This is a genomic window from Methylobacterium sp. 37f, from assembly GCF_023093475.1.
Lineage (GTDB): Bacteria > Pseudomonadota > Alphaproteobacteria > Rhizobiales > Beijerinckiaceae > Methylobacterium.
Map to the genome: position 1 here is coordinate 168767 of NZ_JAGHKN010000003.1, position 55097 is coordinate 223863.

At 69.1% G+C, this 55097-nt stretch carries 59 protein-coding genes and 1 pseudogene (2 of these 60 running past the window's edge); 21 read left to right on the forward strand and 39 right to left on the reverse strand.

The window, feature by feature from the left end; translation table 11 throughout:
• The 3 genes from pstA to pstS all read right to left on the reverse strand — a co-directional run.
• On the reverse strand, window positions 1-183 hold the 5' end (the start) of the coding sequence (gene pstA / locus J7U37_RS03445; protein WP_056181326.1) for a phosphate ABC transporter permease PstA. 705 nt of this gene lie to the left of the window's left edge; 183 of the gene's 888 nt are visible here — the first part of the coding sequence; its start codon is at window positions 181-183; its stop codon lies off the left edge, out of view.
• 56 nt (window positions 184-239) lie between these two features.
• Complete coding sequence (pstC, locus tag J7U37_RS03450; RefSeq protein ID WP_056181330.1) at window positions 240-1214, reverse strand: phosphate ABC transporter permease subunit PstC; 975 nt, start codon at window positions 1212-1214, stop codon at window positions 240-242.
• A gap of 228 nt (window positions 1215-1442) precedes the next feature.
• Window positions 1443-2480 carry a phosphate ABC transporter substrate-binding protein PstS gene (gene pstS / locus J7U37_RS03455; protein WP_247634822.1) on the reverse strand — a complete coding sequence of 346 codons (1038 nt, stop codon included), beginning with the start codon at window positions 2478-2480 and terminating at the stop codon, window positions 1443-1445.
• A 354-nt stretch (window positions 2481-2834) separates the two neighbouring features.
• Here pstS and J7U37_RS03460 point away from each other — a divergent pair, with 354 nt between their 5' ends.
• Window positions 2835-3722, forward strand: coding sequence for a CoA ester lyase (locus J7U37_RS03460; RefSeq protein ID WP_247634823.1), 888 nt, complete (start codon window positions 2835-2837; stop codon window positions 3720-3722).
• Complete coding sequence (gene dut, locus J7U37_RS03465; RefSeq protein ID WP_247634824.1) at window positions 3719-4294, forward strand: dUTP diphosphatase; 576 nt, start codon at window positions 3719-3721, stop codon at window positions 4292-4294. Before J7U37_RS03460 ends, dut begins: the two co-directional genes overlap by 4 nt.
• 17 nt (window positions 4295-4311) lie before the next feature.
• Here the strand turns inward: dut and J7U37_RS03470 are convergent, their stop codons facing one another.
• Window positions 4312-4518, reverse strand: coding sequence for a DUF3606 domain-containing protein (locus J7U37_RS03470; RefSeq protein WP_056181341.1), 207 nt, complete (start codon window positions 4516-4518; stop codon window positions 4312-4314).
• A gap of 165 nt (window positions 4519-4683) precedes the next feature.
• Here J7U37_RS03470 and motA point away from each other — a divergent pair, with 165 nt between their 5' ends.
• The 8 genes from motA (at window position 4684) to J7U37_RS03510 (ending at window position 10890) form a co-directional block, all read left to right on the forward strand.
• Complete coding sequence (motA, locus tag J7U37_RS03475; protein ID WP_056181344.1) at window positions 4684-5556, forward strand: flagellar motor stator protein MotA; 873 nt, start codon at window positions 4684-4686, stop codon at window positions 5554-5556.
• A 2-nt stretch (window positions 5557-5558) separates the two neighbouring features.
• Window positions 5559-6491, forward strand: a complete 933-nt coding sequence (locus tag J7U37_RS03480; RefSeq protein ID WP_247634825.1) for a FliM/FliN family flagellar motor switch protein — start codon at window positions 5559-5561, stop codon at window positions 6489-6491.
• Entirely contained in the window at window positions 6475-6837 is a 363-nt protein-coding gene (locus tag J7U37_RS03485; RefSeq protein ID WP_247634826.1) for a hypothetical protein, read from the forward strand. Before J7U37_RS03480 ends, J7U37_RS03485 begins: the two co-directional genes overlap by 17 nt.
• A 104-nt stretch (window positions 6838-6941) precedes the next feature.
• Window positions 6942-7319, forward strand: a complete 378-nt coding sequence (gene fliN, locus J7U37_RS03490) for a flagellar motor switch protein FliN (RefSeq protein WP_247634827.1) — start codon at window positions 6942-6944, stop codon at window positions 7317-7319.
• A gap of 11 nt (window positions 7320-7330) precedes the next feature.
• On the forward strand, window positions 7331-8368 hold the full coding sequence (locus J7U37_RS03495) for a flagellar motor switch protein FliG (protein ID WP_056181348.1): 1038 nt from the start codon (window positions 7331-7333) through the stop codon (window positions 8366-8368).
• A 27-nt stretch (window positions 8369-8395) separates the two neighbouring features.
• Window positions 8396-9457 carry a flagellar biosynthesis protein FlhB gene (gene flhB / locus J7U37_RS03500; protein WP_056484874.1) on the forward strand — a complete coding sequence of 354 codons (1062 nt, stop codon included), beginning with the start codon at window positions 8396-8398 and terminating at the stop codon, window positions 9455-9457.
• A complete protein-coding gene (locus tag J7U37_RS03505; RefSeq protein ID WP_244478329.1) occupies window positions 9457-9963 on the forward strand; it encodes a hypothetical protein in 507 nt (168 codons plus the stop codon). The genes flhB and J7U37_RS03505 overlap by 1 nt, the downstream gene beginning before the upstream one ends.
• Before the next feature lie 243 nt (window positions 9964-10206).
• The gene (locus J7U37_RS03510) at window positions 10207-10890 is read left to right on the forward strand and encodes a response regulator transcription factor (protein ID WP_056484876.1); all 684 of its coding nucleotides are present in this window, start codon (window positions 10207-10209) and stop codon (window positions 10888-10890) included.
• A 6-nt stretch (window positions 10891-10896) separates the two neighbouring features.
• Here the strand turns inward: J7U37_RS03510 and J7U37_RS03515 are convergent, their stop codons facing one another.
• Genes J7U37_RS03515 through fliF form a run of 6 tightly spaced genes read right to left on the reverse strand, consistent with a single transcriptional unit; the run spans window position 10897 to window position 18410 of the window.
• Window positions 10897-11502 (reverse strand): transglycosylase SLT domain-containing protein, encoded by a 606-nt coding sequence (locus tag J7U37_RS03515; RefSeq protein WP_082507755.1) that lies wholly within the window; start codon window positions 11500-11502, stop codon window positions 10897-10899.
• A complete protein-coding gene (locus J7U37_RS03520; protein WP_247634828.1) occupies window positions 11456-13246 on the reverse strand; it encodes a flagellar hook-length control protein FliK in 1791 nt (596 codons plus the stop codon). Before J7U37_RS03520 ends, J7U37_RS03515 begins: the two co-directional genes overlap by 47 nt.
• Complete coding sequence (locus J7U37_RS03525; protein WP_247634829.1) at window positions 13243-14610, reverse strand: chemotaxis protein MotC; 1368 nt, start codon at window positions 14608-14610, stop codon at window positions 13243-13245. Before J7U37_RS03525 ends, J7U37_RS03520 begins: the two co-directional genes overlap by 4 nt.
• Entirely contained in the window at window positions 14607-16034 is a 1428-nt protein-coding gene (locus tag J7U37_RS03530; RefSeq protein ID WP_247634830.1) for a MotB family protein, read from the reverse strand. The genes J7U37_RS03525 and J7U37_RS03530 overlap by 4 nt, the downstream gene beginning before the upstream one ends.
• Before the next feature lie 4 nt (window positions 16035-16038).
• The gene (locus J7U37_RS03535; protein WP_247634831.1) at window positions 16039-16713 is read right to left on the reverse strand and encodes a hypothetical protein; all 675 of its coding nucleotides are present in this window, start codon (window positions 16711-16713) and stop codon (window positions 16039-16041) included.
• A complete protein-coding gene (gene fliF / locus J7U37_RS03540) occupies window positions 16713-18410 on the reverse strand; it encodes a flagellar basal-body MS-ring/collar protein FliF (protein WP_056181372.1) in 1698 nt (565 codons plus the stop codon). Before fliF ends, J7U37_RS03535 begins: the two co-directional genes overlap by 1 nt.
• Before the next feature lie 612 nt (window positions 18411-19022).
• Here fliF and J7U37_RS03545 point away from each other — a divergent pair.
• Entirely contained in the window at window positions 19023-19892 is an 870-nt protein-coding gene (locus J7U37_RS03545; protein WP_056484889.1) for a hypothetical protein, read from the forward strand.
• Between the two features lie 161 nt (window positions 19893-20053).
• Here J7U37_RS03545 and fliP read toward each other — a convergent pair whose 3' ends face one another.
• The 10 genes and pseudogenes from fliP to flgB all read right to left on the reverse strand — a co-directional run bounded on the left by fliP (window position 20054) and on the right by flgB (window position 26908).
• Window positions 20054-20827: a flagellar type III secretion system pore protein FliP gene (gene fliP / locus J7U37_RS03550; protein ID WP_056181378.1), complete on the reverse strand. Its 774-nt coding sequence runs from the start codon at window positions 20825-20827 to the stop codon at window positions 20054-20056.
• A 277-nt stretch (window positions 20828-21104) separates the two neighbouring features.
• On the reverse strand, window positions 21105-21602 hold the full coding sequence (locus tag J7U37_RS03555) for a flagellar basal body-associated FliL family protein (RefSeq protein WP_056181381.1): 498 nt from the start codon (window positions 21600-21602) through the stop codon (window positions 21105-21107).
• Between the two features lie 37 nt (window positions 21603-21639).
• Window positions 21640-22356 (reverse strand): flagellar basal body L-ring protein FlgH, encoded by a 717-nt coding sequence (flgH, locus tag J7U37_RS03560; protein WP_056181384.1) that lies wholly within the window; start codon window positions 22354-22356, stop codon window positions 21640-21642.
• A pseudogene (locus tag J7U37_RS25265) lies at window positions 22356-22742 on the reverse strand (MotE family protein); the annotation flags it as partial. The gene flgH and the pseudogene J7U37_RS25265, both read right to left, overlap by 1 nt.
• 428 nt (window positions 22743-23170) lie before the next feature.
• Window positions 23171-24277 carry a flagellar basal body P-ring protein FlgI gene (gene flgI / locus J7U37_RS03570; RefSeq protein ID WP_056484894.1) on the reverse strand — a complete coding sequence of 369 codons (1107 nt, stop codon included), beginning with the start codon at window positions 24275-24277 and terminating at the stop codon, window positions 23171-23173.
• Complete coding sequence (gene flgA / locus J7U37_RS03575; RefSeq protein WP_244477012.1) at window positions 24277-24660, reverse strand: flagellar basal body P-ring formation chaperone FlgA; 384 nt, start codon at window positions 24658-24660, stop codon at window positions 24277-24279. The genes flgI and flgA overlap by 1 nt, the downstream gene beginning before the upstream one ends.
• 208 nt (window positions 24661-24868) lie before the next feature.
• Window positions 24869-25657: a flagellar basal-body rod protein FlgG gene (gene flgG, locus J7U37_RS03580; protein WP_247634833.1), complete on the reverse strand. Its 789-nt coding sequence runs from the start codon at window positions 25655-25657 to the stop codon at window positions 24869-24871.
• A 94-nt stretch (window positions 25658-25751) separates the two neighbouring features.
• Window positions 25752-26096 (reverse strand): flagellar hook-basal body complex protein FliE, encoded by a 345-nt coding sequence (locus J7U37_RS03585; protein WP_056484898.1) that lies wholly within the window; start codon window positions 26094-26096, stop codon window positions 25752-25754.
• Window positions 26097-26105: 9 nt separating this feature from the next.
• Window positions 26106-26522, reverse strand: a complete 417-nt coding sequence (gene flgC / locus J7U37_RS03590; RefSeq protein WP_056181398.1) for a flagellar basal body rod protein FlgC — start codon at window positions 26520-26522, stop codon at window positions 26106-26108.
• Entirely contained in the window at window positions 26522-26908 is a 387-nt protein-coding gene (flgB, locus tag J7U37_RS03595; protein ID WP_056181401.1) for a flagellar basal body rod protein FlgB, read from the reverse strand. The genes flgC and flgB overlap by 1 nt, the downstream gene beginning before the upstream one ends.
• A gap of 928 nt (window positions 26909-27836) precedes the next feature.
• Here flgB and J7U37_RS03600 point away from each other — a divergent pair.
• From J7U37_RS03600 to J7U37_RS03615, 4 genes are all read left to right on the forward strand, one after another.
• A complete protein-coding gene (locus J7U37_RS03600; protein WP_247634834.1) occupies window positions 27837-28703 on the forward strand; it encodes a carbohydrate-binding domain-containing protein in 867 nt (288 codons plus the stop codon).
• Window positions 28704-29107: 404 nt separating this feature from the next.
• Window positions 29108-29380: a BrnT family toxin gene (locus J7U37_RS03605; RefSeq protein WP_247634835.1), complete on the forward strand. Its 273-nt coding sequence runs from the start codon at window positions 29108-29110 to the stop codon at window positions 29378-29380.
• Window positions 29340-29660, forward strand: coding sequence for a BrnA antitoxin family protein (locus J7U37_RS03610; protein ID WP_082504027.1), 321 nt, complete (start codon window positions 29340-29342; stop codon window positions 29658-29660). Before J7U37_RS03605 ends, J7U37_RS03610 begins: the two co-directional genes overlap by 41 nt.
• Before the next feature lie 526 nt (window positions 29661-30186).
• Window positions 30187-32931 (forward strand): heparinase II/III family protein, encoded by a 2745-nt coding sequence (locus J7U37_RS03615; protein WP_247634836.1) that lies wholly within the window; start codon window positions 30187-30189, stop codon window positions 32929-32931.
• Between the two features lie 10 nt (window positions 32932-32941).
• On the opposite strand, the gene J7U37_RS03620 is transcribed toward J7U37_RS03615, so the two are convergent.
• The 6 genes from J7U37_RS03620 to flhA form a co-directional block, all read right to left on the reverse strand.
• The gene (locus J7U37_RS03620) at window positions 32942-33388 is read right to left on the reverse strand and encodes a hypothetical protein (protein ID WP_247634837.1); all 447 of its coding nucleotides are present in this window, start codon (window positions 33386-33388) and stop codon (window positions 32942-32944) included.
• 15 nt (window positions 33389-33403) lie between these two features.
• Window positions 33404-33733 (reverse strand): hypothetical protein, encoded by a 330-nt coding sequence (locus tag J7U37_RS03625; RefSeq protein WP_056181418.1) that lies wholly within the window; start codon window positions 33731-33733, stop codon window positions 33404-33406.
• A gap of 6 nt (window positions 33734-33739) precedes the next feature.
• Entirely contained in the window at window positions 33740-34216 is a 477-nt protein-coding gene (locus J7U37_RS03630) for a rod-binding protein (protein WP_247634838.1), read from the reverse strand.
• Window positions 34217-34300: 84 nt separating this feature from the next.
• Window positions 34301-34702: a hypothetical protein gene (locus J7U37_RS03635; RefSeq protein WP_247634839.1), complete on the reverse strand. Its 402-nt coding sequence runs from the start codon at window positions 34700-34702 to the stop codon at window positions 34301-34303.
• Window positions 34703-34706: 4 nt separating this feature from the next.
• Window positions 34707-35480, reverse strand: a complete 774-nt coding sequence (gene fliR, locus J7U37_RS03640; RefSeq protein ID WP_244476965.1) for a flagellar biosynthesis protein FliR — start codon at window positions 35478-35480, stop codon at window positions 34707-34709.
• The gene (flhA, locus tag J7U37_RS03645) at window positions 35477-37558 is read right to left on the reverse strand and encodes a flagellar biosynthesis protein FlhA (RefSeq protein ID WP_056181430.1); all 2082 of its coding nucleotides are present in this window, start codon (window positions 37556-37558) and stop codon (window positions 35477-35479) included. The genes fliR and flhA overlap by 4 nt, the downstream gene beginning before the upstream one ends.
• Window positions 37559-37927: 369 nt before the next feature.
• On the opposite strand from flhA, the gene J7U37_RS03650 reads away from it, so the two are divergent.
• The 4 genes from J7U37_RS03650 to J7U37_RS03665 are packed head-to-tail and all read left to right on the forward strand — an operon-like array spanning window position 37928 to window position 40796.
• Entirely contained in the window at window positions 37928-38200 is a 273-nt protein-coding gene (locus J7U37_RS03650; RefSeq protein ID WP_247634840.1) for a hypothetical protein, read from the forward strand.
• Between the two features lie 51 nt (window positions 38201-38251).
• Window positions 38252-39001, forward strand: coding sequence for an allophanate hydrolase subunit 1 (locus J7U37_RS03655; RefSeq protein ID WP_247634841.1), 750 nt, complete (start codon window positions 38252-38254; stop codon window positions 38999-39001).
• Window positions 39001-40011: a biotin-dependent carboxyltransferase family protein gene (locus tag J7U37_RS03660; protein ID WP_247634842.1), complete on the forward strand. Its 1011-nt coding sequence runs from the start codon at window positions 39001-39003 to the stop codon at window positions 40009-40011. The genes J7U37_RS03655 and J7U37_RS03660 overlap by 1 nt, the downstream gene beginning before the upstream one ends.
• Window positions 40012-40037: 26 nt before the next feature.
• On the forward strand, window positions 40038-40796 hold the full coding sequence (locus J7U37_RS03665) for a 5-oxoprolinase subunit PxpA (protein ID WP_056181440.1): 759 nt from the start codon (window positions 40038-40040) through the stop codon (window positions 40794-40796).
• Here J7U37_RS03665 and J7U37_RS03670 read toward each other — a convergent pair.
• The 11 genes from J7U37_RS03670 to J7U37_RS03720 all read right to left on the reverse strand — a co-directional run bounded on the left by J7U37_RS03670 (window position 40793) and on the right by J7U37_RS03720 (window position 50502).
• Window positions 40793-41059 carry a flagellar biosynthetic protein FliQ gene (locus J7U37_RS03670; protein WP_056181443.1) on the reverse strand — a complete coding sequence of 89 codons (267 nt, stop codon included), beginning with the start codon at window positions 41057-41059 and terminating at the stop codon, window positions 40793-40795. The genes J7U37_RS03665 and J7U37_RS03670 overlap by 4 nt on opposite strands.
• A gap of 59 nt (window positions 41060-41118) precedes the next feature.
• Complete coding sequence (flgD, locus tag J7U37_RS03675; protein ID WP_056181446.1) at window positions 41119-41538, reverse strand: flagellar hook assembly protein FlgD; 420 nt, start codon at window positions 41536-41538, stop codon at window positions 41119-41121.
• A 28-nt stretch (window positions 41539-41566) separates the two neighbouring features.
• Window positions 41567-42016 (reverse strand): flagellar biosynthesis repressor FlbT, encoded by a 450-nt coding sequence (gene flbT, locus J7U37_RS03680; RefSeq protein WP_247634843.1) that lies wholly within the window; start codon window positions 42014-42016, stop codon window positions 41567-41569.
• 8 nt (window positions 42017-42024) lie between these two features.
• A complete protein-coding gene (flaF, locus tag J7U37_RS03685) occupies window positions 42025-42372 on the reverse strand; it encodes a flagellar biosynthesis regulator FlaF (RefSeq protein ID WP_056181452.1) in 348 nt (115 codons plus the stop codon).
• Between the two features lie 131 nt (window positions 42373-42503).
• Window positions 42504-43553 (reverse strand): flagellar hook-associated family protein, encoded by a 1050-nt coding sequence (locus tag J7U37_RS03690; RefSeq protein ID WP_247634844.1) that lies wholly within the window; start codon window positions 43551-43553, stop codon window positions 42504-42506.
• Between the two features lie 5 nt (window positions 43554-43558).
• Window positions 43559-45433, reverse strand: coding sequence for a flagellar hook-associated protein FlgK (flgK, locus tag J7U37_RS03695; RefSeq protein ID WP_247634845.1), 1875 nt, complete (start codon window positions 45431-45433; stop codon window positions 43559-43561).
• 108 nt (window positions 45434-45541) lie between these two features.
• The gene (locus tag J7U37_RS03700) at window positions 45542-46816 is read right to left on the reverse strand and encodes a flagellar hook protein FlgE (RefSeq protein WP_247634846.1); all 1275 of its coding nucleotides are present in this window, start codon (window positions 46814-46816) and stop codon (window positions 45542-45544) included.
• Between the two features lie 138 nt (window positions 46817-46954).
• On the reverse strand, window positions 46955-48280 hold the full coding sequence (fliI, locus tag J7U37_RS03705) for a flagellar protein export ATPase FliI (protein WP_247634847.1): 1326 nt from the start codon (window positions 48278-48280) through the stop codon (window positions 46955-46957).
• Between the two features lie 4 nt (window positions 48281-48284).
• Window positions 48285-49010, reverse strand: coding sequence for a flagellar basal-body rod protein FlgF (gene flgF, locus J7U37_RS03710; RefSeq protein ID WP_056181467.1), 726 nt, complete (start codon window positions 49008-49010; stop codon window positions 48285-48287).
• 6 nt (window positions 49011-49016) lie between these two features.
• Complete coding sequence (locus J7U37_RS03715; protein WP_056181469.1) at window positions 49017-49793, reverse strand: DUF1217 domain-containing protein; 777 nt, start codon at window positions 49791-49793, stop codon at window positions 49017-49019.
• A gap of 154 nt (window positions 49794-49947) precedes the next feature.
• Complete coding sequence (locus tag J7U37_RS03720; protein ID WP_247634848.1) at window positions 49948-50502, reverse strand: hypothetical protein; 555 nt, start codon at window positions 50500-50502, stop codon at window positions 49948-49950.
• A 138-nt stretch (window positions 50503-50640) separates the two neighbouring features.
• Here J7U37_RS03720 and J7U37_RS03725 point away from each other — a divergent pair, with 138 nt between their 5' ends.
• Window positions 50641-50934, forward strand: a complete 294-nt coding sequence (locus J7U37_RS03725; RefSeq protein ID WP_056181477.1) for a PilZ domain-containing protein — start codon at window positions 50641-50643, stop codon at window positions 50932-50934.
• A gap of 328 nt (window positions 50935-51262) precedes the next feature.
• Window positions 51263-53032 (forward strand): flagellin, encoded by a 1770-nt coding sequence (locus J7U37_RS25075; RefSeq protein ID WP_282103580.1) that lies wholly within the window; start codon window positions 51263-51265, stop codon window positions 53030-53032.
• Window positions 53033-53159: 127 nt separating this feature from the next.
• On the opposite strand, the gene J7U37_RS03740 is transcribed toward J7U37_RS25075, so the two are convergent.
• Both J7U37_RS03740 and J7U37_RS03745 read right to left on the reverse strand, forming a co-directional pair.
• Window positions 53160-53834: a response regulator transcription factor gene (locus J7U37_RS03740; protein ID WP_056181484.1), complete on the reverse strand. Its 675-nt coding sequence runs from the start codon at window positions 53832-53834 to the stop codon at window positions 53160-53162.
• Between the two features lie 472 nt (window positions 53835-54306).
• Window positions 54307-55097 carry the 3' portion of an FUSC family protein gene (locus tag J7U37_RS03745; RefSeq protein WP_247634853.1) on the reverse strand. Its footprint extends 1462 nt past the window's final position, so only the last 791 of its 2253 coding nucleotides appear in the window; its start codon lies beyond the right edge, outside the window; the stop codon is at window positions 54307-54309.

The following is a 55097-nucleotide window of genomic DNA, read 5'->3' on the forward strand; positions in this document are numbered from 1 at the left end:
CATCGGCGAGAAGCCCTTGATGCCCTCGACCACCAGCATGAACAGGATCGAGCCGAGCACGACGATGCCGACCAGCGTGGCGATCGTGCTGGCCAGGATCAGGGTCCGGTCGGCGATCCGGCGGCCCGAGCGGACCCGGCTGATCCGGGCCGGGGTTGCGGTGAGGGGGTTGGCGGCGTCCATGATGGGGTTCCTGACGTCTCGAAGCGCGGGGTCGCGGGCCTTGGGGCGATCCGGCTTCAGGCGACCTTGGCGCGGCGGGTGAGGATGCGGGCGATGATCAGGACGAAGAAGGTGATCACGAAGAGGATGCAGCCGAGCGCCATCAGGGAGTTCAGCTGCAGGCCGTCGGCCTCGTTGAACTCGTTGGCGATGCGCGACGCGATGGTGGAGCCCGGATCGAAGACCGAACCCGAGAGCCGGTTGGCGTTGCCGATGACGAAGGTCACCGCCATGGTCTCGCCGAGCGCCCGGCCCAGGCCGAGCATGATCGCGCCGATGATCGAGACCGAGGCCTGCGGCACCAGCACGTGGCGCACCACCTCCCAGGTGGTGCAGCCGATGCCGTAGGCGCTCTCGCGCAGCACGGTCGGGATCTGGTCGAGCATGTCGCGGGTGATCGAGGCCACGAAGGGCACGATCATGATGGCGAGGATGATGCCGGCGGTGAGGATGCCGACGCCGGAGGGCACGCGGGCGTAGAACAGGGTGCCGACGATCGGCATGCCCTCGACGAGGTTCGAGACCGGCACCTGCACGAAGCGGGCGAACAGGGGGGCGAACACGAACAGGCCCCACATGCCGTAGATGATGCTCGGCACCGAGGCGAGAAGCTCGATGGTCATCGAGACCGGCTTGCGGGCCCAGCCGGGGCAAAGCTGGGTCAGGTAGACCGCGATGCCGAGCGACAGCGGCACGCCGATCAGCAGGGCGAGGACCGCCGAGGCCAGGGTGCCCACGATGGCCACCAGGGCGCCGTACTGCTCCTGCCCGATATTCCAGGTGCTGGAGGTGATGAAGCCGAAGCCGAACTCGTTGAAGGCCGGCCAGGCGCCGTAGGCGATGGAGCCCAGGATGCCGGCCAGGAAGAGGAGCACCAGGAGGGCCGAGCCGTAGGAGGCCGTCCGGAACAGGCTGTCGCCGAGGCCGCCGGGCTTCTTGCGGACCGAGGCGCGGTCCCGAGTCAGGGCGATCTGGTCAGTCAAGGCGGCCATCCGAGTGTCTTCTCTTCACCGGGCGGCGTCCTACCCTGCGCCGGGCGTCGGCGCGAGAGGGGATCACCGGATCGTTGCCAGGGGGGGTGCGCCGGCCGAATCCGGCGTCGTGACGCCGGGCCGGTCTGGCACGCTTGCGCGAGGTGGCTCGCCCCGCGGGGCTCGCTGGCCGCGCGGGGTGGCTCGCCCCCGCGGGGCTCGCGGGCCGGAGCCCGCGAGGGTTTCGGCTCACATGTTGAAGACGGGCTTGCCGTCCTTGCCCTTGATCTCCTTCCACGCGTCGTGGATCTGGCTCACGACGGCGTCGGGCAGCGGCACGTAGTCGAGATCGACCGCGAGCTTGTCGCCGTTCTTGTAGGCCCAGTCGAAGAACTTCAGGACTTCGGCCGTGCGAACCGGGTCGGTCGGGTCCTTGTGGACGAGGATGAAGGTCGCGGCGGTGATCGGCCAGGCATCGTCGCCGGGCTCGTTGGTCAGCGAGATGCCGAAGCCGGGGGCGGCTTTCCAATCGGCGCTGGCGGCGGCGGCCTGGAAGGCCTTGTCGTCGGGCTGCGGGAACTTGCCCGCCTTGTTCTGGATCAGAGCGTAGCTGAGCTTGTTCTGCTTGGCGTAGGCCGACTCGACGTAGCCGATGGCGTTCGGGACCTGCTTGACGGTGGCGGTGACGCCCTCGTTGCCCTTGCCGCCCTGGCCCACGGGCCAGCTGATGGTGGTGGCCGAACCGTAATCCTTCTTCCAGGGCTCGGAGACCTGGGACAGGTAGGTGGTGAAGATGTTGGTCGTGCCGGAGGCATCCGAGCGGTAGACCGGGGTGATGTTGGAATCGGGCAGCTTCAGGCCCTCATTCAGCTTGGCGATGCGGGCATCCGACCACTTGGCGATCTTGCCGGCATAGATGTCGGCGATGACGTCGCCGGTGAGCTTGAGCTTGCCCGGCTCGACGCCCGGGATGTTCACCACGGTGACGATGCCGCCCATGACAGTCGGGAACTGGACGAGGCCGTCCTTCTCCAGGGCGGGGCCCTTCAGCGGCGCGTCGGAAGCGCCGAAATCGACGGTCTTGGCCTGGATCTGCTTGATGCCGCCGCCGGAGCCGATCGACTGGTAGTTGAGGCCGAGACCGCTCTCCTTGCGGTAGGCTTCGGCCCACTTCGAATAGATCGGGAACGGGAAGGTCGCGCCCGCTCCCGTGATCTCGGCGGCCTGGGCCGGTGCGAGGGAGGCAAGGCCAAGTCCCACGAGGGTGGCAAGGGTAGTGAACTTCATCGAAGGATCTCCTGGAGGAGTGCGCACCGGATCACATGCCGCAGCGCGTCGTCCGGTGTGCACCGCGCCATACGGTGCGTTGGGCCAAGGCGGTATGACGATTGCGCGACAGTCTCATGACACACGCCTCGGCGGTGGTGTGGCGCATTACAATCTGCGGGATTGACTGGTCGAGGCCGGCCCGGAGCGGTGCCGGGCCGCGCATGGGGTCGATGCCTTGAAACCCTGTCGCGGGACCGGTATCGCCGGCTCCCAGGGTGAGTCGGTGCCGAGGGGGCTTCGTGACAGGCCGGCATCGCCGCCGGGTCCGGTGACGTCGCGCCCGACCCCGCACCATCGTCGAAGGGATGCGCCATGACCGAGATCCGCCCTCGCCGCAGCGTCCTCGCGATGCCGGGCTCGAATCCCCGCCTGCTGGAGAAGGCCCGCACGCTCCCGACCGACGTGGTGATGATCGACCTGGAGGACGGGGTCGCGCCGGAGACGCGGGCGGCAACGCGCGAGGCCGTCGCCCGCGCGGTGGCGGAGCGGGGCTTCGGCCGGCGCGAGGTCGTGGTGCGGATCAACGCCCTCGACACGCCCTATGGCGAGGCCGACCTCGCCGCCATCGCGCCCGCCGGCCCCGACGCGATCGTGGTGCCGAAGGTGACGGGCGCCGATGCCCTGGTGGCCGTGGGCTCGCGCCTGCGCCGCCTCGGCGCACCGGACCGGACCCGCACCTGGGCGATGATCGAGAGCCCCATGGCGATCCTGCACCTCGCCGACATCGCGAGTTCGGCCCGCGACGTCGACACCCGCCTCGCCTGCCTGATGGTCGGGCCGAACGATCTGGCCAAGGCCAGCCGCCTGCGCCTCGGCGTGCCGGGCCGGCCGGCCCTGATGCCGTGGCTGATGAGCGTGATCGCCGCCGCCCGCGCCTACGAGATCGACGTGATCGACGGGATCTACAACGAGTTTCGCGATGCGGCGGGCTTCGCGTCCGAATGCGCGCAGGGGCGCGATTGCGGCTTCGACGGCAAGATGCTGATCCACCCGGACCAGATCGCGCCCGCCAACGCCGCCTTCGGCCCGAGCGAGGCGGACATCGCCTGGGCCCGACGCATCCTGGCGGCCTTCGCCGAGCCGGAGAATCGCGACCGCGGCGTCATCGGCCTCGACGGCAAGATGGTGGAGCGCCTGCATGCCGCGGAGGCGACCCGGACGGTCGCGCTGGCCGACTCCATCGCGGCGCGGACCGCATGACCGCCGGACCCGATGGTGCCGAGGGCCTCGCCGTCGACCTCTCCATCGGCCTCGGCCTCGCCGTCGACCTCGCCGTCGACTTGCGCCTGCTCGATTCCCGCCTCGCCGGCTGGGGATTTCCGCGCTGGGGCTCGGCCCAGGCCGCCGGCCTCGATCTCCACGCCTGCCTCGACGCGCCCCTGATCCTGGCGCCGCAGGGTCCGCCGGCCCTGATCCCGGCCGGGTTTTCCCTGGCGATCCGCGATCCGCGCTGGTGCGGCCTCCTCTTCGCGCGCTCCGGCCTCGGCCACCGCGAGGGCCTGGTCCTCGGCAACGGCACGGGCGTGATCGACGCGGACTACGAGGGGCCGCTGATGATCTCGGCCTGGAACCGCAATCCGCCCGGCCCGGACGCCGCCGGCATCCGGATCGAGCCGGGCGACCGCATCGCCCAGCTCGTCTTCACCCGCGTGATGCGGCCGACCTTCGCGATTCGGGACGAGACCGGGCATGACGGGCCCGGTGCGGCTCCGCGCATCACCGAGTCCGGCCCCCGCGGCACCGGCGGCTTCGGCTCGAGCGGGCGCCGCTGAGGGACGCCGCTTCGCCCTTACACGATGCCGCTGCCCTCGAACGGCCAGGGCCGGCCGAGCCGCGCGGCGACGGCCTGGGGATCGTGCCCCACCGCCGCGACGGCCGCCTCGACCTCCTCGCGCGGCACCTCGAAGCGGCGGGCCCAATAGGCCAAGGTCCAGGGCTCCGAGACGTTGACGGTGGCGGGCTCGTGGTCGTTGTCGGGCGTGGCCGTGCTGCTCATCGGGCGGTCTCGCTTCGGTTACTCTGCGCAGCGTCAACGCGCGGCGCCGCGCGCGGTCCCACCCGGACCCGGCGTTTCGGGGGAGAAACGATCCAGCCCCACGCAAGCCATCCTGGTTAGGTCCGCTCCATCGGATTTTTCCATCCCCAGCGGAGGCGTCGAGCCTTGGGCGTTCTGATCGGCCTCGTCATCGCAATCGGCTGCATGCTCGGCGGCTTCGTCGCCATGGGCGGCCATCTGGTCGTGCTCTGGCAGCCCTGGGAATTCGTCATCATCGGCGGGATGGGGGCCGGCACCTTCGTGATGGCCAACCCGATGAAGACGGTGGTCGACTCGGGCAAGGCCAGCCTCGATGCGCTGACCGGCAAGGTGCCGAAGCGCAAGGATTACCTCGCGCTGCTGGGCCTCCTGCACGCCCTGATGCGCGAGCTGAAGGCCAAGCCCCGCAACGAGGTCGAGCCCCACCTCGACGACCCGGCCAATTCCGAGATCTTCAAGGCCTACCCGGACATCGCCAAGAACGCCGACCTCGTGCTGTTCATCTGCGACTATGCCCGTCTCATCCTGATCGGCAACGCCCGCGCGCACGAGATCGAGGCGCTGATGGAGGAGGAGATCAGCGGCTACCGCAAGGATCGCCTCAAGCCCTACGGCGCGGTCACCACCGTGGCCGAGGCGATGCCGGCGCTGGGCATCGTGGCGGCGGTGCTCGGCATCGTGAAGGCGATGGGCGCCCTCGATCAGTCGCCCCAGATCCTCGGCGGCCTCATCGGCGCGGCGCTGGTGGGCACCTTCTTCGGCGTGTTCATGTCCTACGGCGTGCTCGGCCCCTTCGCCATCAAGATCAAGATCATCCGCGAGAAGCAGAACCACGTCTACGTCATCGTCAAGCAGAGCCTGATCGCCTACATGAGCGGGGCCGTGCCGCAGATCGCCGTCGAGCATGGCCGCAAGGGTATCGCCCTGAGCGACCGGCCCACCATCGACGAGGTCGAGAACGCCACCGTCAACGGCGGCGCGCAGAGGGAGGCCGCCTGAGCATGAACGTCCCCACCGGGAACGCCGCCGAGGTCCGTGCCCGCCTGATCGAAGCGGGCGGGCTCTCCCTCGACCGCATGCCGATGCTGCACGTGGTGTTCGACCGGCTCACCTCGGGCTGCTCGGACAACCTCAAGCCCCTCGTCTCATCGCCGGTCTACTTCTCCTTCAGCGGCGTCACCAGCGGCCGCTTCGGCGAGATGCTCGACGCCTACGAGAACAACGCGATCGCGGGCATCTTCCACGCCCCCGAATGGGACAGCCACATCCTGGTCGGCCTCGACCGCGACTTCCTCTTCACCCTGGTGGAAGCCCTGTTCGGTGCGGATGGGGCCGAGCCGCCGGTGGAGGACGAGCGCCCGTTCTCCAGCCTCGAGATCCGCCTCGCCCAGACCATCCTGGAGCAGGTCGGCAAGGCCCTCGAATCGTCGTTCTCCCTCGTCTCGATGACGCCGTTCCGGTTGGAGCGCACCGAGACCCGGATGGAGTTCGCGGTGATCGGCGGGCGCAACAACAAGGCCGTCGAGGCCAAGTTCTCGGTCCAGGCGCTCAATCGCGGCGGCGAGATGTTCCTGATCCTGCCCCAGTCGGTGATCAACCCGATGCGGCCGGCCCTTGCCAAGGTGCTGACCGGCGACTCGGCCGCCCGCGACCCGAAATGGACGCAGCAGATCGCCGCCGAGGTGCAGAAGGCGGAGGTCACCCTGCGGGCGGTGCTCGAGGAGCGCACGCTCACGCTCGGCGAGATCGCGGACCTCAAGGTCGGCCAGGTCATCGGCCTCGACGCGACGCCGGCGACGCGGGTGAAGCTCGAGGGCAACGACCGGGCGCTGTTCTGGTGCCACATGGGCCAGGCGCAGGGCTCCTACGTGCTGCGCGTCGACGAAGCCATCACGCAGGACCAGGAGGGCGTGCCCCATGACCCCGTGGGTTGATACCATTCTGCTCCTCGCCCTCATGGCGACGAGCGCCTGCGTGGTGCCGATGTACCTCAAGCTGAAGCGCCTCGACCGGACGCAGGCCGAGTACGGCCGCATCCTGACGCAGTCCGGTCAGGCCCTGGCCCAAGCGGGCGAGGCGGTGCGCAACTTCAGCACCGAGGGTCGCGAGATCCTCGAAGCGCTCGACCAGCGCATCGGCGAAGCGCGCCAGACCCTGGCCGAGCTGGAGGCCAGCCGTCGCGAGATCGCGGGTCGCGAAGGACCAAGTGGCGAAGGACCGGGCCGCGAAGGACCGGGCCGCGATGTGGCGGCCACAGGTCGGCACCAACTGACCGCCTGACGCCGATCCGCTTGCGTGCGGACCGACTTTCCCCGATCCTTATCCCTTCCGCACCCGGCCGGCCTCCTGTCCGGCCTTCGATTGCAGCCCCTGACGAGCGGATGATGAGCAACAGCCCCTTCGACGATGCGGACATCGCCTCCGCCGGCACCGCCCCGGTGTTCCCCAGCGTGTCGGTCGACGTGCCGGCCGGGAACGACGCGCGGATCGGCGACGGCCGCAACCTCGATTCGATCCTGCGCATCCCCGTGCTGATCCAGGTCGTGCTGGGCTCCGCCACCATGCCGGTGGCCAACCTGATGAAGCTCGGGCGCGGCGCCATCGTGCCCCTCGACCACCGGGTCGGCGAACCCGTCGACGTCACCGTCAACGGTCGGGTCGTGGCGCGCGGCGAGATCGTCGTGGTCGAGGAGGACAATTCCCGCTTCGGCGTCTCCCTGACCGAGATCGTCGGCCCGGCCGACGCCGGCCAGAACGGCTGAGGACGAAGACCGTGGCGAGCGTGCCGATCCCCCAACGGGCCCCGGGCGCCCATCGGCCCCTCAACCCGGTGGACGAGGTCGCGGCCCTGCTCCTGGCCATGGGCAAGCCCGCGGCCGGGCGCCTGCTGAAATATTTCGAGCCGGACGAGATCCGCCGCATCACCCGCTCGGCGACGCAGCTCGGCACGGTCAGCGCGCATCAGCTCGACGACATTGTCGAGATGTTCTCGCACGAGTTTTCCGCCGATGGGCGCCTCATCGGCACCGCGTCCGAGGTGGAGAAGCTGCTCACCGGCCTGATGCCCGCCGATCAGGTGGCCGCCATCCTGGCCGATGTCCGGGGCGATGCCGACCGCTCGGTCTGGGAGCGCATGGCGGCGGTCTCCGAGGGCGTGATCGCGAGCTACCTCGTCAAGGAGCATCCGCAGACGGCGGCCCTCATCCTGTCGCGCCTCAAGCCCGCGGCGGCCGCGAAGGTGATGGCCCATCTGCCCCAACCCACCCGCAACACGGTGATGCGGCGGATGCTGAGCTTCAAGCCGGTCTGCGACGAGGTGATCGCCACCATCGAGCGCGCCCTGAACGAGGACCTGCTCGCCAACGGGGCCCGCAATGCGGGGGCGGACACCCACGCCAAGATGGCCGACATCATCAACAAGATGGAGCGCACCCAGATCGACGAGGTGCTGTCCAGCCTGTCCGAATCGCGACCGAAATCCGTCGAGATCCTCAAGGGCCTGCTGTTCACCTTCGACGACATCGTCAAGCTGGCGCCGCGCGCCCGCACCACCCTGTTCGACGCGGTGCCCAACGATCGCCTCGTCCTGGCCCTGAAGGGCACCGATGCCGAGTTCCGCGGCGTCATCCTGAGTGCGCTCTCCGCCCGCGTCCGCCGCATGGTCGAGCACGAATTGAACGGCGGCGAGCCGGCGGCCCAGAAGGACGTGACCGAGGCGCGCCGCAGCATCACCGATCTCGCCCTGGAGATGGCCGGGCGCGGCGAACTCGAAATCAACGCCGAGGGCGAGGTCGAGACCCTCGTCCGCTAGGGCGAGCGGTCCCGGCCCGGTCATGCGATGTCCGACGACGACAAAGAGAGCAAGACCGAGGCGGCGACCGAGCGCAAGATCCGCGAGGCGGTCGAGAAGGGCAACGTCCCGTTCTCGCGCGAGGCGCCGATCTTCGCCTCGATTCTCGGGCTGCTCATCGCCCTCAGCTTCGGTCTCCGCGAGTCCCTCACGCCCCTGATCCAGGCGCTGGCTCCGTTCCTCGACCACCCCCGCGACTTCGCCCTCGAGAACAACCAGGACGTGGCGCGCCTCCTCGAAGCCACCGCCCTGGCGGCGGCGCGCTTCCTGGTGCCGATCGTACTGGTCATCGGCGGCTGCGGCCTCGTCTCGGCGCTGATCCAGAACGTGCCGAGCCTCGTCCTCGAACGCATCCGCCCGCAATGGTCCAGGGTGTCGCCGATGGCCGGCTGGGGACGGATCTTCGGAAAGGCGGGTCAGGCCGAATTCCTGAAATCGGTCCTTAAATTTTTAAGTGTCAGTCTCATTGCCCTGCTGCTCCTGCGCTCGGAGGGCGGCAAAGTCGTGAGTGCCATGTTCGCCGACCCGAGCCAGATCCCGGATCTCATCCTGACCGTGTCGATCCGGCTCATTTCGGTCGTGTGCATCGCCACGATCGTCATCGTGGCCGCCGACCTGGTCTGGTCGCGGATGCGCTGGCAGCGCTCGCTCCGGATGTCGAAGCAGGATCTGAAGGACGAGCACAAGCAGACGGAGGGCGATCCGCTGGTGAAGAGCCGGCTGCGCTCGCTGGCGCAGGATCGCTCGCGCAAGCGCATGCTCGCCAACGTCAAACAGGCCACCGTGGTGATCGCCAACCCGACGCACTACGCCATCGCGCTGCGCTATGCCCGCGACGAGCAGCCCGCGCCCCTCGTGCTGGCCAAGGGCAAGGACCTCGTCGCCCTGCGCATCCGAGAAATCGCCGAGGCGAACGGCATCGCGGTGGTGGAAGACAAGCCTCTCGCAAGGTCCCTGTACGACAGTGTCGAGGTGGACCAGATGATTCCCGCGGAGTTCTACAGCGCAGTGGCTCAGATCCTGTTCTTCCTGTTCTCGAAGGCGCGCTGATGACCGAAACGTCGTTTTCCGCCGAAGCCTCGCCCTGGCACGAGCCGGACGTGCTCGCCGATGCCGAGCGCGTCTTCGCCACCGCGATCCGCGACTTCATCGCCGAACTCTGCCTGCTCGACGGCGGCATCCTGATCGGATGGGTGCAGGCTGCGCGACACGGCAACATCGCCGACCTCGTCGCCTCCTCGGCCGAACCGTTCTTCAAGGAAGCGACGATCGCCTATGCGGACGGCGCCGACGTGCAGTTCGATTGGGGCCGCTCCCTCACCGTCGTGCTCGACATGGAATTCGTCACCGAACCCGTGACGGTCTTCTTCAAGCTGATCCTCGACGGGGTCTATGTCGGCGTCGCCATCCAGCGCATCCTCGCGGACCGGGATATCCGCGCCGACCAGGACATCCGCACCAATCAGGACATCCGCGCCAAAAAGGAACCCGGCTTCTGCCTCGCCGAATTCAAGGCGGCCCTGGAGGATGCCAGGCTGGTGCGCGCGGCGGCGTGATGCGGCACGATCTCGGGCGCGGCAATTTGGTATGCCAAAGCGGTTCGATCACGTTCGCGTGTGCTCATTCAGCCATTGACGGCGCGGTCGATGCTCGACATTGCTGAATGATAGCCGAATCGAACCGCCCTGCTTTGTCTCCGCCTACATTGACTAAGCGCCGGCGGAGCTTTCAGTTGTCTTGCCTATGCGCGTTGACACGTTCGCCTGTGATTGACGTGCACGGTGACCCGGAGACTGTCGATGTACGTCCTGGTCGATGAGCGGCCATCAGTAAATTCCGGATACAAGGCCAGCTTCGATCGCGAAGGCATCTCCTCCCTCGGGCTCGATCCGCAGGAATTCACGCACTGGTTCCAGTCCTCCTCGCCGGTCGACCGGGAGGCGATCCAGGGCTTCCTGCTCGGGGATTTCGAGGGCCGGGCGCGCTGCGCCGGTCTGATCCGGAAGATGTCGCGCGCCCCGATCATCGCGCTGAGCGATGTGCGCTCGCTCGACCAGACCCTCCAGCTGTTCGAGGCCGGCATCGACGACGTGCTGCCGAAGCCCGTCCACATCCGCGAGATCCTGGCGCGTTCGGAGGCGATCTGGCGCCGCGTCAACGCCGAGACCCAGCCGGTCCGGGAAACGACGCCCGAGGCCGCGCGCCTGAAGGTGCATTTCGATGGCCGCGACCCGGAGGTCGACGGCGCGGTGCTGCCCCTGCCGCGCCGGGAACGGCACATCCTCGAATGCCTGGTGCGCCATCGCGGCCGCCGCATGACGAAGGCGCAGATCTACAACATCGTCTACGGCGTCTACAGCAACGGCGTCGAGGAAAGCGTCATCGAGGGCCACGTCAGCAAGCTGCGCAAGAAGCTCAGCCAGCGCCTCGGCTACGATCCGATCGAAGCCAAGCGCTTCATGGGCTACACCTTCGTCGGCTGATCTCCCTCACTGGCAGAAGCTGCGCGCCCCCGGGGTCCAGGCTCCGAAGCCGGTGGCGACCATGTTGGTGATGACCCGGCAGACATACTGCTTCTGCGCCGGGTTGTTGTTCGGCCCGGCATGGTAGCGCGCCACCGCCAGGGTCCAGCTGCCCTCGCGCGCCTTCAACTGCTTCAGGAACAGGGTGGCGTACTCGACGTTCTGGCGCGGATCGATCATCGCCTCCAGGCTCGCGAATTTTTCGCGGTGGTAGTGATGGTTGATCTGCATGCAGCCGAGATCGACGAGCTTGATCCCGCCGGCCCGGGCCTGGGCGAGCTGGCTCATCACGTCGGCGGCGCTGGTCCCGAAATAGGCCCGCCCCTGGATGTTCATGGCGTAGGGCTGCAGCGAGCCGCGCCTGCCGCTCTCGGTCAGGCCCACCGCGTAGAGCACGCCGAGCGGTACCCCGTGCCGGGCCGAGGCGCCCGCCATCTCGCGCTCGCAGATATTGGCCGAGGCGGGCAGCGCGGCGGCCTTGGCGGGCGCCGGCGGCGCGCTGTTGGCGACCGCCGCGCCCGGAAGGCTAGAGGTAAACGCCGCTGCGATCAGGGCTGCTCGAAACGCTCTCATGCATCCGCTCTCGGGAATCGTGGGAGGCCGCACCGGACTCGTCCGGGGCACGCCGGCCCGACTGGTCGGGCGTCGCACGGCCCTGGTTCGCGCCGGACTCGCCCTGCGCCGGGAAGCCTTGTGCGCCCTGTCCCTGTTGCGAGCCTGGATTGGCCGACCCGTCGCCCTGCGGGCTGCCCGGCAGGATGGTGACCGTCACGGCCTCGGAACGATATCCGGCCTGACGCAGGAGGTCGTTCAGGACCGCACCGCCCTCGCGCAGGAGACGCGCCGTGTCCTCACGACCAGCCTGCAGGCTCAGCGCGAGCTGACCGTCGCGCAGGCGCATCCGCACCAGGACGGTGCCGAGATCCGCCGGGTGCAGTTGCAGCGTCAGGAGCCTCAAAGGCCCCTCCCCCTGGGCTGCGCCGGGAAGCACAGGCGGGCCGGGTGGAAGCGCCGCCACGACGGCGGCAGCGACCTGCTGCGCGGGGGCGGCCGCGGGGCCGGGCAAGGCCCCGGTTACAAGGCCGGGATCGGCGATGCCCGGCAGGGACGGAGCCGGGTTCGGCGCGGACGGGATGGCGGCCTCGCCAGCCCCGGAGGCGACCGCCGGCGCGATCCGCCACCCGGCATCCGCCATCGTCCGGGCGAGGCCGGCGGACTGGACCGATCCACCACTGGACGGCAGCGGACCGCGCAGCGCGGAGGCGACGCCGAGATCCGGCGTCCGCGCGGCCGCGCCGGCTCCCCGAGTTTCGCCGAGGCCGGATCGGGCATCCGCCCGCGCCTCGGCATCCGGGGATGCGGCCCCGAGCCCGGCCGGGGGGCCGGAGGGCGCGCCCGGGAGCGGAGACCCGTTCGCGCCGGCACTCTGCGCGCGCGCCGCCGCCAGCCGCGCCGGATCGGCCAGGGCTGCGGCCATCGCTCGGTCCGGGTCCTGAACCGGGCTTGCCGAGCCCGAATGAGCCGCAGCCGCGACCGGCGCACCGCCCGGAGGTGACACGGACGGGGATGCGGGCATCGCCGCGGCATCGAACAGACCGGCGGCCTCATGCGCCAGAGATGCCGCATCGGGCGGGCCGAAGGCCGGGGTTCCGGCGATGATCGCCTGGCTGCCCGTCTCGGCTCCCGATGGAGAGGTGCCGGGCAGAAGGTTCGGGCGAACCGGGGCGAAGTGGGTTTCGCGCTGGAGTACCGTGACGCGGGTGCGCGCCTCGGCGGTTCCGGACGCGGCCTCCATCCCCGGCGCCAGAGGGGCGAGGCTGGCTTCCGACCCGGCCGCCAGAGCCACGCCGTCAACCTGCACGGCCGCCGAGGCAACGCCCTGGCCCGGCAGGGCGCGGGCCACCAGCGTTTCCAGCGTTTCTTGAGGCAGGTCGTGCGGTCTCGGTGCCGGCGTCCCGCCGGACGGCATCAGGAGGGCGAGGAGGGCCATCGGGCCGGAGCCCTCGCCGGGTGACGGCGCCTGTGCGTCGGCGGACGCCGGATGGCCCTCCGCCTCCGCCGTCTTGTCCTCCCGCGATGCCGTCTCGCCGTCCCGCGACGCTGTCCTGTCGTCGATGCCGGCGGCGTCCTCTCCGCGCTTCCCGCGCTCGGCCTTCGGCGGAACGGTGTCGCCCGGGGCTCGCGCACCGTGCAGGGCTCCGAGCACGGTCCCGAAAGCGTCGGCGCCGGGCTCCGGCGTCTCGTATCCGGTCGAGCGGGACCCCGCCGGATCGGCGAGGGATCGGGAACCGGGATAAGTGGCACCGAGCGCGTTCATCGCTCACTCCTCCGCATGATCTCGTCGACGCGTCCGAGCGCGCCCTGCGCCCGCGCGATGGCGGGGGCGACGGGCAGAACCCGGGCGCCCGTCGACTCCGCTGCGGCCGGAATCGGCGCCTGGGCCGGCGCTGGGGCCGGGGCCGGGACAAGGGCCGGGGCAACGACATTCGCCCGGATCCCGCGCGCGGTCGACAGGGCCGCATCGAGCAGGTCGCGGTCGGCGGGCTCCAGCAGGGTGCGATCGGTCATCCGCAGAGTCTCGATCGATTCCTCGAAGCGCCCGTCCACCACGACGAGGGCCGCCGCCCGGTAGAGGCGCGCCCGCATGGCATCGACCGAGCCGGGCTCGGTCAGGGTGACGCCGCGCTCGGCGGCGAAGACCGCCGTCCCGCCCTTGCCCTGGTCGAGGGCCGCGCGGGCGACGAGGAGGTAGAGTTCGCGCCGTCCCTCGACCTCGATCTCGTCGAGCATGGCCTGGAGGCGCCCGAACCGGGTGTCGTCCCCGGTGAAATCGAGCCGGGTGAGCGCGGCGGCGAAGCGCTGGCGGAAATTGCCGGCATAGACCGAGTGGCGGAAGCGGCGCAGATACTGGATCGCCAGGGTCTCGAACTTGGACAGGTCGTTGGCCTGGGCGAGGACGAAGATCTCGCGGCGCAGGGCCCCCTCCTCCACCAGCGTACCGGGCGCCAGCAGACGCGCCAGGTCGAGCAGGCGGACCGATTGGGTCGGATCATCGCGCACGACGAGCGCGGATTGGGCCAGGGCGAGCTGGCCGCCGAGGCTGACCGGCACCGATTGCGGGTCGATCTTGACCAGCAGGGCCCGGGCCTCCTTCTCGCGCCCCTCCAGATAGGCGAGCGCCCCGAGGACCAGGGGCGTTTCGGCCTCCGGCAGCTTGCCCGAGGCGACGAGGTGGCGCAGCACCGTCGGCCCACCGCCGCCCAGAGCGAAGCTGACGGCCGCATTCAGGGCGGCGGAGTCGGTCCAGACCTCGGGTTCGAGGGCGAGCATGCGCGATTCCGCCAGCGCCAGAAGGGCGCGCTGGCCCTGATGCGCCTGGGCCGAGCCCTGGGCGATGCGGTCCTGCAGCAATTGCAGGGTCCGAACGAGTTCGACCGGGACCGGGCGCGGCTTGACCGGCAGCGGCTCGATCGGCGCGGCCGCGGCGGCGCCACTTCCGTGATCGCCGGTCGGAGAGCTTGCCGGGGCGTTTGTCGCTCCCCCCGCAGGGGAACTGCCGTGGCCGCCCGCCGGGGAACTTCCATGAGCATCGGCCGCTCCAGCCGGTGCGGCGAGCATCGCACCGGCGACGAAGAGGCCGCCGGCGAGCCACGCCCGGCGCAATCCGGTGCCCCCCCTCATTCGGGGCGCGCCCGCAGCAGGATCTCGATGCGCCGGTTCTCGGCGGCCTTCGGGTCGGCGCCATTGCGCGGCTGCCGGTCGGCATAGCCCTCGATGCGCTCGAGGCGGGCATCGGCGACGCCGCCGCGCACCAGCATGTAGGAGGCCATCTGGGCGCGGGCCGAGGACAGGCGCCAGTTGTCGTAGACCTCCGAGCGGAACGGCCGCGCATCGGTGTGGCCGCGCACGATGATCCGCCCGGGACGGTCCTTGAGGATGCGGGCGACCTGCTCCAGGGCGCGCACCACCTTGGCCTGCGGCTCGGCCGACCCGACGCTGAACATGCTGAAATTGACCTCGTCGGTGAGGCTGATGAGGATGCCCTCGCCGGTCCGCCGAACCTCGGTCCGGGGTGCCGGAGCGCCCCCTTGCGACGGCAGGACCTTGGCGATCTCCGCCTTGATCTCGGCCATCGCGGCGGTCTCGGCCGCGTCAGCCGCCTGCTTGGCATCCCGAAGAATCTTCTCCGCCGCTTCCGCAGCCACCTTCGCTTCGGACGCCTTCGCTTCGGGCGCCTTCGCTTCGGACGTCTTCACCTCGGACGTCTTCACCTCGGACGTCTTCACTTCGGAGGCTTTGGACTCCGACGAGGGCTTGGAATCCGGCACGGCCTTGCCGTCCTTCGGACCCGCGACCGGATCGGGTTTGCCCAGCATCGCCAGGACCTTGGAATCCGTCTCGCCGGGCAGTGCCGACGCGACACGGATCGGCGCCGGCTTCGGGCCGGGGGCCGCCCCGCGGGCATCGGGCAGACTGTCCTGGTGCAGGGGCGTCACCGTCGCGGTGGAGCCGGCCTGCTCGGTCCGGGTCTTGGCCAGCGGCGCGACCTGCCAGTAGAGCGGGTCGAACGGATCGCGCGCGGCCTCGCCGCCCTTGATCCCGGGCTCGCCGGTCTCGGTGGCGACCGCGTCGGCGGAGGCGGTCTCGGGGCCGGGCTCGATCTCGGCGGCGAGCTTGGCCAGCACCGCGTAGGGGTCCTGGAACAGGGCCGCCTCGCGCGCCCGGGTGCCCGGCGCGGCGGAAGCGCCCTTGCCGTCGCTCTTCCCATCACTTTTGCCCCCGGTCTTGCCCTCCGTGCTGCCCTCGCCCGTGCCCCCGTCCGGCTTGCCCTCCTCGGGGGTCGGCTCTCCGGGCTTGTTCTGGGGATCGCGCAGGCCGCGGCGGTCGAAGCTGGAATCGGCGAGCTTCACCGGGTTGAAGTATTCGGCGATGGCGGATTTCGTCTCCTTGGTGGTGGAGCCGATCAGCCAGAGCACCAGGAACAGCGCCATCATGGCGGTCATGAAGTCGGCCAGCGCGATCTTCCAGGCGCCGCCGTGATGGCCCTCTTCCTCGCCGCCCCGGCGCCGGATGATGATGATCTCCTGGAGCTTGTCGTCCGCCATGGCGTCAGGCTCCCCCGACCGCGGCGGTCATGAGGCGGCCCCAGGCGCCGAGCTGGGTCTCGATCACGGTCTGGTCGGCCTGGACCGACACGTCGGCGGCATCCGACGGCACGAAGGCGACGGAGGCCTCGAAGGGGCCGAGCTTGCCCGCCACCGCCTCGAGGAGGTCGGCCGGGCCGCTCACCCGGACGGGCGCGCGCACGTCGCCGAGGATGCGGGCGAGGCTCCGGGCGAGTTCGTCGACGGCCTGGCGCCGCAGCGCCTCGGTCAGCACCGGCACCAGCAGATGGCCGACGCGGTCGGTCAGACCGGCCCCGAGCGCCTGGAGCGCCTCGGCGAAGCCGGCCGCGAGGCGGTCGCCCTCCTCGGCGCACCAGGCCTGGCGCATCTCGACGAGGCGGGCGTCGTAATCGGCCTGCAGGCAGGCGAGGACCGAGGCGGTTTCGGCCGCCGCCTCGGCCCGGCCGAGGTCGCGCCCGCGCGCCAGGCCCCTGGCCTCGGCATCGCGCAGCAGGGCCTCGCGGTCCTCGGGCGGGGCCGCCGGCTTGCGCAGCAGAGCCGCGAGGCCGTCGACGGGCCGGGGTGCCGGGGCGGCGGGCGGCCGGGCCGCCGGGGCGGTGCGCGCCGGCGCCACGGCGTCGGAGAAGTCGGGCAGGAAGCGGGCGATCGCGGCGGCCATCACGCGGCCTCACGCAGGAGCCAGCGCTTCAGGATCTCGGCGGCCTGGGCCTCGTCGGCTTCGATCATCTGCTCGAGTCTCTTCTGCGGCGAGCGGTTCAGCTTGTCGGCGAGGTCTTCGATCATGGCGCCGACCGGGTTCGAGGCGGGGGCCGCGAGGCTCGCCACGGCGGCCGAACCCGCGGCCGGCTGGGCGCCGGGTCCCGCCAGCGCGGCGTTCGGCGCGGCATCCGCCAGGGCCTGGATCTCGGCGGCGGCGGCGAGCGCCCGCGCCTCCTCCTGCTGTGCGGCGGGGATCTCCAGGATCGCCCGCATGGCCGGGCGCAGCCCGAACCAGATCAGCAGGCCGGCCACGAGCAGGATGGTGCCGGCGTTGATCAGGGTCGCCGACTGGCGCATCAGCACGTCGGTGAGGCTCAGGGGCGCCACCGGCTCCAGCGGCTGCCCGTCATTGACGAAGCCGACGGCCGCGACCTTCACGTTGTCGCCGCGCTCCTTGTTGAAGCCGGCGGCCGAGCCGACGAGCTGCTCGATCTCGGCGACCTGGGCGTCGATGGCGGCCTTGCTGGCATCCGGCCCGGCCAGTGCCGTGAGGCGGGCGCGGTTGACCAGCACCGCCACCGAGATGTGCTTGATGTTGTAGCCGTCGCTCACCGTCTGGATCGTCTTCGAGGAGATCTCGTAGTTGGTGAGGTCCTCGCGCTTCTGGGTCTCGTTGCTGGCCGAGTCGTTGCCGTCCGAGCGGGCGCGCTGGTCCGGCAGGTTCGCCTGCGCGGTGGTCGGGCGCTGCGCGGCGTTGCGGTTCTGCGAGTTCTCGGTCTCGCGCACGGCGCGGGTGGAGCGCTCGACGCGCTGGTCGGGGTTGAAGATAGTCTCGTTCTGTACCGTCTTGTCGGTGTTCAGGCGCGCCGCGACGCTGACCTCGAAGTTACCGACACCGAGATAGGGGGTCAGCGTCCGGCGGATATTGTCCTGCACCTCGTGACCGATGGTTTTCTCCAGGGTCGCCATCTTGCCGGTGGGGACGGCGTTGGCGTCGTCGCCCGAGAGCAGCAGCGATCCGTCCGAGCCGATCACGGTGACGCGGTCGGGCTTCATGCCGGGCACCGCGGAGGCGACGAGGTGGCGGATCGACTGGGCGCCGCTGACGTCGTCGGCCGGTTCGGTGCGCACCACGACGGAGGCCGAGGGGGGCTGCTGGTCGCGGCGGAACGAGCCCCGGTCGGGCAGCACGATATGGACGCGGGCGGCCTTCACGCCCTTCATGCCCTGGATGGTGCGGGCGATCTCGCCCTCGAGGGCGCGCACCCGGGTCACCTCCTGCATGAACGAGGTCATGCCGAGGGAGCCGAGATCGTTGAACAGCTCGTAGCCGGATTTGGCGCTCTGCGGCAGGCCCTTCTCGGCCAGCAGCATGCGGGCCTGGGCGGTGTGCCCGTAGGCGACGAGCACCGCGGCGCCGTCGGCGCTGACGTCGAACGGAATGTTGGCGTCTTTCAGGACGCTGCCGATGCGGCCGACATCCTCGCGGCTGAGGCCCGTATAGAGCGGCTCCTGGGCCGGGCGGCTCAGGTAATAGGCGCCGAGGCCGACGGCGAGGAACACCACCACGCCGATCAGCGACAGGGCGGCGATGCGCCGTCCGCCGAGCGCGAGGATGTTGTTCCAGAGCCGTTCGGCGTGCTGAAGACCGGACATTCGGTGGGCTGCTCCGCTTCGGATCCGCGATCCGATAGCGTCCTGTCGCCCGCCAGCCTTGCGCGGAGATTGCGTCGCGGAGATCGCGTCGCAGCGCCATCGGGGCCGTCCGAACCCGACCCGGACCGGCCATCGGTCCGGAATGCGGTGCGCTCACGCACATCGACGGCGCTGCGCTTCATCCCCGTCAGGTCATCGATATCTTTGTCATAGACATCCGACTCCATGCCCGGCTAACCTCTGCATCGCCGACACAAATCGCAAGGTTATGTGGCGATCAGAACCGAACTTTGACGACTGGAATACGATTCGAAAACGCATGATTTCATGTGCAAAGAGGGGGCTTTGCATATCATTGGTCGGCATAAACCAAATCATAGGCTGAGATTTTCTCACAATATGGTCTGAATACAGCCGACGTTCAGCGGGATGTGCGCCATCGATATTCGGCGCCCGCCGCTTTCGTCAGGTATAGGCAAGATGATCAAGCCGGCTCTGCGCGATCTCGGATGTGTCGAGACAGAAACGATCCCTGGCAGATCGAGACCTCGTCCAGCACCTGCCGTCTATGTCGGCGCCCCCAGTCACGCGCAGGCGGCGGCCACGCCGGCGATGCCCCCGGCCCGTCAGGCCGCGCAGCTGGTTTCCCCGCTGATCCGACCCGGTCTGCTGGCGGATCGCTGGTTTGACACCGTATTCCGCCGCGTCTCGGAACGGCGAAGCGTCCGGGCGGCCCGCTTCGAGTACATCGAGCGCGGCTTCGGCGAGGATCTGATCGCCGAGATCGATCCGGCCCGGCTCAAGCGTCGCCTGATCGACGTTGTCTCGGACGGTCGCGACCACGTTCGCCTGTCGCACTGGTTCCTCGACGGAGCCGAGTGGACCTCGGCCCTCGTGCCTCTGGAACCCTCCGAAGTCCACCTGGAGATGGAGGCGATCTTTCAGCCGGAAGACCGCCTGCATCAGACGGTCGCGTACCAGCAGCTTCTCGCGGTCGCGGCGCTCGGGCGCCCCCAGATCCACAATGGCGTCCGTCTCGCGACGCCGGAACTGATCCGGGATTATTTCCAACATTACCGGACTCTGCGACAGAGCATCGAGCAGCACGGATTTCTGCCACGCCAGCACGTGTCGCGTGAGATCGCCGGCGCCTTCGCCAGCACCAGCGTACGGAGCGGCCGGGCCGAGCTGAAGGAACGCGAGGTCAGCGTCGCCATCGCGGCCGATGGCGAACTCGTCCGCATCGTCGGAGGGCACCATCGAACCGCCATCGCGCAGCGCCTGGGCCTGCGGCGCATGCCGGTGCAGATCCGCCTGGTGCACACCCAGTGGCTGGCCCAGCAGGTCCGTCGCACGCGCCTTGCGCCGGCAAAGGCGCTACGAGCCGGAATCCGAGACCTGAAACACGCGGTCTGGCTTCTGGCGGTGCTGTGTCAACGCTTCATCGATGAAGGCGGCGCGTCGGCTGCCGTAATCCTCTGAGGCCGCCGGCAGGGCCGGTCGATACCACTTCCGCCACGGGGCCGAGGGGCTGCGAGCCACGCCCTCGAATTTGTCAGGGATTCGTGGAAACCGGATGTCCCGACCCGACAAACGACGAAAGACACCAGAGTCCGGCTGGTTCGGAATGAACCGGACAGATCCTAGAAGAACGACCGGACCAGGCCTCCGACCAGCATGTTCCAGCCGTCGATCAGGATGAAGAACAGCACCTTGAACGGCAGCGAGATCACGGTCGGCGGCAGCATCATCATGCCCATCGACATGATGATGGTCGACACGATCATGTCGATGACGAGGAACGGCAGCGCGATCAGGAAGCCGATCTCGAAGCCGCGGCGCAGTTCCGAGATCATGAAGGCCGGGATCAGGATGCGCAGGTCGACCTTCTCGCCGCCCTCGGCGCGGGGGATGTTGCGGCTGGCCAGATCGGTGAAGGTCTGCAGATCCTTCGGCCGGACATGCTGGGTCATGAACTCGCGGAACGGCTCGACCAGCTTCGGGATCGCCTCCTCCTCGGAGATGCGGTTCTCGGTGAGCGGCTTCAGGCCCTCGTTCCAGGCCCGGTCGAAGGTCGGCGCCATCACGTAGAACGTCATGAACAGCGACAGGCTGACCAGGAAGATGTTGGCCGGCGTGCTCTGGAGGCCGAGGCCCGAGCGCAGGAACGAGAACGCGATGGCGAAGCGCGTGAAGCTCGTCACCATCACGAGGAGGCCCGGGGCCAGCGACAGCACGGTGAGCAGGGCCACGAGCTGCAGGATGCGCCCGCTCGCCGCGCCGTTGCCGGCCGGCAGCAGCGCATCGAGCGCCGGCAGCCCCGTGGCGGACTGGGCGAGTGCCGGCTCGGCCAGGACGAGGCCGGAAGCGAGGACGAGGCCTGCCGTGATGAGCGGTTTCATGAGGACCGGTTTCATGAGGACAAAAGTCTTGGGGCTTCCGACCGGTCGCGTCGCGGATTGCGCCTCGGCGCGTCCGGCAGGGCGGGGGCGACTGAATTCCCGCACCTCCGAAGAAGCGAACCGCGATCGGAAATCGGATGATGGCGGTCAGCCGCGGATGGGCGTGAGGCACCACGGGACCTCCTCTCCTGAAAGAAGAGGGACCCGCGCAACCCGCGCGTTCCGGGAAGGCCGTGGCGGCTGGGGAGAGACCACCGGCCGGGGATGGAGGATATCGCAGCCATGGCGCGCCCTACTGCACCACCAGCGTCTCGACGATCAGTTCGCGCACCTGTCCCTTGGTGCGAAGCGCCACGCGCTCGTTGAGGTCCTCGCGCAGGTGCAGGAGGCCGCTGGGACCCTCGATCTGCTTGGTCGTGACGGTGCGCAGATAGGCGACGATATCGGAGCGGATCTCCGCCAGGGCGAGGTCGGGGTTCGGCACGGCGCCGGTCTTGAACACCACCGAGGATTCGAGCCGGATCCAGGCCTCCGTGGTGTCGGCGAGGCTCGTCACCACCGAACCGACACTGCGCAGCGCCACGTCGCCGGTGTATTTCAACACCTTGACCGCCTTGTCCTCCTCATCTTTCTTCTTCACGTCCACCGCCTTCTCGACGGTGGAGAGGAGGTACATGCCGAGACCGCCGCCGGTGCCGATGGCGACGAGGCTGGTGAGCGCGAGGGCCGCGATCCAGCCCTTGCCGCCCCCCGCCTTCGCGTCGGTCTTGTCGTCCGCCTTGGCCGCCATGGCTCGGGTCCCGCCTTCCGGTTCGTCGAACGGCGCCTCAGAACGGCGCCAGGGTCTCGAAGACCTGCTGGCCGAAGGTCGGCGCCTGCACGTCGGTGATGCGGCCGCGGCCACCGTAGGAGATGCGCGCCTCGGCGATCTTGTCGTACTCGATGGTGTTCTTGCGCGAGATGTCACGCGGCCGGACGATGCCCGCCACGGTGAGCACGCGGACCTCGTTGTTGACCCGCACCTCCTGCGAGCCGCTGATGACCACGTTGCCGTTGGGCATCTGCTCGGTGACCACGGCGGCGACCTGCAGGCGCAGCACCTCGGAGCGGTCGATGTTGCCCGCGCCCTTGGTCTCGGTCGAGGAGCGGATGCCGGTATCGGCGGTGGCCGTGTCCTTGAGGGCCGAGACGCCGTAGCCGAAATCGAAGCCGAGGCCGGACTTCTGACTGCGCGAGCGGTCGCTCGAATTGCCGAACTGCGCCTTGTCGTCGATGAGGATCGAGACCGTGATGACGTCGCCGACATTGCGGGCGCGGGGATCCTGGAACATCTCGGCGCTGCCCGGCGCCCAGGTCGAGTGGTAGGTGCGCCGCCCGAGGGAACCGTAGGTGGTGGGCAGCGCCTCGCGCGGCGGCTGCAGGCCGGTGCCGATCGGGGTCAGCAGCGGCGGCTGTCCCATCCGGTCCATCGGCGTGTTGCAGGCGCCGAGAGCCGGCGCCAGGAGCGCCAGGGCCAGACCGGCCCGAAGGGTGTTGCGGGACATCAGGATTTCTCGCTCTCGCGGGCCTTCTTGCCCATCTCGGTCATCATGCGGGCCAGCTGCGCGGCACGGGCCGCCTCCATCTCGCTCAGGATGGCGCTGGCGGTGCGGGCGTTGAGCTTGGTCAGGATCGCGGCGGCCGACTCGTCCGGCATGTTGGCGAGCTGGAGCGCGGCGGCATCCGCCCGCATCTTGGTGTAGATCGCCACCACGCCCTCGTCGGCCTTGGCCAGGAAGGCGTTGCGCCGGGTGAGCCAGGCCTCGTACTCGGCGCGCTTGGCCTCGAGCTGGGCGATGCGCTCCTCGACCTGCTTCTCGAGCACCGCGAGCTGCTCCTTCTGCCAGGCGAAGCGGGCATCGGCGGCGGCATCCGCGATGCTGGCACAATAGGCCGGCGGCTTGGGTGCGGGCCGTACCGGCTCCGGCGCGGCCTCGGGCGCCTTGACCTCGGCGACCTGGGCGGACTCGATGGGCTTCGACGGCTCGGCGGGTTTGGCGCCCTCGGCCTTCGGGTCGATCGCCCCGGTCGTCTCGATGATCCGGGTGTCGACGATCCGGGTGTCGACCGGCTTGATCGCGACAGAAGGCTTCGGCTGCGCCGGCTTGAACGGGCCGGGGTTCAGGCCCGAGATGGCGGGCTTGGCGCCCTCCAGCGCCCGGGCCGGGCCGAGCCCGAACGAGGCGAGCGCCAGGGCGCCGAGGCACACGAGCAGGCGCAGGGCCATCGGGACCAATCCGCCGGGTGGTCCCATCGGGGTCCGGGCCGGCACCACGAGCCGGGCCGGCTCGCCCGCCGGCGACAGGGCGTTGTCGGCGCTCATTGCACCACCAGCTCCGCCTGGAGGGCTCCGGAGGTCTTCACCGCCTGGAGGATCGAGATGATGTCGCTGGGCTTGAGCCCGACATTGTTGAGCCCGCGCACCAGGGTCTGGAGATCCGAGCCGCCGATGATCGCCATCCGGCCCGGCTGCTCGTTGACCGCCACCTCGGTGCGCGGCACCACGGCGGTCTGTCCGTTGGAGAAGGGGGCGGGCTGCGAGACCTCGGGCGCCTCGGTGACCCGCACGGTGAGGTTGCCGTGGGTCACCGCCACCGTGGAGATCTGGACGTTGCGGCCGATCACCACCGTGCCGGTGCGCTGGTCGACGACGACGCGGGCCGGGGTGTCGGGATTGACGGTGAGGTCGCCGATCTCGGCCACGAAGCGGGTCTGGGCGATGTTGCTCGGGCGCTGCAGGGCGATGGCGCGCTGGTCGCGCGGCGCGGCCACCCGGCGGTGGAAGCGGGCGAGCGCGTAGGCGTTGATGGCGTCGGCCACCATGGTGGCGGTCTTGAAATCGGGGTTCTTCAGCTCGAACACCAGTTCGGGCAGATCGCGAAAGGTGCCCGGCACCTCGCGCTCGATCAGGGCGCCGTTGGGGATGCGGCCGGCGGTCGGCACGCCCTGCGTCACCGTCTCGGCCTGGCCGCCGACGCTGAAGCCCGAGACCGCCAGCGGCCCCTGCGCGGCGGCGTAGGTCAGGCTGTCGCCGCCCATCAGGGGCGTCATCAACAGGGTGCCGCCCTTGAGCGAGGTGGCGTCGCCGAGCGAGGTCACGGTGACGTCGATGCGCGAGCCGGTGCCGGTGTAGGGCGGCAGGTCGGCGGTCACCATCACGGCGGCGACGTTGCGGGTGCGCAGGCGGGCGTCGCGCACGTTGATGCCCATGCGGTCGAGCATCGATTGCAGCGACTGCTCGGTGAACTGGGCGTTGCGCAGGGTGTCGCCGGTGCCCTGCAGGCCGGTGACGAGGCCGTAGCCCACGAGCTGGTTGTCGCGCACGCCCTTCAGGGTGGCGATGTCCTTGATCCGGGTCCCCGCCGCGGTGGCGGGCGCGGGCAGGACCAGGAGCATCGCCGCGATCAGCGCCAGAACGCGGCGCATCAGCGGTCCCCGGTCCGGATTCGGCCGTCGGCCATCACGGTGCCGAGCACGATGCGGTTGGTGTCGGTGTTGCGCACCCGGATGACGTCGCCGAGGCCGCCGTTCTGGAGCGGCGCGCCGACGGCGGTGATGAGCAGGCCGTGCTCCTCGAACACGATCTGGGTCGGCGTGCCCCGGCTCACGAGGCGCGGGTCGTCGACGGCGTTGACCGGCACCGGCTCGCCGGGCAGCAACATCCGCTTGGCGATGCGGCCGGTGATCGCCAGCGGCGCGTCGACCACGGCGGTGCGGGCCCGGAAGTTCTCGGGGTAGGCCTGCATCCGCAGCATCGTCTCCTTGATGGTGTCGCCGGGATAGATCGTCACCGTGGGGACCGGCAGCATCAGGTCCGCGGCCGAAGCCGAGCCGGCGAGGAGACCCAGCCCGGCGGCGAGGGCCGCGCGGCGCCCGGTGCGCTTGAGAAAACCCATGACGTGGTCGCGCCCTTGAAAGCTGGCCCGGTGGAGCGGCCGCCGGCCGCGCCGGGAGGCCGGAGCCCCCCGACGCCGCGGCGTCGGTGTGAAGGTCGGTGGTGCAGGCGCCGGAGGGCGCCTAGCGGATGCCCTTGGAGACCGTGCCGGCCATCTCGTCGGCGGCCTGGATCACCTTCGAGTTCATCTCGAAGGCGCGCTGGGCCGTGATCATGTTGGTGATCTCCTTGACGGGATCGACGTTCGAGCTTTCGAGGTAGCCCTGCTGCAGCTTGCCGAAGCTCGGATCGCCGGGCACGCCGGTGACCGGCGCGCCGGAGGCGCCGGTCTCGCGGTAGAGGCCGTTGCCCAGGGGCTCCAGGCCGGCATCGTTGGCGAAGTTGGCGAGCGTGATCTGGCCGAGGTTCTGCGGCTGCACCTGCCCGTCGACCTTGGCGAAGACCTGGCCCGACTGGTTGATCACCACGTCGACCGCCCCGTTGGGGATGAGGATCGCCGGGTCGAGGGCATAGCCCTCCAGGGTCACGATCTGGCCGGCATTGTTGCGGTTGAACGCGCCGGCGCGGGTGTAGTTGATCTCGCCGTTGGGGTTGGTGATCTGGAAGTAGCCCCGGCCGTTGACCGCGAGGTCGAGCTGGTTGGCGGTGTTGGCGAGCGGCCCCTGCCGGTGCAGGTTGCGGATGGCGGCGGTGCGCACGCCGAGGCCCAGCATGGCGCCCTCCGGCACCGGCTCCTGGCCGGCCTGGTTGGGCACGCCCTGCTGGCGCTCGGCCTGGTAGAGCAGGTCGGTGAACTCGGCCCGCGCGCCCTTGAACCCGGTGGTGTTCAGGTTGGCGATGTTGTTGGCGATGACCTCGAGGTTCATCTGCTGGGCATTCATGCCCGTGGCCGCGATGGCGAGCGCTCTCATGGGTTCACGGTTCCGTCGGGTCGGTGCGGCAGGGTTTTGAAACGATCAGATCGGCGAAAAACTCAGATCGGGAGAGCTTCAGATCGGCAGAGCCTCAGATCGGCATGCGGCTGAGTTCGAGATAAGCGGCGACCACCTTGTCCCGGACCGCGATGGCGGTCTGCAGGCTCTGCTCGGCCGACATCACCGCCTCGACCACCTGCTGCGTCGAGGCCTTGCCCTGGATGCCCGAGATGGCGGTGGCCTCGCCGGTGCGCAGCGAGGTGCGCAGGCCCCCGGCGAGCTGGGCCATGACGTCGGCGAAATCGGTGCCGGGGGCGGCCGGGGTGGTCGCCGGCATCACCGGGAAGCTGGTCCGCGCCAGGGGCAGCGCGGCCTCGGTGCGGGTGAGGCCGGCGGCCCGGTCGAAGGCGGCGAGCGAGGTGAGGGCTTCGATCATCGCGGGGGTTCAGGTCCTCAGGAGGTCGATGACGCTGGCGACCATGGCGCGAGCCTGCTTGATCACCTGCACGTTGGCTTCGAAGGAGCGGTTGGCCTCGCGGATGTCGGCCATCTCCATCAGGACGTTGACATTGGGCATCTTGACGTTGCCCTCGGCATCGGCGGCCGGGTTGCCGGGGTCGCGCTCGATGCGGAAGGGCGCGTCGTCGGTGCCGATCCTGCGCAGGGCGACGGTGGGGCCGCCGGCCGCCCGGTCCAGGGCGGAGCGGAAGGTCACGGTCTTGCGCGCATAGGGGTCTGATCCCGGGGCGTCGCCCGTGGACTGGGCGTTGGCCACGTTCTCGGCGGCGATGCGCAGGCGCAGGGACTGCGCCTCCATGCCGGCGGTGGCGAGACGGGTGGAGGCGGCGAGCGGGTCGATCATCAGCTGCCCCGGACCGCCGCCTTGAGCATCCGGTCGAAGGCCTTGACGATGCCCATGTTGAGGTTGTGCTGGCCGCTGACCTCGCCGGCCTTGAGCATCTCCTGCTCCAGGCTGACGGAGCTGCCCGTCGACAGGGCGTCCCAGGCCTCGGCGGCCGCGACCGGCTTCGTCGGGATGCGGCCCTCGCCCGTGGTGACGTGGGCGCTCTGCGTCATGGCCATGCCGGACGCGGCGGTGCGCGCCATCACCTCGGAGAACGGCACCACGTCCCGCGCCTTGTAGTCGGGCGTGTTGGCGTTGGCGACATTGCTGGCGATGGTCGCCTGCCGCACCCCGAGGTAGCGCGCCTGCTGCGAGGCCAAATCGAAAAGATAGACGCCCGTCACGGCTGGCTCCGGTCCCGATCGTTCATGACCGGAGCATTAGGGCGGCTATCTTGTCCGAGGCTGGCGGGGGTGGGCGGGCGATTTTCTCAAGGCTCAAAGCCTCGGCTGGGGCCACCCGGCCGTCAGACTCTAAGAGCCTGCGGTAGCTTCGGAAGAGAGGCCTCGCGGGCGACAGCAACCAAGCTTCGACACGGAATCGACCACTCTCTCGGAGGCGGCTGCGTTGCGCGGCTATTTCCCTTTCAGCCAAGCGGCATTGATCCACGATCGCGGCGCAACACGGAGGGAAGAAAACGCTTTCCCGCCGTCGACGTCTGAGAGACGCAGAACCTGTTCGCCGGGAGGGCATACGATCCCTCCCAAGGACCGACCGCCCTACCGGAGATCCGGCTGTTGCTGCGGAGCCAGTGAAAGCATTGCAAAACCCGTTTTCTCAGCAATCAATTTCGCGACACACTTTCCCGACAGAATCGAGCTGCTGTGTTGCGCGCACGGTCTCAAACCTGCGAGCCGCTGGGAAAACGGTCGGTTTTCTGACATTAACCCGTGGACCGTCGAAATCGGTTTGATCCGGAAGCAATAAGAAAATATTCCTATATTAACGACGTCGTGCTTGCTCAAGACAGACAAGCCTACGCACAACGATGAGAGACATAGCTAGAGCTGCGCGAGGGACACACCTTTCTCGACAAATAACCGAATGAAACCGATTGCCCATACTCCGGGCCCGCGCTTGGCGATCAACAAGTTGTTACAGAAGAGCTGGCAAATCCTCGCCTAGAAGAAGATTTTGGATTTGATAACATCGATCCTAAGTATTTTTTACTCGGTTTACCCCCGTGGATCTTTGATAAGCTCATAAAAATTTCGGATCGATGAGCCGTAGCGATAGGTTCTTCGGCCTAGCAACACTAAGGATCGCATCCCCATGGTAGACACGTTTACGTTCCGCATTTCGGAAGACCGGTTCGAGTATAAAGCTGATGCTGAGTTCATTGTAAAGATAAACGGAGTGGCATATAGCGATACGCTTACTTCTACAGCATCGCATACAGCAGGATTATACCAGGACTTTAGTTTTACGGGCGACTTCAGTAATGCCCAACAGGTTTCGGTTACATTTCTAAATGATATTTCTAACGGTATGGGTGCTGACCGGAACCTATATGTCGATAGTTTTAGCTTTAATGGTAATACCGTGAGCGGCTCAAGCGCTTCGTATACGAATGGTGCGCCGTCTTTCGGAAGCACAGGTCTTTATAAGACGTTCGATACAGCAGCGTTCAACGTCAATGGGCACGCGGGCAACACCGAAGTCGGTACGTATACGTCTGAGGGTGTGCACCGCTTCTTCAACACGAAGACCGGCGGGCATTTCTTCACGATCTCTGACGCGGAAGATGCACAGGTGCTAGCCACCCGTCCTGATCTGCGGCCCGAAGGAATTGGCTTTGGTGGATTTGCCACGGACCAAGGTGCGGCGACGGAGGAGGTATACCGCTTTTTCAACACCAAAACCGGTGGTCACTTCTTCACGACTTCGGAGGGCGAGCGTGACGAAGTGATCGCCACCAACCGTGACTACAAACTGGAAGGCGTGGGCTTCTACGACTTCGCGGTCGATCAAGGCGCTGCAGCGGAGGAAGTGTACCGCTTTTTCAACACGAAGACTGGTGGACACTTCTTCACCGCCTCTGAAGGCGAGCGCGATCAAGTGATCGCTACCAATCATGACTACAAATTTGAAGGTATTGCCTTCTACGCTCCGGAACACGCAGGTACATTTGTGGTTTAAATTCGGCACGACACCAATCAGTCGAATAAACGTCCCGCGAGCGTGACGGCAGGTATCTCGCTGCCGTCACGCTTGTGCAGGTCGGCATGGAGAGCCACGCCAGCGAGAGCGAGCTAGTCTTTGCGGAAAGCCCCGTACCGGCCCGACCGTGTTGCGTTCAGAACCAAACTTATGATTTCCAATCAGCTTTTCCTAACGGGTTTGAGCGTCAGGTTTATGGTCGTTTGATCGAACCCAAACGTATTTCCGACGGGTGCACGCAATCGCTCATCCGCCGCCCGCTAGGGCAGCTCGGTTCACGCCGGGGCAGCAAGCGACCCTTGGCGTCGTAGCCAACGAGCGGGAATATTTGCGTAACTCCAAATAATCGTTGACGCGAGAATTTATGTGGTTACACATAAGCAATGGTGGTGACCTTCCACCCCGCGAAAAGAGATGAGGCGTTGACCGAGCGCGGCCGCGATTTCGCGCTGGCATCCGAGGTGTTTGCCAGTTCCCTCGTCACCGTCCTCGACGACCGACAGGAATACGGCGAGGAACGCCTCGTCACGGTCGGCCTGCTGATCGGCCGGATGGTGGTGGTGTGCTGGACGCCGCGCGGCGAGGATCGCCATGTTTTTTCGATGAGGAAGGTCAATGACCGCGAGCAAAAGAAATACGCTTCGCTCCTCCGTTAGGGGAATTGGGGCAACCGACCTCGCCAAGGTGGACTCTCACGAGATCACCGCCGAAGAGTACGATGAGATTCCGGAGCTGACTGACGAGATGATGAGCCGGGCCGTGCCCGGCGACGGCGTCGAGTTGCTCAAGCGGGGTCGCGGCCGGCCGCCTTCCGACAGCCCTAAGCGACAGGTCACATTGCGCCTGGACGGAGATTTGGTCGAGGCGATGCGGGCGAGTGGGCCGGGTTGGCAGACCCGCGCGAACGACGCCCTGCGCAAGCGGTTCAAGGCGTAGTGGCTCGCTCTTCGCCGCGGCAAACATCCGGCTAGGACAACAGACCCGATGGCGATCATCGAAGCCGAGGCCATGTGGGAGACGCAAGGCCCAGACGAGTAGAGAAAACGACCGTTTGTTCCGCCTACCAGATGCTGATTCATTCAATGCCACAGCGGGCGGATACGCACCGGATTACGCCTGCCTTGTGATCGTACAGCCTCGCAGCTTTGATGAGTTGTGGCCCGCTGGACCCCTCACTTCACCTCAGGGCAGGTGCTTGCCTTGATCCCATCGCATCATCCCGCCCGAAACACCGCACAGCGTCACGGCGTCGGACAATCGCTTGCGCTGAAGATCTGACCCGATGGGGACGGCGATCTCTCTTGCAGGTCGGCCTGCTTGACACAGCGTGGCCCCACCCCCTCAGTGGCCCCATCGCACCGTCACCGGGGCGCCACAGAACAACAAATCGGCCCCCTCTGTTCCGCACCCCACGCCCCACTGTGCCGATGTCCCCTCCCCCCGTCTCCGTCCGGTCCGCCCCGTGAGCGAGGCGCGCGTGCCCGGCCTTAGGGTCCTGCTGCCCGACGCGGCCCGCTATGCCGGCGGGGCGAGCGTCGGGCCGGAGGAGAACGCGCACTGGGTTCCGGCCAAGAACCGCTGGTCGCGGGTGGTGCTGCCCTTCGGGGGGCTGGTGCCGGAGGCGTGGTGCTATCTCGGCTTCCGGCTCGCCTGGGCGCCGGAGGAGACCGCCGGCTCGGCCCTCGACTTCGCCCTGGTGGGGATCGACTTCCTGGCCGAGGACGGGTCGAGCCTCGATTTCGACCACGTGCCCGGCCTCGACCGGACGCTGCTCGATCCGCACGGCACCTGGATCGCCGGCCCCGCCACCCTGCCGCCGGAGACGCAGGGCGCGCGGGCCGGGCGCATCCACCTCGCCTTCCGGGTCCCGGCCCCGGCCACCCGCCTCACCGTCACCCTCCGCTCCTGGCGCAACAGCGCGCCCTTCACGGTCTCGGAGGCCAGCCTCGCCCAGGGGCCGCAGCTGGCGCCCTCGCCGGCCCTGATCCCCCGGGTGCGGAACCGGCTCGGCCCGGAGCCGGCCTGGATCGACCACGCCCTGGTGCCGGGCGGCGGCCTCGTTTTGCGCGGCCAGCTCTACACGCCGCATCCCGGCGCCCACGCCGCCCTGGCGCGCATCGTCTACCGCGACCGCCAGGGCGCGGATCTGGCGCCGCCCTATCCCGGAACGATCTCGGTGCCGGGGCTCGGGGCGCTGATCGACCTCTCCGCCCACCAGCAGGCCCGGCGCTTCACCCTGGAGCTGCAGCCCCCCGCCGGGGCGGCGCGGATCTCGGTCGGCTTCGCCACCTGGGAGGCGGACGGGCCGGCGGTGGAACTCCTCGCCCCGCCGGAGGTGGCGCTGGAGGATCGCCTGCGGCTGGAGAGCCTGGGCGCCGACGACCTTCTCGGCCCGACCGACTTTCTCGCCCGTCTGGCCGAGCGCCTGTCGCTGCCCGGCGCCGCCTTCGCGGGCTGGTGCCCGCAGCCCGAGGCGGTGGCGGCCCTGCCCCCGGTGCTCGCCCGCGCCCGCGCGATCCAGCGCGGCGAGGGCCATCGCGCCCTCGGCCTCGACCGGGCGCTGCGCCTCGCCGGCCATCCGGCCTGGACCGTGCCGGAGGCGCCGGACTGGCGCGAGGACCCGTTCCGCTCGGTGCCCTGGCGCCTCGAGTACCAGTCGCTGGCCTGGCTCGGCGCCCTCGCCGAGGCGCCCGGCGGCGGCAGTGCCGCCCTGGCGCTCGCCCTGTCCTGGTCGCGGGCCAACCCCTGGGGCGCGCCCACCGACGGCCTCGCCCTCCATCCGGCGGCGCTGGCCGCGCGGACCGAGACCTTCGTGCGGCTGCTGGCGCGGGCCGGCAAGCCCGGCGGGCCGGCCGCCCTCACGCTCACCGGCGAGGTGGTGCGCCACGGCTTCGCGCTGGCGGAGATCACCGGGCAGAACACCTTCGGTCGCTCGATCCACCAGATCCAGGCGGCGGCGACGCTGTGGCTCGTCGCCCGCGCCCTGCCGCTGCTGCCCCTCGCTGGCCACTGGCTGTCCCTGGCCCGCGCCGCCCTCGACACCGGCCTCGCCCCGCTCCTCGATGCATCGGGCCGGTTCTCCGACCCGTCGCTGCACCAGCGCCTCGAACTCCTGACCCTCCTGCGCGCCCTCGGCCTCGCCCTCGACTCCGACGACGCCGCCGAATCGGCCCTGAAGGACCGCCTCGACCGGGCCGTGGCGGCCGGCCTGCCGAGCCTCGCCGGATTGCTCGATCCGAGCGGTCGGCTGCCGCCGTTCGGGGACGCGCCGCACGGCGAGGATGCGGCCGGCTGGATCGGTCGCCTCGGCGCGGAAGCCGGACGCGCACTCGTCGCCGAACGCTGGTCGGAAACCCCGCGACCTCGACGTGACCGTTCTGGTATACCGCGCGTCGTTTCCGAGCCCGCGACGGGCCGGATCGACCCGATCGCGGGCCTGATCGCGCAGCGCCACGACGCCCCCGGCCGGGGCTGGGGCCACTTCGCCTGCACCTTCGCCAGCCAGGGCCAGGGGCCCGGCCCGGGCCATCGCGACGCCGGTTCCTTCACCTATGCCTGCGAGGGCGTGCGCTGGATCGTGGAGGCCGGCGGCTCGTCCCAGGTCGAGACCGGGGCCGCCCGCCACCACCTGCTCTCGGCCGCCGGCCACAACACGGCGACCCTTCAGCACCGCGAAACCACAGCCGGATCAACGCTTTACCTCGGGGCCGAGCGCCTCATCGGCGCCACCGTCCATCGCCTCGCCACCCAGGGGTACGGGCCGGACATCGCCCATCGCCGAGTCTTCCTGGTGCTCGACGACCTCTCCGGACTCGCGGTGCTGGACCGTTTCACCGGCCCCGGCGGTCCCCTCGCCTTCGAGGCCGCGGCCCACCTGTCGCCCGGAATCCTGGTGGCCCTGGCGGGTCCGCGCCGCGCGATGGCGCAGTCCGGCCGGCATCGCCTCTCCCTGTCTCCGGTGGCGATCACCGGGCGCAGCGCCGGCCTCACCCTCCGCAACGGCTGCAACGCCCATCCCGGCGCTCTCAGGGGCTTCGTCACGGCCGCGTCCGGCGGGCTCCAGCCGACGAGCATGCTCGGCTATGCCTTCGCGGGCGCCGGCGCGGTCTGCGGTGGCCTCGCCCTGGCGGCCGATGCCGACGCCGACCAGCGGCTCACGGCGTTGCTGGAGGAGGCCGCCTTCGGCCGCCTGCTGTCGGAGGACTGAGCGGCCGCCCCTACGAGCGGACCTCGCGCTTGGCGACGAAGTTGAACTCCTCCACCAGCACGTCCTTCACCACATCCGATCCGAGACGGAGATTGACCTGTTTACGGATCTCGGCAAGGCGCTGGGTGACGTTGTAACGGGACAGCCGTTTGAAATCGATCGCCAAGTCTGTGTAGATTTGCCGGAATGTTTCATCGATCACGAAGGCATTTGGCGGCACCGAAAGCGTATGCATCAGGCGCGCATCGGCGGTGAACACCAAGACGGCAATGATGTATCCCTGCACCTTACCGTCGACCACCATGGGAACATTGATGGGTGCTAGTTTTTGATACTGAAGTCCTTCAAGATACGGCTCGGCCTTCTTGGCGAACAGCCCGGCACCCCAGGTCACGGCGCCGTAGCAGGACAGGATGGTGAGGCCGCAGATCCACAGGCCGGTGACGAGGATGCGCATGACGGGGTGCAGGCCTCAGCGTCGGACGTGGCCGGAATAGGTGCCGTCGGATTCGGCATCGCGGAGGGTGTCCGCGACGATGCCGGAGATCTCCTCGACGGCACGCAGATGCAGTCCCACGACGTCCTGGTTGCGCTCCAGGACTCCGCGCAGGCGCAGGAGCTGATCCAACAGCGGCGGCTCGAGCTCGGCAGGATCAAGGCCGCGCGTCAGGCGTGTGAGTTCGAGCAGGCTCTGGCTCTTGCGCCGGTTCACCGCCTCCTGATCGATCGGGCGATGCGCCAGCAGCGCTTCGGTCTCGGCCGCGACGGTCGCTTCGAGGCGCTTCAGGGATGCGAGCAGCATGGTCTTTCAGATCTCGGAGGTCTTGTTGGACAAAGCATTGGAGGGGGCCGCCGCGTGCAGCGGACGGGCCGCCTCAAGCATTTTCGCGATGCCGAGGCCGCCGGCCTTGGCCACCTGCGTGCCAACCTGATCAGCCAGCATCGATTTCCAGATCCCACCGGCATTGCCCTTGCCGAAGACAGCGTTGGACTTCGACGGCATCATCGTTTCGACGAATTGGCGCAGAACGAACGCTTCGAACTGCTTGTAGGGATCGCCCGCTTTGCCGGCTCCCGAGACCGCGTTGTCGGTCTGCAGGGCGGTCAGCGTCCCGCGTGCATCGAGGGGCATGTGCACCGAGACGCCGGCCATGCGGTAGGCATCACCGAAGGCCGCAGGATCGGCTCCCGGAGCCGACAGCTTGGCGGCTGCCTCCTGCACGCGGCCCGGATCGGCGGCGCGGGCCACGTCCAGGACGATGTCGGTCGGTGGAGAGATGCTCATGGCGGGCGCCGGTCGGGTTCGAGGGGCCGATTGTTCAGGGGCTTAGACGCCGTGGCTTTCGGCAGGCTTGCGTCGTGGCGGCGATCAGTCCGGGGCGTGGCCGGCGCGGGCGACCATGAGGTCGAGTTGCTCCTGCAGAGCGTACTGCTCGCGCTCGTGGGTGCGGAGCTTCGCGAGGCATTCAGCCTGCCGCGCGGTGCGCTTTTCGGCGAGGCCTCGGGCCCGTAGTATTTCAGACAGTCGCGTCGAGGTCGCGGCGATTTCGGTCGCCTCGCTGGCGAGACCGCGCAGGCGACGGGACGCGGCGTCCAGGAACAGGCCCTGCATGGTCTCGCCGGCGAGTGTCGTCAGCAGGGCGGCCCGGTCGGCCTCGATCCCGGCGGCCTTCGCGCGGGCGTCGGCGAGATCGCGCTCGGCGAGGCTCCGCATCTGCTCCTGGACCTTGAGCAGGCGCTGGGCGCGGACGAGGCGAAGGCGGGTAGTCATGGTCTCAGCCCCGGCGCAGGTAGTCGAAGTAGCCCATCACGAACTGCATCAGGAATTCGTTGCTGATCAGGTACAGCAGCATCAGCCCCCCTGCCATGATGAACGGCGTGGCGATGAAGTAGACCGGGATCTGCGGCACGAGCTTGTTGATGAATCCGGCCGCGAGATTCACCGCCACCGCGTAGACGAGGAACGGCGCGGTGATGCGCAGGCCGAGGACGAAGGCCGTGGTCACCTGATCGACGATGCGCACCAGGGCGACCTGCGAGCCGATACCCTCGCCGGGCGGGATTCGGCCGTAGGAATCGATCAGGCCGCGAAACAGCTCCCAATGCAGGTCGGCGGCGAACAGCAGGGCGGCCGCCGCCATCATGATCATCGCCTCGACGGCCGGCACCGGGTCCATGCCCTCGGCGACGGAGCCCGGCATGCCGCCGAAGCCCACCATGGTGGCGGCGGCGTTCACCACGGTCTCGAGGACCACGTAGTAGATCCGCCCGAGGAAGCCGAGGACGAGGCCGGTCAGGCTCTCGGTGACGATCCAGCCGAAGGTCGCGCCGGGATCCTGCGCGGAGAGCTTGCCCTGGAACAGCGGCAGCAGCAGCGGAGTCAGGGCGAGCGAGACCGCGAGCGAGATCAGAAGGCGGACCTGCGCCGGAACGCGGGGGCTGGAGAAGCCCGGGACGACCAGGAGGCAGGCGCCGACGCGGCAGAAGATCAGGAACACACCCAGGAAACTCTCGGGCGCGAACAGACTCGCGGCCGACAGCACCGTCACGAGATCGTCCCGAGGGAGCGGATCTCGACGCCGCGGGCGATCTCCAGGTGCGAGAGCACGGCCAGCGTCGGATAGAGCCGCTCGATGATCATGCGCACGTAGGGGCGGGCGTCCGGCGCGGTGACAAGAGCGAAGTTGCGGGTCTCGCGCATCTGCTTGCGGATGGCTTCGGAGGCCTCGGTGCCGAACTGCTCCACCAAGCGCGGGTCGATGTCGAACTCGATGACCTCGCCCTTGCCGTCGCGCTTCAGGCTCTGGTGGAAGGAAAGGTCCCAGGCGCTCCCCAGGCGCAGCACCGCCAGAACGCCGTTCTCGGCCAGGTCGCCGCAGATCTGCTGGGCGATACGCATGCGGACATGCTCGGCGATCTGCTCGGCCCGGCGGGCATGGGGCGTGATCTCGGCCACCGCCTCCAGGATGAGGTGCAGGTTGCGGATCGACACCCGCTCGGAGAGCAGCAACTTGAGCACCGCCTGCAGGCCCGAATAGGAGATCTGCGACGGGCAGATCTCGTCGAGCAGGCGCTTGTACTCGGGGTCGAGGCGGTCGAGCAGGTTGCGCATGTCCTTGTAGGACAGCAGCGTCGGCAGGTTGTTGCGGATGACTTCGGACAGATGGGTCAGCAGCACGGACGAACCGTCGATGGGTTCGAAGCCGCCGCGCCGGACCTCGCCCGCATAGGCGTCGAGCACCCAGCGCGCCTTCATGCCGAAGGCGGGTTCCCGTACCTCGTCGCTCGGCACGTCCGGCACCGGCCCGTCGCCCACCACCACGAGCAGTTCACCGGGCCGCAGCTCCTGGGTCGCCACCACGGTGCCGTGGATCAGGATCTGGTAGGATTTCGGCGGCACAGCGAGGCTGTCGGTCAGCTTGATGTCCGGCACCACGAAGCCGTACTGGCGTGCGAACTTGCGGCGCATCTTGGCGACCCGGTGCGACAGCTCGGATTGCCCGCCCTGAATCTGAGCCGAGATCTGGCGTCCGAGGCACAGCTCGATCTCCGGGGTCTTCAGCGATTCCTTGACGGATTCGCGGACCGCGATCTGCTTCTTCTCCTCTTCATCGGCGGTCTTGGCATCGACCAGAGCCTGCTGGGCGGCGAGCCGGCGCGGAATGGCGTAGGCGGTGAAGGCCATCAGCCCGGACAGGACCATGAAGGGCAGGAACGGCAGGCCCGGCACCAGGGCGAACATCGACATCAGCGCCGAGGCGACCCACAGGGCGCGGGGATAGGCGCCGAGCTGGCCGAGCACCGCCTGCTCGGCCGTGCCGCGCGTGCCGCCCTTGGAGACCAGCAGGCCGGCGGCCAGCGAAACGATCAGGGCCGGGATCTGCGAGACGAGGCCGTCGCCGACCGAGAGCTTGGTGAAGACGTCGGCCGCCTGGCCCAGCGGCATGCCGTGACGGGTGGTGCCGATGATGATGCCGCCGAAGACGTTGACGGCGATGGTGATGAGGGAGGCGATGGCCTCGCCGCGCACGAACTTCGAGGCGCCGTCCATGGAGCCGAAGAAGGCGCTCTCCTCCTCCAGTTCGCGGCGGCGGTGCTGGGCTTCCTTGTCGTCGATGAGCCCGGCATTGAGATCGGCGTCGATCGCCATCTGCTTGCCGGGGATCGCGTCGAGCGTGAAGCGCGCGCCGACTTCCGCGATGCGGGTGGCGCCCTTGGTGATGACGAGAAAGTTCACCGTGATCAGGATCAGGAAGACCACGATGCCGATAACGAAGTCGCCGCTCATCACGAACTGTGAGAAGCCCTGGATGACGTGACCGGCCGCCGCCACGCCGTGCTGGCCGTTGGCCAGGATCAGCCGGGTGGTGGCGATGCCGAGCGCCAGCCGCAGCAGGGTGGCGATGAGGAGGACGGTCGGAAAGGCCGAGAACTCGAGCGGCTTCTTGATCCACAGCGCCACCATCAGGATCAACACCGACAGGGCGATCGAGAAGGCGAGCCCGACATCGAGCAGGATCGCCGGCACCGGCAGGAACAGGATCGCCAGGATGGCGACGATGCCCGCCGCGAAGCCGATGTCCCGCTGGGACCGGCGCTCTCCTGCAATCGTGGCGCTTGCCGCCATGGCGGATACTCAACCCCCGTGAACCGATACGGGCTTGTCGCTGAGCAAGCTTGCGCGAGGATCGCATCAGGGCTGCCACCGTCAGGAACGGGATCTGCGGCTTCCCTCAGAAAGGACGGGGCGAGGGCGGATCGTCCTGGGGAAGGCGAACGCGGTCGGATCGGACACCCCTCCGTGCAAGCGTCCGACCCATCGATCGACCGCATGGTCCCGACGGGGAGACGCATGTGGTCGAGGACAGCCTGGAGGCCGACGATTCCGTTCCGAAGACAACCTCGTGCTAAAGACGGCGCGGGCGTTGCTGAGGCTCGGGACTTCAACCCGGGCCAGGAACATCCGCGTCGCGTCTTCGAAAGTTTCCATCGACCCATGCCCAAGATCAGCTCCACGCTCCTTCTGCTCGGCGCCATCCTCTTGCCGAGCAGCGCCGTCCTCTTGCCGAGCGGCGCCCTGGCCCAAGCGACGCCGATCCGCGAGTTGTTGAAGCTCTCCTGCACGGGAGACTACCTCGAGCATTGCAGTATGCATCCGCCCGGCGGACCGGAGGTCGAGGCCTGTTTCCGAGAGAACATCCGCAAGCTCTCGCCGGATTGCGCCCAGGCGATCCGGACCTATCAGCGCCAGAAGAAATCGGGCCGGTGAAACCCGGCGTAGACACCAGGATTCTCCCCTGAAGCGGATCGGGATCACGCCGTGTCGCAGGCCGAAGCAGGAGCAGACCCCGTCCGGTTCCGCGATGCCGGCGAGACGGCCCTGGTGGTCGAGTTCGGAGCGCGGGTCGACCCGGAGCTGAATGCCCGGGTGCTCGCCCTGGACGCGGCGCTGGAGGCAGCCCGGAACGCAGATTCGATCCCCGGGCTGCGCGAGACGGTGCCGACCTATCGCTCGCTGATGATCCACTACGATCCGTTGGTGCTCGACCGCGACACCCTCCTGGCGCGGGTGACGACGTTGCTCGAACCGGCCGGCGCGGCGCCGCGCATCGGCCGCGGTTGGACGCTGCCCTGCTGCTACGACCCGGCCCTCGCGGAGGATATCGAGGCGGTCGCGGACTGGGTCGGGCGGCCGGCGGCCGAGGTGGCCGACCTGCACACCGGGGGCAGGTACCGGATTTACATGTACGGCTTCGCGCCCGGCTTCGCCTATCTCGGCGGCCTGCCGGAGGCCCTGGCGATCCCGCGCCGAAGCCATCCGCGTCCACCCCATCCCGCCAGCGCGATCCTGATCGGCGGCGGCCTCGCGGCGGTGGCGACCCTCCCGATGCCTACGGGCTGGTACGTCCTCGGCCGCACCCCCGAACGTCTCTTCTCCGAGGCCCGCCCACGGAGCTTCCTGGTCGAGCCCGGCGACACCCTGCGCTTCGAGGCGATCGACGTCGCCACCTTCGCGGCCCTCGACGCGCGGGCGGCCCGGGGCGAGATCATCGCGCGGGCGGACGGATGATGGCGGAAGCCAGGCTGCGCATCCTCGGCGCAGGCGCCGGGGTCACGCTCCAGGATGCCGGACGCCACGGCGCCCTGCGCTACGGCATCACGCCGGCCGGACCGATGGACCCGCTCGCCCACGCCACGGCCAACCGCGCCCTCGACAATCCCCTCGGCGCCACCGCCATCGAGGTCTCGCTGGGCGGGCTCTCGCTCACGGTCGCGGGAAGTCCGGTCGACATCGCCCTGGCGGGGGGCGACCTGCGCATCGACCTCGACGGACGCCCCCTCCCCGGTTCCGTCGCCCTGACCCTGCGGCCGGAGGCGCGCCTGACCCTGCGGGCGGGGCGAGCCGGAGCCTGGTGCAGCCTCGCGGTGGCGGGCGACATCGCCGTGGCGCCGGTTCTGGGCTCGACCGCGACCCACACCCGGTCGGGCCTCGGCGGCCTGCACGGCCGAGCGCTCCAGGCCGGCGACACCTTGGGGGTGACGCATCCGCGTGCGGGGATCGGCGAGCCGGCACTTCTCGCGGTCCCCTGGCTGGACCGGCCCCCTAAGGTGATCCGCGTCATCCTTGGGCCGCAGGACGACCATTTCGAGGCCGCCACCCTCGCGGCCTTCCTGGCCGGGCCCTGGCGGATCGGCCCGCGCGGCGACCGCATGGCGTGCTTTCTCGAAGGCCCCGCCCTTCCGGCCCGGACCCACGACATCGTCTCCGACGGGATCGCCATGGGGGCCATCCAGGTGCCGGGCTCGGGCGCGCCGCTGGTGCTGATGGCCGACCGCCAGCCCACGGGGGGCTATCCGAAGATCGCCACGGTGATCGGCGCCGATCTCGGCCGCCTCGCCCAGGCGCAGGCGGGCACGCGCCTGCGCTTTGCCGCCGTCGGCGTATCCGAGGCGGTGGCGGCGCGGCGGGCCGAGCGCACGGCGCTGGAGCCGGCCATCGTGCGCACGCCCCTGGTGCGCACCGAGTTCCCCTCGGAATTTCTGCTCGGCACCAACCTCATTGATGGCGTGGTGGGCTAGGATCGCCCCCGCCGAGGAGACGCCGGATGCCGACCATCGATTTGAACGCCGATCTCGGAGAGGGTTTTGGAGCCTATCGCTGCGGCGACGACGCGGCCATGCTCGACCTCGTCACCTCGGCCAATGTCGCCTGCGGGTTCCACGCGGGCGACCCCGGGATCATGGCCGAGACCTTCGCCGGGGCGCGGGCGCGCGGCGTCGCCGTGGGCGCACATCCGGGCTTTCCCGATCTCGCCGGCTTCGGGCGGCGGCCGATGCCGTTCAGCGCGTCCGAGATCGAGCGGCAGGTGGCCTACCAGATCGGCGCCGCCCAGGCGCTGGCGGCCCTGGCCGGGCATCGCCTGACCTACGTCAAGGCGCACGGAGCGCTGGCCAACCGGGCGGCGGCGGAGCGCGATGTGGCCGACGCCATCGCGCGCGCGGTCCGGGCCGTCGATCCCGCCCTCGGGCTCCTGGCCATCGCCCGCACCGCCCAGGTCGCGGCCGGCGAGGCGGCGGGCCTCTCGGTGCATGCCGAAATCTTCGCCGATCGCGGCTATACCGAGGACGGCCAGCTGATCCCGCGCGACCGGCCCGGCGCCCTGATCGCGGAGGCGGCCGTGGCGGCCGAGCGGGTGCTGGCGATGGTCCAGGCGGGCGGCCTCCTCACGGCCGACGGCACGCTGCTGCCGACGCGGATCGACTCCGTCTGCGTCCACGGCGACAGCCCGCATGCGGTGACGATGGCGCGGGCGGTCCGGGCTCGCCTGGACGAGGCCGGGATCGGGCTCGCGGCCTTCGCCTAGAACCCCGTGACGATGCGCCCGTAGGTGGCTTCGGCGAAGGTGTAGATCTGCGCGCCGATGAACGAGCTGGTGACGAGAAGCACCAGCAGGATCACCACGATCTTGGGCACGAAGGTGAGCGTCACCTCCTGGATCTGCGTCAGTGCCTGCAGCAGCGCCACCAGGATGCCGATCAGCATCGCGGCGCCGATCGCCGGGCCGGCCGCGACGATCACGGTCCAGATCGCGGCGCGCACGAGTTCGAGGGCGTCGACCTCGTTCATCCGGTGAGCGGCCTTGTCCTGAGAGTTGCTACATCGGGCCGTGTCTAACCCGAACGCCGTCAGCGCGACAGCGAGATGCCTTCGGTGAGCAGCACGTCCTGGCCGTTGGTGAGGCGGGCGAGCGCGCCCTCGCTGGTGATCTTCACCGACTGGACTTCGCCGCTGGCGCTTCCGTCGGCGGAGGTGATGGTGCGGCCGATGATCTGGTCGGCCTGCGACAGGAAGCTGGAGGAAAGCAGCGAGTCGAGCTTGGTGTTGGTCTTCGTCGCCTGCTCGACCTGCGAGAAGGTAGCCAGTTCGCTGACATAGGCCGTGGAATCCATCGGCTTGGTCGGGTCCTGGTTCTTCAGCTGCGTCATCAGCAGGGTGAGGAAGGTGTCAGCGTTCATCGAGGCGGCGATGCCCGTCGCCGACTTGGCGGCGGCGGCGGTGGTGGCCGTCTGAGATGTGGCCGGGCTGGTGACGCTGGCGACGCTCATCGGCGGGCCTCCTGGTGTGATGGCCGGATCAGGCCGGATGGACGGGGGATTCGATGGACGAGATCGTCAGCTCCGGGATGATCGCGCCCCCCTGCGGCACTGGCGCCATCAGGGCGGCCTCCGCCGGGTAGAGGCCGCGGATCAGCTTCAGCGCCTCGATCAACCGGCCGGTCTCGACCAGCTGGCCGGCGCCGACGACGCCCTCCGCGATATCCGGATCGGTGACGGTGGCGAGAATGCCGGCCTGCAGGCTGCGGCACAGGGTGCGGGCGTCATCCGCGTTGGCCGGCTCCATCAGGATCGTCTGGACCGCGAAGTAGAGCTGGCGCAGGGGCGTGGTGGCGGCCTCGGCCTGGAGCACGTGGGTCTCGAGCAGGAAGGTGGCGTCGTTCAGAAGCTCCAGGGAGACCTTCCGGTCGACGCGCAGCACTGCACCGTTCACGTAGACGCGCTCGCCGGCGCGCAGGGACAGGCGCATGGCCCGGCTCACCGCAGGCCGTCCCGGATCGCGGTGTTGACCGCGATCAGCGACGACAGGGTCCGCTCGGGCGCGGCAATCACCGCGTTGGCCTCGTGCATGCTCCACAGGCCGATCGAGACGAGATCGGCGCGCAGGTCCGGCGCCAGGCCGTTATCCTCGCTGGACAGGTCCTCGATCAGCACGCCCCACAGGCTCTGCAGGAAGCCGGCGGCCGAGGCGCGGTCGGTCTGCTGCGCGTCGGGCCGGTCGGCGATGCGCAGGAGGTCGATCGCCCGATCGAAGGCGGCGCGCTCCCGCTCGCGGGCGATCGCGGGGGCTTCCTCCATGATCTCGGCATAGGAAAACTGGTACATGTCGATCCTGTCCCTTGGGTCCGCGGCCCGCCGCGCCGTGGCGCTGGTCCGGGCCGGTGCATCGTGTGGGGTGGGACAACCCGGGCGGAGGGCGCTCCCCCCGCCGGACTGTCGCCCTAGCGTCGAGGCGTTCAGAGATAGTTGACGAGATTGAGCTGCCGCAGCTGCGCGGTCAGGGCGTAGGAGATCTGCACCTGGGTCGAGAGGCGATCGACCCGGGTCTTGGCCTCGGCCTGGTCGACCCCCTCCATCTGCCCGATCTGGGACTGCAGCAGGGTTTTCTGGGCGTCGAGGCGGGTGTTGGCCTCGGTGATCGCCCCCTGCGACCGGCCGAGATCGGCCTGCAGGGTGACGAGCCCCCGGCTGGCTTCGCCGAGGAGCCCCGCGACCCGCTCGGTCAGGACGCCCTGTGCCTCCGCCGAGAGATTCTCAGCGCCGAGACTGGAGGCCATGACGTAGGCCATCGCGAGCTTGCGCAGAGCCGGCGCGTTGGCGCTGACCGAGGTCTGCGTGGTCTCGCTGAGGGAGATCCGGCTGGTCAGGGGTGCGGTGCCCGCCTTGGACCAGGTGGCGCTCCAGCCCGCGGCGTCGAACAGGTCGCGGAAGACCGGCCCGTCGAGGAAGCTCGCCATGGCGGCCGGGGTGATCGCGGCGGCGCTCGGGTCGTCCTGACCGATGCCGAACGCCGCCCGGAAGGCGGCATCGACGGCGGATTTCGCCGGGGAAGCCGGCGTGGTGGCATAGGCCGTCACCGGTGCTTCGCCGGCCCGCGTACCGCCGAAGACGAACTGGCCGCCCGCGGCGGTGTTGAGGAGCGCCGTCAGGGAGACGAGCTGGTTGGCCGCCATGTCCTTCAGCACCGAGACGCGCTGGACCTGGGGCGTGCCGATCAGCGCCGTCAGGGTGGCGTCGGACCCGCCCTGCATCTGCTTCAGAACGGCCTGGGTCGTCCCCAGGCGCAGGGTCGCGGCGTCGTTGCCCTCGCGCAGGGCGGTGAGTTCGGCCGAGGTCTGGCGCAGGCCGACGGCGAGGCCGGTCCGGCTGCCGAGGGCGAGGCCGACATCGGCGAAGCGGCCCGTGACCATTTCCTGGTTGGCCTTCGCCATGTCGGCCTGCATGCGGGCGACCCCGATGCGCGGCGTGTTCCAGAAGCTCAGGGTGGAGAGGGCGTTGGTCCGCATCGGGTCTATCGCACCGCATCCATCAGGGTTTTCAGGAGGTCGTTCACCAGCGTCAGCAACTTGGCCGAGGCCGTGTAGGACCGTTCGAGGTCGAGGGTCATCGCCGTCTCGTCGTCGGCATTGACGCCGGTGGCGTTCGAGTAGGCATCCGAGGCCCGGGCCAGCAGGGTCGACTGGTAGTTCGATTCGGAGGTCGCGGCCTGGCGCTGGCTCGCAAGCCAGCCAACCGAGGCATTGGCGAAGTCCTGCAGGCTGGCGCGGCTGTTCAGGTCGGTGGCCGGATCGAACGTGCGGTCGGCCCCGACGAGGGCGGCCAGGGCACGCAGGCGGTCGGGATAGGCCGTATCGGTGGCGGGCGCCGGGCTCGACCGGTACGCCGCGCCGGCGATGCCGCCATCCCGCAGACGGGTGACGTCGCCACCCTGCTGCGGGTCGACGGCGGCGTTGATCCGGATGCTGGCGGCGCCGCCCGGCTGGCCTGGACCGGCCCCGCCGGTGAACAGGCCCGCTTCCCGCGGCGGCGCACCCGCGACGATGCCGAAGCCGACATCGACCAGCGACCGGCCAGGGCTCGCGTCGATATTCGCGACGGTGAGCTGCGCGGCGGCGCCCGAGGTCGCCGTGGTGATGAAGGTCAGGCGTCCGAAGCCATCGAGGGAGGCGCTGACCTTGCCGGCGAGCGGCGTGTTCGCGCTGTCGGCCGCGTTCTGGCCGTTGATCGCGGCGAGAAATTCGGCCGGGGTCACGCGCGCCGGGTCCGCGGCGGCGGAGCCGATCGAGGCCTTGTTGATCACGATGTTCGCCGCGGAGCCATCGGCGAGGCGGAGCGCGAACGCGACCTCGTTGGCGCCGCTGAAATCGGCCGTGCCGGCAAGTCCCGGCGCCGCACCGGGCCGCAACGCGCCCGTGTCGGCGAGCGCGCTGGTGCCGCTGACCTGGCCGGTCGACTGCCCGACCGCGAAGGTCCCGGTCTCGGCGAAGGCGTCGACCAGAGCGTCGGCGATGCCGTCGAGCTGGGTCTGGTAGCGGGTCGCGACGCCATCACGCAGTTCGGCGAGCCCGGCGAGGCGGCCCGAACGCAACGGCATCGGCGAATTGGCGCCCGTCACCGGCACGCCGTCGACCATGACGGGGGAGCCCGTAGAGCCGGCCGAGAAGGGGGCGGTGGGCACGAACGAGACGCGGCGTGCACTGCGCTCGAACAGGGGAACGCCGCTGTCGGTGTAGATCGCGACGTCGTTGCCCGCCCGCACGACGGTGGAGATCCCGATCTCCTGCGACAGGCCGGCCAGGATGCGGTCACGGTCGTCGAGGGCGTCGGTGACGTCGGTCCCGTTGGCCGTCCCGCGGGTGACGATACGGTTGGCCGCCTCGAACTGGGTCAGCAGATCGTTGATGCGCGAGACCGCGTCGGCCATCCCCGCATCGGCTTGCCCCTGTACGGTCTGGACGGCAGCGGAACCGGTGTTGAGGCTCGTGGCGAGATCGCGCGCCCGGTCGACCGCGTTGCGGGCGAGCGCGGCATCGTCCGGCTTGTTGGCGGCGGCCTGAAGTGCCGCGTTGAGCGCGCCGAGGCGCGCGGCGGGCGAGAGACCGTCGTCGGTGTCGCCGACGGAACTCTGCAGGGTGGTCAAACCGTCGAGGACCGCCTCGCTCGCCGCAACCGAAGAGGTCCCGGCGAGCTTGCGATCGAACAGAGCGGAATCGGTGGCGCGCTGGATGGAGACTGCGCTGCCCCCGCCGGCCGCCACCAGATTGGCGATCTTGCGGGTGTAGAACGGGTCGCTCGCCCCCGCGGTGTTGCGCGCGGCGACCGCGATCTGCGTCGAGGTCGCGACCAGCGAGGTTCGAGCTGAATTGAGGGCGAGGGCGAGGCCCATCGGGTGTTTCCTGGCAAGCGGGCGGGTCGTGGAGGGTATCGGCCGCCGCACCGGGAGGGCGCGGCGGTGGGGACGTGAGCAACCGCGCCGGCGCGGCGCGGCATTCCGTCAGCGCTTGAGGTTCATCAGGGTCTCGAGCAGCTCGTTGCCGGTCATGAACACCTTGGAATTGGCGGTGTAGACCGTCTGCGACTCGATCATCGTGGTCAGCTCGGTGCTGACGTCGACATTGGATTGCTCCAGTGCGCTCGCCTTGACGGTGCCGAGGCCGCCGAGACCGGCGAAGCCGATCTGGATGTCGCCGGATTCGAGGGTGGTCTGGAAGACGTTGCCGGCGCGGGGATTCAGGTTGTCGGGGCTCTTCACATCGGCGAGCGGGATCTTGAAGGCCCCGACCCGGGTGCCGTCGGCATAGGTCGCGTAGACGACACCGTCCGAGCCGAACTCGGTCCCGGTCACGGCGGAGGGCGCCCGGCCGTTGGCGGTACCCTTGAGGTCGTAGGCTCCGGCGAGCTGCGTCGTGCTGCTCAGGTCGAGGGTGACGGTCTTGCCGCCCGGGACCGGGACAGCGAGCTCGACAGGGCTGCTCAGCTTGCCGTTGGGTCCAAAGGTGAAGGCGGCCGGCGGGGCGAGGGGGAGGTCGTCCGGCCCGTAGACGACGGCAGTCCAGGTGTCGGCGGGAACGGCCGGCGCAGCGGCGACCGGCGGCACGGCGGTCGGGTCAGCGGCAACCGCCGCGCTCGCAGGCGACTTCTTGAGGTAAACGTCGAGGGTCACGCTCTTGCCGAGGTTGTCGTAGGTGACGAGCGACGTCTTCTTGGAATAGTTGTCCTTCGACACGACCCCGGTCTTGTCCGGCGTATCGGCCGAGAGATTGCCGGTGATGGCGGCCCCGTCGGAAGGCGCCGCCCGCAGGCCGAGGCTCGCCATGTTGACCGGGACCAGGCCATCGGTGCTGTTGAGGGCCGGGCTCAGTTCCTTGCCCTCGACGATGGGATAGCCCAGCAGGGTGAAGCCACCCGAATTGACGAGGTTGCCGCTCGGACCGTCGACCACGAAGTTGCCGGCCCGGGTCAGGTAGGGCGACTGGCTCTCGTCCTGGACCACGAAGAAACCCTTGCCCCCGATGGCGAGGTCGGTCTTCGAACTCGTGAAGGCGATCGGGCCTTCGGCGCCGATCGAGCGGCGGATCGTGGTCTCGACCGCGCCGGAGGTGTAGTTCGCCGTCGAGGCGCCCTCGATCAGCAGGGACGAGAATTCGGCGGCCGAGCGCTTGTAGCCGGTGGTGCTCGAATTCTGGACGTTCTCGGCGACCGTGGAAATGCGGTTCGACTGGGCGTTCATGCCGGAGACGCCGGTGCGCAAAACGCTGATGAGACTCATGACGTCACCTCAAGGATGGGGATCGCGGCACGGCGCGACGGCTGGCGGGCACTAAAGGAAGACAGGCTTGCGCGGGGCTGGACCCTGCGGCGCCGGGCGCGCGCGGGGTTGAATTCGGACCGGAAATCATGATCCGCCTCACGTCCGCAGGGATTGGGCGAGTTCCAGGAACGCGTCCTGGCTCGCCGCCATGCCGGGCTCCTGGCGCAACGCTTCGTAGATGCGGGGGACCAGGAGGATGGCCTGGTCGAGCTCGGCATCCTCGCCGGCGCGGTAGCCACCCATCAGGCGCAGGTCGCGGGTCTCTTCGAACCGCGCCATCATGGCCTTGAGGCGGCGCACCAGTTCGCGCTGCTCGGGCGTCCAGACCTCGGATGCAAGGCGCGAAATCGAGCCGAGGAGATGCATCGCCGGGTAGCGGCCCTGCTCGGCGATGGCCCGGTCCAGCACCACGTGACCGTCGAGGGTGCCGCGGATGGAATCGGCGACCGGATCGTTGTGGTCGTCGCCGTCGACCAGGACCGAGAACACGCCGGTGATGCTACCGGCACCGTCGAGGCCGGGACCGGCGCGCTCCAGGAGGCGTGGCAGGTCGGAGAACACGCTCGGCGGATAGCCGCGCGCCACCGCCGGCTCGCCGGCCGCCAGCGCCACGTCGCGGGCCGCATGGGCGTAGCGGGTGACCGAATCGACGATGAGCAGGACGGATTCGCCGGCATCACGGAAGGATTCGGCGATGGCCATGGCCATCTTGGGCGCCTGACGCCGCATCATCGGGCTCTCGTCGCCGGTGGAGACCACGATGACGGCCCGGGCCCGGTTCGGTGCCATCGCGCCCTCCAGGAACTCCCGCACCTCGCGACCGCGTTCGCCCACCAGGGCGACGACGACGCTGTCGAAGCCCGTGGCGCCGGCCAGCATCGCCAGCAGGGTCGATTTGCCGACGCCGGAGCCCGCGAAGATGCCGATGCGCTGGCCGAGGCAGAGGGGGGTGAACAGGTCGATGGCGCGGACGCCGGTGCGCAGGGGTGTCGTGACCCGCGCCCGTTCCATGGCGGGTGGCGGGGCGGCCTCCAGCGGCACGGCGCGGGCGCCCGGCACGAGATCGCCGAGCCCGTCGATGGGGCGCCCGAGGGCGTCGATCACCCGCCCCTTCCAGCCCGGATCGGGCCGCAGGGTCGGGTCGCCGAGGCGATAGGCCAAGGTGCCGATCCCGGCCTCGATCCGGCTGTCGAACGGCTTCACGGTGACCCCGGCCGCATCGACGCGCACGACCTCGCCGATCTGTTCGCGTCCGTTGGCCAGGAAGCCCATGCGGTCGCCGAGGGTCATGAACGGCGCGACGCCGGCGATGCGGGCGGCGCTGGCGGTGACCTCCTGGATCCGGCCGCCGACGCGCACGAGCGGCAGGGCCTCGCGGCCCGTCGCCAGGGCCGCGCCGAGGCGGTCGAGGACATCGGTCATCGGCTCAGCCCTGCGGGCTCAAGGAGCGGATCGCCCCCGAAAAGGTGGTCTCGGTCTCGCTCGACAGGTTCGCGGCGCTCTCGAAGGCGCGCTGGATGGTGATCAGCTTCGTCATCTCCAGGACCGGGTTGACGTTGGCGCCCTCGACGTAGCCCTGCACCATGCCGATCCGGGTGAAATCCTGGACCGGACGGGCCGGCAGGTTGGAGGTGACGCCGTTCGGCTCGGCGCGGGTGAGCGTGCCCTTCGGGTCGAGGGTGAAGAGCCCGAGGGCACCGACCTGATTGATGCCCTGGGACACGCTGCCGTCGCGCCCGATCGTGGGCGGGCCGGCCTGGGGGTCGAGCAGGATCGGGGCACCGCCCGGATCGAGCATCGGCTGCCCGGTGAGGCTGCGCAGCTGGCCCAGCGGGTCCATCGTCATGCGGCCGTCGCGGGTGTAGACGGGGCCGTTGGCGCCGCGCACCGCGAACCAAGCCTCGCCCTGCACCGCGACGTCGAGGGGACTGTCGGTCTTGATCGTCGGCCCGGCGCGCTGGGAGATATAGGTGTCGCCCGACGACGCGAAGGCCACCGCGCCCTTGCTCGCCTGGGCCAGGAGGGCGGTGAACTTGGTGTCCTCCGCCCGGTAGCCGCTGGTGGAGAGGTTGGCGACGTTGTTGGCGACGGCGTTCAGGCGCTTGTCCAGGGCGACCTGGGCCGAGAGCGCCACGTAGAGTGCGTTCTGCATGGCGCGTCAGCTCCCGAGGCGGATGCGTTGCAGGCTGAGGAGCAGGCTCGCGTCGAGGCCTTGCGCGCTCGAATCGGCGAACAGATTGAGGATCGGGGCCGAGGTGGCGTTGTTCTGCGCATCCCAGATCGCGGTGAAGCGCTGCACGAAGCGCTGCAGCGTGACCGGGTCCTTGAAGCTGGTGAGGTCGACCCGCTTCTCAATGATCGCGGCCTGCCGGGCGATGGCTTCGGACGACGATGCGTCCGGCAGGCCCAGCACCGTCTTGACCACCTGCGACAGGGCCGGATCGCCGAGCACGCCGTAGCCCGAAGACACCGTCGGGGCGATGCGGGCGAAGTAGAGCGCGAGGCGGACGCCGGCGTCCTCGCTGCCCGCGTCGGTTTCGAGGCTCTGGCGCAGATAGGCGGCGGTGGTGTCCGTGGTCGCGGCGGCGAGCGTCGTCGTGAAGGCGCCGTAGGTCTTGAAGTCGAAAGCCTTGGCGAAGGCGACGTAGCGGTCGTCGGCGAGGCGGTTGGCGAAGGCCGTGCGATCGGTGACGCCCTCGGTCAGGACCTTGCGCATGAAGGCCTTGGCGTAGGTCATGTCTTCGAGGCCGTAGGCCTTCATCGCGTAGGCGTAGAGGCGCCGGTCGCCGAGAAAGTCGTCGATGGATTTCACGTCGGCGATCTTGGCCTTGTAGTAGGCCGTCTCCCGGGCGACGTCGGGCTGCTTGGCCTTGCGCGCCAGGGTCGCGTCGAGGTCACGCGCGAGCAGCGAATAGCTGGTGAAGGTGCTGGTCATGACGGGGCGCGATCGCTGGTGAGGCCGGCGGTGTCTGGGCCGAGGGTGATCCGGGCGGACTCTCCCCGTTGTGGGCCGGATCGCTCTGGACCGGGTTCCTTGCGGCAGGCTGGTGCCTCCACGACGCGGCGACGAAATCCGGATCGGCGGAGCTTCACAGCGGTGTCGGCCCGATGATCGTCTCCGAGGTGATCACGACCCAGCCGGCGCCGGTGGCGCGGATGGACAGAATGCGGCCGGCGCCCGGCAGGACCGCCCCGGGCACCACCTGACGCAGGCCCTCGGGACCCTCGATCAGCGCTGCGCCGTCGGCGACCCGGCGCAGGACGTATCCGCCGCGCGCGCTCGGCGATGATTCCGCCCGCTCCGGTGCCGAGGGCAGCGGGACGGGATCGGGCAACGCACCCGTGGTGGTCGGATCGAGGTCGAGGGCGGCCTCGCGCACCGGGGCGGCGCCCCGCTTGAAGAGGAAGCCGCCACCGCCCGCCGGGAGGAACGGCTGCACCGAGTAGATGTTCGAGGCGCCGGTGATGGCATAGGCCGCGAAGCTTCCCGAGACGACGGCCAGCCCAAGGCAGACCGCGACCGCGGCCCGCTCGATTGCGGCGGCGCGGGACCGGCGCCGGATCTCCGCTCCGGCGGATGGGCGGCGATAGCCCGGACGCTGGGGAAGCGGGGATGCCGAACGACGTGTGAGTGACGCAGTCATGACCACCGCATGAGAAGACCGGCGATTGAGACAAAACACTCTCAAATCATAGTTACGATCCGGTTAATGCCCTGACATCGACAGACCGGATGCCTGAGGCTATGCCCGACGACACTTGATAAAGGGAGCGGACCCTCGATGGCGGATTGGCAGGAGGCGGTCTCTCGCGGGGACAGGCCCGCGCGTGGTCCATCGCCGAAGCGCCACCGCGTCCTGCAGCAGGGGCGCATCGTCCTGGGACCGGAGCGGCTCCTGGCCTGCATCATCCGCGACCTGTCGCCGACCGGTGCCTGTCTGCGCCTGCCGCGCCCGACCTCCCTGCCCGAGCGGTTCGACCTGGTGATCGCGGGCGACGCGTTGCGCACCGTCACCGTCCAGTTGCGCTGGCAGCGGGCGGATTTCGCCGGCGTGACTTTCCTGGCCGAGGGTTAGGCGCCGGGTTGTCCCCAGGCATACCGGCCCGGCGCATCCGGGCACAGGCCGGGACCGGTCGCCTTAAGCTCCTGCTAATCCGGAGCGGGCATATTCGCTTCATCGGCAAGCGACTGTCCCAAGAGGGAACAAAGCTTCCTCGATGCGAACGCGGTGGATAGGTTTCGTGGACCTATAGACATGATGTCGCCCCACCGCTCCGGTGAGAATCCGGGATGTAGACAGCAGCAGCCTGGCTTTACTCGATGAAGCCTTTCCGCCCTTGCGGCCTGCTGCGCGGCCACACACACGAATTCCTTGCAATTCCTGTCAACCGGACATCCTCGCAATGACCAGCCTGCTGACCAACAACGCCGCAATGACGGCGCTGACGACCCTCAAGAGCATCAACACCCAGCTCGATATGACGAGCAACCGGGTCTCGACCGGCCAGCGGGTCTCGAACGCCTCCGACAACGCCGCCTACTGGTCGATCGCCACCACGGTGCGCACCGACAACGCCTCGCTCTCCGCCGTGAAGGACTCGCTCGGCCTCGGCTCGTCGGCCGTCGACACCGCCTATAACGGCCTCAACAGCATCATCACCGACCTGCAGAACATGCGCGCCAAGCTGCAGACCGCGCTGCAGCCCGGCGTCGACCGCTCCAAGGTCCAGACCGAGATCACCGCGATCCAGAACAAGATGAAGGCCACGGCCGATTCGTCGAACTCGAGCGGCCAGAACTGGCTCTCGGTCAACTCGGCCACCTCGAACACCGCCTATCAGCCGATCCAGAACGTCGTCGCGGGCTTCTCGCGCGATCCGAGCGGCGCGATCAACTTCTCGAAGGTCAACGTCGACGTCAACAACATCAAGCTGTTCGACGCCAACAGCACCAGCGTGACCACCACGGCGACGAAGGCCGTCGTGTCCGCGGCGAACTCGCTGACCGGCACCGCGGCCTTCGTGCGGGGCGGGACCGCCGACTTCAGCGGCACCGCCGAGTCTGCGATCAAGATCACCATCGGCGGCGTGAACGATACGATCAAGCTCAACAAGGAGACCCTCGCTTCGGCAGCGGCGGACCTGACGAAAGTCACCACGGAGGAATTCCTCAGCGCGCTCAATAACCAGATCGCCGCTTCGGCTAATCTCGCCGGCAAGGTCAAGGCTGACCTCGATACGCAGGGCCGCCTGACCTTCACCTCGACCGCGACCGGCGGTGCCACGAAGATGACCATCGAGGCCGGCACCGTCACCGGCGGCAAGGCTCTGGTGGACGTCGGCTACGGTCTCGCGGCCGCGACGGACCTCGCGGCTCCCAGCGTGACCGGCGGCGCCTACACCGCTTTCGACCTGAGCGGCACGAACACGAAGGTGCTCACCATCAATGACGGCTACGGGGCCAAGACCGTTACCCTGAACGCCGCGAGCTTCACCGCTCTCGGCGCTGCGGCGACCTCGGGCGCCAACACCGCCGTCAACGGCGCCGACGTTGCCGCGATGATCAACAAGCAACTGGCCGATCAGGGCAGCAAGGCCACCGTGACGTTCGCCGCGACCAAGTTCACGGTCGCGACCCCCGAAAAGGGAAGCCTCAACAGCGCCGGCACCGCCAATACCATCACGTTGGGCGGCGCCGATGTGGCGGGCTTCGGCCTCACCGCGGGCGCGACCACGGGTACGGATCTGGTCTCGGCCTCCCTCGTGCGGGTCGGCTACGGCACCGATGCCGGCACCACGGTGGCGCGCGGCATCCTCGACTCGATCGACAACGCCACCAGCGTGTCGGTCGCCAACGTCGACATCTCGCAGATGGTCGGCACCTCGGGCGACACTGCTCTCAGCGCGCTCATCACGCAGGTCGACAAGGCCATCGCCAAGGTCACGGATTCGGGCACCAAGCTCGGCGCCAACAAGACCCAGATCGACGGCCAGAAGACCTTCGTCGACACCCTGATGAAGGCCAACGACCGCACCATCGGCATCCTGGTCGATGCCGACATCGAGGAAGAGTCGACCAAGCTCAAGGCCCTGCAGACCCAGCAGCAGCTGGCGGTGCAGTCCCTCAGCATCGCCAACTCCTCCAGCCAGGGCATCCTCTCGCTCTTCCGCTAAAACCCGACCGCGCCCCCGGATGGACCGGGGGCGCCTCACGCAGAAAGGCCACGCCTCCGCGACGGGGCGTGGCCTTTCTGGTTTCAGAACGGCGTCTCCGGCGTCGGCCTCGGACCGGCCGTCCGGATCAGCCGATGAAGGTGTACCCGGCGAGCCGCTTGGCCTCGATCGGATCGTAGCCAAGGCGCATCCGCAGCTTCTTGCGCAGCTTGCTGATGTGGCCCTCGACCACGCTCTCCTCGACGTCACTGCCGTGGTCGGCATAGACGGCGTTGAAAATCTGCGTCCGGCTGAGTTGGCGGCCGCGATGGCTGGCGAAATATTCCAGGATGTGGCGCTCGCGGCGCGGCAGGATCAGGCTGGCGCCGTCGATCTCAGGATCACGTCCGTCGGCGAACACCTTGAGGCGGCCGCTGCGGTCCTGGGCAGGGGGGGCCTGGATCTCGCCCCGGATGCCGCGCCGGCGGATCGCCTCGACCCGGGCTAGGATTTCGCGGACATGGACCGGGCGGCGCACGACGTCGTCGATGCCGGCGGTGAAGAGATCGAGGGTCTGCTCCAGGGAGCGGGTCTCGTTGAGGGCGATGATGGGCGCCTGGGAGAGGCTGCGGATCGCGGCGGTCCGGCTGGCCCGATCGGAGCATTCGCCGAGCACGATCCCCTTCAGGCTGTCGGTCGGATTGCCCGCAAGCCAGACGAGAAACTCGTCGGCGTTGCTGCTACGGGCCGGAACCGCCTGCGCACCGAAACCTGCCACGTACTCGGCGGCAACGGCCTGTCTCTCATCCACAACGATATACATTTCAGCGCCCCGCCGAAAACGAATTGTTGGGCAAATCCGGCGGACGATCACCTTGGATGCGGAGCGACTTCGTTGTTCGCTCTCGGCATCCTGGTTTTGCTTGATGATACTTTCGCAGCAGATCCTCTATTGGGATCTATTCGCTGCCGCCCGCCGTTTTGCGTTAACAATGTTTCTTTAAGGAAATGGTTAATTTTGCATTAAGTGTGCCGGCGTCCTGTGATCCCGGTTCATTTTTACCGGTACGGCGGACCCAGTATGGCTCTCCGGCGCGTCGAGTGTGCCCGATCGGTGACAGTCCTATCAGGGATCCGCACGGCCGGAGGTCCGGCTGCGAATCGCAGCGCCGATGAGGCCGAGCCACAGAGGCCGAGCCCGGCTCAGCCAGTGCCGACATGCGGTTCCGGGTACCGCTCGGGTCCGGGTCGCCACGGCCGACCCGACAACTTCCCGGGATCGAGCGAGCGCCGCGTCAATGTCCCGGCAGGATCTGCGGAGTTGGAGTCTCGGCCCCCCGCCTGGTGGAGGGGTTCAGGGTTTCGGCCAGGAGTTCGACCTGGGCGACGAGTCGGCTCAGTCCATCGCTGCGCGGAGCCGTCGGCATCGGTGGCATCGCCCCGTCTCCACCGAGGCTCGACAGGGTGACGGTGACCCAGCCGCTCCAGGCGGCCAGGGCTTCGGGCTCCGCCGTTTCGACGGCATAGCGCAGGGCGGTCAGGCGAGCCGAGATCCGCCGCAGGGTGGCGTCGGCGACCATGGCGGATTCCACCTGCGGGTGGCGTCCCGCCCGGGGCTGCTGCAGGGCGCGCGCCAGGGCCGCCTCCAGATCGTTGAGGGCGAGGCCCGCGCCACGGGAGGCCTGGGCGCGCAGGCCGGACGCTTCCGCCTCTGGGCCTGCGCAGAGTACCGCGCGGGCGAAGGCGGCGTGGGCCCGAACCGCCTTTCGCAATTCGAGGCGAACTTGGTCGGGTTCCCAGATCGGCCACAGCACCAGGGCGCTCGCCACCGCTATGGCACCGCCGAGCAGGGTGAGCAGGGCGCGCATGCCGACCACCTCCCACGAGCCGTGCCCCGGCTCGATCACTTCGACGAGGAGAACCACCAGCGGCGTCAGACAGGCGATGAACACGCCGTAGCTCACTTGGCGCGCGGCAAAGCCGACGATGCTCAAAGGAAATACCAGGGCGGCGAGCGCCAGCGGCGTGGTGGCGACACCCGCGAGGGCGGCGCCGATCAGGCCGCCGAGCACGGTGCCGCCGATGC

Coding starts and splice junctions, on each gene's coding strand:
- J7U37_RS03510 (WP_056484876.1), top strand. CDS start 10,207: ATGTACGTCCTGGTCGATGAGCGGCCATCAGTAAATTCCGGATACAAG.
- fliF (WP_056181372.1), bottom strand. CDS start 18,410: ATGTCCGGTCTTCAGCACGCCGAACGGCTCTGGAACAACATCCTCGCG.
- flaF (WP_056181452.1), bottom strand. CDS start 42,372: ATGTACCAGTTTTCCTATGCCGAGATCATGGAGGAAGCCCCCGCGATC.
- J7U37_RS03555 (WP_056181381.1), bottom strand. CDS start 21,602: ATGGCGGCCAAGGCGGACGACAAGACCGACGCGAAGGCGGGGGGCGGC.
- J7U37_RS03520 (WP_247634828.1), bottom strand. CDS start 13,246: ATGAACGCGCTCGGTGCCACTTATCCCGGTTCCCGATCCCTCGCCGAT.
- flgK (WP_247634845.1), bottom strand. CDS start 45,433: ATGGGCCTCGCCCTCGCCCTCAATTCAGCTCGAACCTCGCTGGTCGCG.
- J7U37_RS25075 (WP_282103580.1), top strand. CDS start 51,263: ATGACCAGCCTGCTGACCAACAACGCCGCAATGACGGCGCTGACGACC.
- flgD (WP_056181446.1), bottom strand. CDS start 41,538: ATGAGCGTCGCCAGCGTCACCAGCCCGGCCACATCTCAGACGGCCACC.
- J7U37_RS03665 (WP_056181440.1), top strand. CDS start 40,038: ATGCCGACCATCGATTTGAACGCCGATCTCGGAGAGGGTTTTGGAGCC.
- J7U37_RS03460 (WP_247634823.1), top strand. CDS start 2,835: ATGACCGAGATCCGCCCTCGCCGCAGCGTCCTCGCGATGCCGGGCTCG.
- flhB (WP_056484874.1), top strand. CDS start 8,396: ATGTCCGACGACGACAAAGAGAGCAAGACCGAGGCGGCGACCGAGCGC.
- fliP (WP_056181378.1), bottom strand. CDS start 20,827: ATGAAACCGGTCCTCATGAAACCGCTCATCACGGCAGGCCTCGTCCTC.
- J7U37_RS03700 (WP_247634846.1), bottom strand. CDS start 46,816: ATGAGTCTCATCAGCGTTTTGCGCACCGGCGTCTCCGGCATGAACGCC.
- J7U37_RS03470 (WP_056181341.1), bottom strand. CDS start 4,518: ATGAGCAGCACGGCCACGCCCGACAACGACCACGAGCCCGCCACCGTC.
- J7U37_RS03600 (WP_247634834.1), top strand. CDS start 27,837: ATGGTAGACACGTTTACGTTCCGCATTTCGGAAGACCGGTTCGAGTAT.
- J7U37_RS03625 (WP_056181418.1), bottom strand. CDS start 33,733: ATGCTGCTCGCATCCCTGAAGCGCCTCGAAGCGACCGTCGCGGCCGAG.
- pstS (WP_247634822.1), bottom strand. CDS start 2,480: ATGAAGTTCACTACCCTTGCCACCCTCGTGGGACTTGGCCTTGCCTCC.
- J7U37_RS03605 (WP_247634835.1), top strand. CDS start 29,108: ATGGTGGTGACCTTCCACCCCGCGAAAAGAGATGAGGCGTTGACCGAG.
- J7U37_RS03545 (WP_056484889.1), top strand. CDS start 19,023: ATGCCCCCGGCCCGTCAGGCCGCGCAGCTGGTTTCCCCGCTGATCCGA.
- J7U37_RS03480 (WP_247634825.1), top strand. CDS start 5,559: ATGAACGTCCCCACCGGGAACGCCGCCGAGGTCCGTGCCCGCCTGATC.
- J7U37_RS03505 (WP_244478329.1), top strand. CDS start 9,457: ATGACCGAAACGTCGTTTTCCGCCGAAGCCTCGCCCTGGCACGAGCCG.
- fliI (WP_247634847.1), bottom strand. CDS start 48,280: ATGACCGATGTCCTCGACCGCCTCGGCGCGGCCCTGGCGACGGGCCGC.
- J7U37_RS03670 (WP_056181443.1), bottom strand. CDS start 41,059: ATGAACGAGGTCGACGCCCTCGAACTCGTGCGCGCCGCGATCTGGACC.
- flgC (WP_056181398.1), bottom strand. CDS start 26,522: ATGATCGACCCGCTCGCCGCCTCCACCCGTCTCGCCACCGCCGGCATG.
- J7U37_RS03535 (WP_247634831.1), bottom strand. CDS start 16,713: ATGGCCGCCGCGATCGCCCGCTTCCTGCCCGACTTCTCCGACGCCGTG.
- J7U37_RS03635 (WP_247634839.1), bottom strand. CDS start 34,702: ATGACTACCCGCCTTCGCCTCGTCCGCGCCCAGCGCCTGCTCAAGGTC.
- flgA (WP_244477012.1), bottom strand. CDS start 24,660: ATGCTGCCGGTCCCCACGGTGACGATCTATCCCGGCGACACCATCAAG.
- J7U37_RS03620 (WP_247634837.1), bottom strand. CDS start 33,388: ATGCGCATCCTCGTCACCGGCCTGTGGATCTGCGGCCTCACCATCCTG.
- J7U37_RS03720 (WP_247634848.1), bottom strand. CDS start 50,502: ATGACTGCGTCACTCACACGTCGTTCGGCATCCCCGCTTCCCCAGCGT.
- pstC (WP_056181330.1), bottom strand. CDS start 1,214: ATGGCCGCCTTGACTGACCAGATCGCCCTGACTCGGGACCGCGCCTCG.
- flgI (WP_056484894.1), bottom strand. CDS start 24,277: ATGCGCCGCGTTCTGGCGCTGATCGCGGCGATGCTCCTGGTCCTGCCC.
- J7U37_RS03530 (WP_247634830.1), bottom strand. CDS start 16,034: ATGGCGGACGACAAGCTCCAGGAGATCATCATCATCCGGCGCCGGGGC.
- J7U37_RS03525 (WP_247634829.1), bottom strand. CDS start 14,610: ATGAGGGGGGGCACCGGATTGCGCCGGGCGTGGCTCGCCGGCGGCCTC.
- J7U37_RS03690 (WP_247634844.1), bottom strand. CDS start 43,553: ATGCGGACCAACGCCCTCTCCACCCTGAGCTTCTGGAACACGCCGCGC.
- dut (WP_247634824.1), top strand. CDS start 3,719: ATGACCGCCGGACCCGATGGTGCCGAGGGCCTCGCCGTCGACCTCTCC.
- flgG (WP_247634833.1), bottom strand. CDS start 25,657: ATGAGAGCGCTCGCCATCGCGGCCACGGGCATGAATGCCCAGCAGATG.
- flhA (WP_056181430.1), bottom strand. CDS start 37,558: ATGGCGGCAAGCGCCACGATTGCAGGAGAGCGCCGGTCCCAGCGGGAC.
- J7U37_RS03585 (WP_056484898.1), bottom strand. CDS start 26,096: ATGATCGAAGCCCTCACCTCGCTCGCCGCCTTCGACCGGGCCGCCGGC.
- fliN (WP_247634827.1), top strand. CDS start 6,942: ATGAGCAACAGCCCCTTCGACGATGCGGACATCGCCTCCGCCGGCACC.
- J7U37_RS03650 (WP_247634840.1), top strand. CDS start 37,928: ATGCCCAAGATCAGCTCCACGCTCCTTCTGCTCGGCGCCATCCTCTTG.
- flgH (WP_056181384.1), bottom strand. CDS start 22,356: ATGTCCCGCAACACCCTTCGGGCCGGTCTGGCCCTGGCGCTCCTGGCG.
- J7U37_RS03715 (WP_056181469.1), bottom strand. CDS start 49,793: ATGACCAGCACCTTCACCAGCTATTCGCTGCTCGCGCGTGACCTCGAC.
- flgF (WP_056181467.1), bottom strand. CDS start 49,010: ATGCAGAACGCACTCTACGTGGCGCTCTCGGCCCAGGTCGCCCTGGAC.
- flbT (WP_247634843.1), bottom strand. CDS start 42,016: ATGCGCCTGTCCCTGCGCGCCGGCGAGCGCGTCTACGTGAACGGTGCA.
- J7U37_RS03610 (WP_082504027.1), top strand. CDS start 29,340: ATGACCGCGAGCAAAAGAAATACGCTTCGCTCCTCCGTTAGGGGAATT.
- J7U37_RS03740 (WP_056181484.1), bottom strand. CDS start 53,834: ATGTATATCGTTGTGGATGAGAGACAGGCCGTTGCCGCCGAGTACGTG.
- J7U37_RS03660 (WP_247634842.1), top strand. CDS start 39,001: ATGGCGGAAGCCAGGCTGCGCATCCTCGGCGCAGGCGCCGGGGTCACG.
- J7U37_RS03630 (WP_247634838.1), bottom strand. CDS start 34,216: ATGAGCATCTCTCCACCGACCGACATCGTCCTGGACGTGGCCCGCGCC.
- J7U37_RS03515 (WP_082507755.1), bottom strand. CDS start 11,502: ATGAGAGCGTTTCGAGCAGCCCTGATCGCAGCGGCGTTTACCTCTAGC.
- J7U37_RS03725 (WP_056181477.1), top strand. CDS start 50,641: ATGGCGGATTGGCAGGAGGCGGTCTCTCGCGGGGACAGGCCCGCGCGT.
- J7U37_RS03485 (WP_247634826.1), top strand. CDS start 6,475: ATGACCCCGTGGGTTGATACCATTCTGCTCCTCGCCCTCATGGCGACG.